Origin of the sequence: Ferrigenium kumadai, from assembly GCF_018324385.1 — a bacterium.
In the GTDB taxonomy this organism is placed as follows: Bacteria; Pseudomonadota; Gammaproteobacteria; order Burkholderiales; family Gallionellaceae; genus Gallionella; species Gallionella kumadai.
The window spans coordinates 684,775-739,736 of sequence record NZ_AP019536.1 but is presented as its reverse complement, the minus strand read 5'-3'; the positions used below and the strand labels follow the sequence as shown (position 1 = coordinate 739,736).

Annotated in this window: 59 protein-coding genes (2 of these 59 only partly in view); 28 read left to right on the top strand and 31 right to left on the bottom strand. The window is 58.1% G+C overall.

What is annotated here, in order from left to right:
* The 14 genes from FGKAn22_RS03510 to FGKAn22_RS03445 all read right to left on the bottom strand — a co-directional run.
* On the bottom strand, window positions 1-3 hold the 5' portion of the coding sequence (locus FGKAn22_RS03510) for an Hsp20/alpha crystallin family protein (protein WP_212786600.1). The gene continues 444 nt to the left of window position 1, outside the view; only the first 3 of its 447 coding nucleotides appear in the window; it begins with the start codon at window positions 1-3; its stop codon lies beyond the left edge, outside the window.
* Window positions 4-189: 186 nt separating this feature from the next.
* Window positions 190-663 carry a LexA family protein gene (locus tag FGKAn22_RS03505; RefSeq protein ID WP_212786599.1) on the bottom strand — a complete coding sequence of 158 codons (474 nt, stop codon included), beginning with the start codon at window positions 661-663 and terminating at the stop codon, window positions 190-192.
* Between the two features lie 7 nt (window positions 664-670).
* Complete coding sequence (locus FGKAn22_RS03500) at window positions 671-1,261, bottom strand: LexA family protein (RefSeq protein WP_212786598.1); 591 nt, start codon at window positions 1,259-1,261, stop codon at window positions 671-673.
* 75 nt (window positions 1,262-1,336) lie between these two features.
* Entirely contained in the window at window positions 1,337-1,855 is a 519-nt protein-coding gene (locus FGKAn22_RS03495) for a disulfide bond formation protein B (RefSeq protein WP_246487449.1), read from the bottom strand.
* Entirely contained in the window at window positions 1,852-2,046 is a 195-nt protein-coding gene (gene iscX / locus FGKAn22_RS03490; protein ID WP_212786597.1) for a Fe-S cluster assembly protein IscX, read from the bottom strand. The genes FGKAn22_RS03495 and iscX overlap by 4 nt, the downstream gene beginning before the upstream one ends.
* 4 nt (window positions 2,047-2,050) lie before the next feature.
* Window positions 2,051-2,383, bottom strand: coding sequence for an ISC system 2Fe-2S type ferredoxin (gene fdx, locus FGKAn22_RS03485; RefSeq protein ID WP_212786596.1), 333 nt, complete (start codon window positions 2,381-2,383; stop codon window positions 2,051-2,053).
* A gap of 1 nt (window position 2,384) precedes the next feature.
* A complete protein-coding gene (gene hscA / locus FGKAn22_RS03480; protein ID WP_212786595.1) occupies window positions 2,385-4,250 on the bottom strand; it encodes a Fe-S protein assembly chaperone HscA in 1,866 nt (621 codons plus the stop codon).
* Window positions 4,250-4,792: a Fe-S protein assembly co-chaperone HscB gene (gene hscB / locus FGKAn22_RS03475; protein ID WP_212786594.1), complete on the bottom strand. Its 543-nt coding sequence runs from the start codon at window positions 4,790-4,792 to the stop codon at window positions 4,250-4,252. The genes hscA and hscB overlap by 1 nt, the downstream gene beginning before the upstream one ends.
* Window positions 4,792-5,115 carry an iron-sulfur cluster assembly protein IscA gene (iscA, locus tag FGKAn22_RS03470; RefSeq protein ID WP_212786593.1) on the bottom strand — a complete coding sequence of 108 codons (324 nt, stop codon included), beginning with the start codon at window positions 5,113-5,115 and terminating at the stop codon, window positions 4,792-4,794. Before iscA ends, hscB begins: the two co-directional genes overlap by 1 nt.
* A 17-nt stretch (window positions 5,116-5,132) precedes the next feature.
* Window positions 5,133-5,549: a Fe-S cluster assembly scaffold IscU gene (gene iscU, locus FGKAn22_RS03465; protein ID WP_212786592.1), complete on the bottom strand. Its 417-nt coding sequence runs from the start codon at window positions 5,547-5,549 to the stop codon at window positions 5,133-5,135.
* 80 nt (window positions 5,550-5,629) lie between these two features.
* A complete protein-coding gene (locus FGKAn22_RS03460; protein ID WP_212786591.1) occupies window positions 5,630-6,838 on the bottom strand; it encodes an IscS subfamily cysteine desulfurase in 1,209 nt (402 codons plus the stop codon).
* A 12-nt stretch (window positions 6,839-6,850) separates the two neighbouring features.
* Entirely contained in the window at window positions 6,851-7,318 is a 468-nt protein-coding gene (locus tag FGKAn22_RS03455; RefSeq protein ID WP_212786590.1) for an Rrf2 family transcriptional regulator, read from the bottom strand.
* A 98-nt stretch (window positions 7,319-7,416) separates the two neighbouring features.
* Complete coding sequence (gene cysE, locus FGKAn22_RS03450; protein WP_246487448.1) at window positions 7,417-8,145, bottom strand: serine O-acetyltransferase; 729 nt, start codon at window positions 8,143-8,145, stop codon at window positions 7,417-7,419.
* Window positions 8,129-8,902 (bottom strand): RNA methyltransferase, encoded by a 774-nt coding sequence (locus FGKAn22_RS03445; protein ID WP_212786588.1) that lies wholly within the window; start codon window positions 8,900-8,902, stop codon window positions 8,129-8,131. Before FGKAn22_RS03445 ends, cysE begins: the two co-directional genes overlap by 17 nt.
* Window positions 8,903-8,985: 83 nt before the next feature.
* Here FGKAn22_RS03445 and FGKAn22_RS03440 point away from each other — a divergent pair, with 83 nt between their 5' ends.
* The 11 genes from FGKAn22_RS03440 to FGKAn22_RS03390 all read left to right on the top strand — a co-directional run bounded on the left by FGKAn22_RS03440 (window position 8,986) and on the right by FGKAn22_RS03390 (window position 18,673).
* The gene (locus FGKAn22_RS03440; protein WP_212786587.1) at window positions 8,986-9,786 is read left to right on the top strand and encodes an inositol monophosphatase family protein; all 801 of its coding nucleotides are present in this window, start codon (window positions 8,986-8,988) and stop codon (window positions 9,784-9,786) included.
* Window positions 9,787-9,804: 18 nt separating this feature from the next.
* Window positions 9,805-10,836, top strand: coding sequence for an inorganic phosphate transporter (locus FGKAn22_RS03435; RefSeq protein WP_212786586.1), 1,032 nt, complete (start codon window positions 9,805-9,807; stop codon window positions 10,834-10,836).
* 28 nt (window positions 10,837-10,864) lie between these two features.
* Window positions 10,865-11,506, top strand: coding sequence for a DUF47 domain-containing protein (locus FGKAn22_RS03430; protein WP_212786585.1), 642 nt, complete (start codon window positions 10,865-10,867; stop codon window positions 11,504-11,506).
* Window positions 11,507-11,652: 146 nt separating this feature from the next.
* On the top strand, window positions 11,653-11,799 hold the full coding sequence (locus FGKAn22_RS03425; protein ID WP_212786584.1) for a hypothetical protein: 147 nt from the start codon (window positions 11,653-11,655) through the stop codon (window positions 11,797-11,799).
* Between the two features lie 110 nt (window positions 11,800-11,909).
* Window positions 11,910-14,456 carry a DNA mismatch repair protein MutS gene (gene mutS / locus FGKAn22_RS03420; protein ID WP_212787141.1) on the top strand — a complete coding sequence of 849 codons (2,547 nt, stop codon included), beginning with the start codon at window positions 11,910-11,912 and terminating at the stop codon, window positions 14,454-14,456.
* 79 nt (window positions 14,457-14,535) lie between these two features.
* Window positions 14,536-15,096, top strand: coding sequence for a hypothetical protein (locus tag FGKAn22_RS03415; protein WP_212786583.1), 561 nt, complete (start codon window positions 14,536-14,538; stop codon window positions 15,094-15,096).
* Window positions 15,097-15,100: 4 nt separating this feature from the next.
* Window positions 15,101-15,676 (top strand): hypothetical protein, encoded by a 576-nt coding sequence (locus tag FGKAn22_RS03410; RefSeq protein WP_212786582.1) that lies wholly within the window; start codon window positions 15,101-15,103, stop codon window positions 15,674-15,676.
* Window positions 15,677-15,706: 30 nt separating this feature from the next.
* Window positions 15,707-16,393, top strand: a complete 687-nt coding sequence (locus tag FGKAn22_RS03405; RefSeq protein WP_212786581.1) for a DUF2461 domain-containing protein — start codon at window positions 15,707-15,709, stop codon at window positions 16,391-16,393.
* A gap of 110 nt (window positions 16,394-16,503) precedes the next feature.
* Complete coding sequence (locus FGKAn22_RS03400; protein WP_212786580.1) at window positions 16,504-17,445, top strand: bestrophin family protein; 942 nt, start codon at window positions 16,504-16,506, stop codon at window positions 17,443-17,445.
* A 206-nt stretch (window positions 17,446-17,651) separates the two neighbouring features.
* Window positions 17,652-17,936, top strand: a complete 285-nt coding sequence (locus FGKAn22_RS03395; protein WP_212786579.1) for a hypothetical protein — start codon at window positions 17,652-17,654, stop codon at window positions 17,934-17,936.
* Window positions 17,937-18,079: 143 nt separating this feature from the next.
* Window positions 18,080-18,673, top strand: a complete 594-nt coding sequence (locus FGKAn22_RS03390; protein WP_212786578.1) for a SagB/ThcOx family dehydrogenase — start codon at window positions 18,080-18,082, stop codon at window positions 18,671-18,673.
* 14 nt (window positions 18,674-18,687) lie between these two features.
* Here FGKAn22_RS03390 and FGKAn22_RS03385 read toward each other — a convergent pair whose 3' ends face one another.
* Window positions 18,688-19,347 carry a hypothetical protein gene (locus FGKAn22_RS03385; protein WP_212786577.1) on the bottom strand — a complete coding sequence of 220 codons (660 nt, stop codon included), beginning with the start codon at window positions 19,345-19,347 and terminating at the stop codon, window positions 18,688-18,690.
* 133 nt (window positions 19,348-19,480) lie between these two features.
* Here FGKAn22_RS03385 and FGKAn22_RS03380 point away from each other — a divergent pair, with 133 nt between their 5' ends.
* Complete coding sequence (locus FGKAn22_RS03380; protein ID WP_212786576.1) at window positions 19,481-20,599, top strand: glycosyltransferase family protein; 1,119 nt, start codon at window positions 19,481-19,483, stop codon at window positions 20,597-20,599.
* Between the two features lie 57 nt (window positions 20,600-20,656).
* On the opposite strand, the gene FGKAn22_RS03375 is transcribed toward FGKAn22_RS03380, so the two are convergent.
* On the bottom strand, window positions 20,657-21,142 hold the full coding sequence (locus FGKAn22_RS03375; RefSeq protein WP_212786575.1) for an FKBP-type peptidyl-prolyl cis-trans isomerase: 486 nt from the start codon (window positions 21,140-21,142) through the stop codon (window positions 20,657-20,659).
* Entirely contained in the window at window positions 21,139-21,618 is a 480-nt protein-coding gene (locus FGKAn22_RS03370) for a peroxiredoxin (protein WP_212786574.1), read from the bottom strand. Before FGKAn22_RS03370 ends, FGKAn22_RS03375 begins: the two co-directional genes overlap by 4 nt.
* Window positions 21,619-21,720: 102 nt before the next feature.
* Here FGKAn22_RS03370 and FGKAn22_RS03365 point away from each other — a divergent pair, with 102 nt between their 5' ends.
* From FGKAn22_RS03365 to FGKAn22_RS03355, 3 genes are all read left to right on the top strand, one after another.
* Complete coding sequence (locus FGKAn22_RS03365) at window positions 21,721-22,845, top strand: cupin domain-containing protein (protein WP_212786573.1); 1,125 nt, start codon at window positions 21,721-21,723, stop codon at window positions 22,843-22,845.
* A gap of 17 nt (window positions 22,846-22,862) precedes the next feature.
* The gene (locus tag FGKAn22_RS03360) at window positions 22,863-23,354 is read left to right on the top strand and encodes a DUF7931 domain-containing protein (protein WP_212786572.1); all 492 of its coding nucleotides are present in this window, start codon (window positions 22,863-22,865) and stop codon (window positions 23,352-23,354) included.
* 129 nt (window positions 23,355-23,483) lie between these two features.
* Window positions 23,484-23,675: a hypothetical protein gene (locus FGKAn22_RS03355; protein ID WP_212786571.1), complete on the top strand. Its 192-nt coding sequence runs from the start codon at window positions 23,484-23,486 to the stop codon at window positions 23,673-23,675.
* 69 nt (window positions 23,676-23,744) lie between these two features.
* Here the strand turns inward: FGKAn22_RS03355 and FGKAn22_RS03350 are convergent, their stop codons facing one another.
* Genes FGKAn22_RS03350 through dapA form a run of 3 tightly spaced genes read right to left on the bottom strand, consistent with a single transcriptional unit; the run spans window position 23,745 to window position 26,562 of the window.
* The gene (locus FGKAn22_RS03350) at window positions 23,745-24,512 is read right to left on the bottom strand and encodes an MBL fold metallo-hydrolase (RefSeq protein WP_212786570.1); all 768 of its coding nucleotides are present in this window, start codon (window positions 24,510-24,512) and stop codon (window positions 23,745-23,747) included.
* 9 nt (window positions 24,513-24,521) lie between these two features.
* Window positions 24,522-25,658, bottom strand: a complete 1,137-nt coding sequence (gene bamC, locus FGKAn22_RS03345; RefSeq protein WP_212786569.1) for an outer membrane protein assembly factor BamC — start codon at window positions 25,656-25,658, stop codon at window positions 24,522-24,524.
* A gap of 25 nt (window positions 25,659-25,683) precedes the next feature.
* Window positions 25,684-26,562 carry a 4-hydroxy-tetrahydrodipicolinate synthase gene (gene dapA, locus FGKAn22_RS03340; RefSeq protein ID WP_212786568.1) on the bottom strand — a complete coding sequence of 293 codons (879 nt, stop codon included), beginning with the start codon at window positions 26,560-26,562 and terminating at the stop codon, window positions 25,684-25,686.
* Between the two features lie 78 nt (window positions 26,563-26,640).
* Here dapA and FGKAn22_RS03335 point away from each other — a divergent pair, with 78 nt between their 5' ends.
* Window positions 26,641-26,901, top strand: a complete 261-nt coding sequence (locus tag FGKAn22_RS03335) for a FeoA family protein (protein WP_425513849.1) — start codon at window positions 26,641-26,643, stop codon at window positions 26,899-26,901.
* A 196-nt stretch (window positions 26,902-27,097) separates the two neighbouring features.
* Complete coding sequence (gene feoB, locus FGKAn22_RS03330; protein WP_212786567.1) at window positions 27,098-28,885, top strand: ferrous iron transport protein B; 1,788 nt, start codon at window positions 27,098-27,100, stop codon at window positions 28,883-28,885.
* Between the two features lie 18 nt (window positions 28,886-28,903).
* On the opposite strand, the gene FGKAn22_RS03325 is transcribed toward feoB, so the two are convergent.
* Complete coding sequence (locus tag FGKAn22_RS03325) at window positions 28,904-29,389, bottom strand: Crp/Fnr family transcriptional regulator (RefSeq protein ID WP_212786566.1); 486 nt, start codon at window positions 29,387-29,389, stop codon at window positions 28,904-28,906.
* 226 nt (window positions 29,390-29,615) lie between these two features.
* Between FGKAn22_RS03325 and FGKAn22_RS03320 the strand changes: the two genes are divergently transcribed.
* From FGKAn22_RS03320 to FGKAn22_RS03310, 3 genes are all read left to right on the top strand, one after another.
* Window positions 29,616-29,807, top strand: coding sequence for a hypothetical protein (locus FGKAn22_RS03320; RefSeq protein WP_212786565.1), 192 nt, complete (start codon window positions 29,616-29,618; stop codon window positions 29,805-29,807).
* 162 nt (window positions 29,808-29,969) lie between these two features.
* Window positions 29,970-30,920 carry a patatin-like phospholipase family protein gene (locus FGKAn22_RS03315; RefSeq protein ID WP_212786564.1) on the top strand — a complete coding sequence of 317 codons (951 nt, stop codon included), beginning with the start codon at window positions 29,970-29,972 and terminating at the stop codon, window positions 30,918-30,920.
* An 80-nt stretch (window positions 30,921-31,000) separates the two neighbouring features.
* Window positions 31,001-31,552: a hypothetical protein gene (locus tag FGKAn22_RS03310; RefSeq protein ID WP_212786563.1), complete on the top strand. Its 552-nt coding sequence runs from the start codon at window positions 31,001-31,003 to the stop codon at window positions 31,550-31,552.
* 98 nt (window positions 31,553-31,650) lie between these two features.
* Here the strand turns inward: FGKAn22_RS03310 and FGKAn22_RS03305 are convergent, their stop codons facing one another.
* Window positions 31,651-31,971, bottom strand: coding sequence for a hypothetical protein (locus FGKAn22_RS03305; RefSeq protein WP_212786562.1), 321 nt, complete (start codon window positions 31,969-31,971; stop codon window positions 31,651-31,653).
* A 147-nt stretch (window positions 31,972-32,118) separates the two neighbouring features.
* Between FGKAn22_RS03305 and FGKAn22_RS03300 the strand changes: the two genes are divergently transcribed.
* From FGKAn22_RS03300 to FGKAn22_RS03290, 3 genes are all read left to right on the top strand, one after another.
* The gene (locus tag FGKAn22_RS03300; RefSeq protein ID WP_212786561.1) at window positions 32,119-32,556 is read left to right on the top strand and encodes a nucleoside deaminase; all 438 of its coding nucleotides are present in this window, start codon (window positions 32,119-32,121) and stop codon (window positions 32,554-32,556) included.
* Window positions 32,557-32,619: 63 nt separating this feature from the next.
* A complete protein-coding gene (locus FGKAn22_RS03295; RefSeq protein ID WP_212786560.1) occupies window positions 32,620-32,946 on the top strand; it encodes a hypothetical protein in 327 nt (108 codons plus the stop codon).
* Window positions 32,947-33,157: 211 nt separating this feature from the next.
* A complete protein-coding gene (locus tag FGKAn22_RS03290) occupies window positions 33,158-34,768 on the top strand; it encodes a methyl-accepting chemotaxis protein (protein ID WP_212786559.1) in 1,611 nt (536 codons plus the stop codon).
* Window positions 34,769-34,836: 68 nt separating this feature from the next.
* Here FGKAn22_RS03290 and FGKAn22_RS03285 read toward each other — a convergent pair whose 3' ends face one another.
* The 3 genes from FGKAn22_RS03285 to FGKAn22_RS03275 form a co-directional block, all read right to left on the bottom strand.
* Window positions 34,837-35,256, bottom strand: coding sequence for a secondary thiamine-phosphate synthase enzyme YjbQ (locus FGKAn22_RS03285; protein WP_212786558.1), 420 nt, complete (start codon window positions 35,254-35,256; stop codon window positions 34,837-34,839).
* Between the two features lie 105 nt (window positions 35,257-35,361).
* Window positions 35,362-35,751: a hypothetical protein gene (locus tag FGKAn22_RS03280; protein WP_212786557.1), complete on the bottom strand. Its 390-nt coding sequence runs from the start codon at window positions 35,749-35,751 to the stop codon at window positions 35,362-35,364.
* 68 nt (window positions 35,752-35,819) lie between these two features.
* Window positions 35,820-36,686, bottom strand: coding sequence for an arginase (locus tag FGKAn22_RS03275; protein ID WP_246487447.1), 867 nt, complete (start codon window positions 36,684-36,686; stop codon window positions 35,820-35,822).
* Window positions 36,687-36,886: 200 nt separating this feature from the next.
* Here FGKAn22_RS03275 and FGKAn22_RS03270 point away from each other — a divergent pair, with 200 nt between their 5' ends.
* From FGKAn22_RS03270 to FGKAn22_RS03250, 5 genes are all read left to right on the top strand, one after another.
* Window positions 36,887-37,267, top strand: a complete 381-nt coding sequence (locus tag FGKAn22_RS03270; RefSeq protein WP_212786555.1) for a hypothetical protein — start codon at window positions 36,887-36,889, stop codon at window positions 37,265-37,267.
* Between the two features lie 284 nt (window positions 37,268-37,551).
* Window positions 37,552-38,094: an ORF6N domain-containing protein gene (locus FGKAn22_RS03265; RefSeq protein WP_212786554.1), complete on the top strand. Its 543-nt coding sequence runs from the start codon at window positions 37,552-37,554 to the stop codon at window positions 38,092-38,094.
* Window positions 38,091-38,912 (top strand): class I SAM-dependent methyltransferase, encoded by an 822-nt coding sequence (locus tag FGKAn22_RS03260; RefSeq protein ID WP_212786553.1) that lies wholly within the window; start codon window positions 38,091-38,093, stop codon window positions 38,910-38,912. The genes FGKAn22_RS03265 and FGKAn22_RS03260 overlap by 4 nt, the downstream gene beginning before the upstream one ends.
* A 14-nt stretch (window positions 38,913-38,926) precedes the next feature.
* On the top strand, window positions 38,927-40,141 hold the full coding sequence (locus tag FGKAn22_RS03255; protein WP_212786552.1) for a cysteine desulfurase: 1,215 nt from the start codon (window positions 38,927-38,929) through the stop codon (window positions 40,139-40,141).
* A 132-nt stretch (window positions 40,142-40,273) separates the two neighbouring features.
* On the top strand, window positions 40,274-44,128 hold the full coding sequence (locus tag FGKAn22_RS03250) for a tetratricopeptide repeat protein (RefSeq protein ID WP_212786551.1): 3,855 nt from the start codon (window positions 40,274-40,276) through the stop codon (window positions 44,126-44,128).
* 198 nt (window positions 44,129-44,326) lie between these two features.
* Here the strand turns inward: FGKAn22_RS03250 and FGKAn22_RS03245 are convergent, their stop codons facing one another.
* The 6 genes from FGKAn22_RS03245 to FGKAn22_RS03220 form a co-directional block, all read right to left on the bottom strand.
* Window positions 44,327-45,457, bottom strand: coding sequence for a Wadjet anti-phage system protein JetD domain-containing protein (locus tag FGKAn22_RS03245; protein ID WP_212786550.1), 1,131 nt, complete (start codon window positions 45,455-45,457; stop codon window positions 44,327-44,329).
* Window positions 45,457-49,998: a coiled-coil domain-containing protein gene (locus FGKAn22_RS03240; RefSeq protein ID WP_212786549.1), complete on the bottom strand. Its 4,542-nt coding sequence runs from the start codon at window positions 49,996-49,998 to the stop codon at window positions 45,457-45,459. The genes FGKAn22_RS03245 and FGKAn22_RS03240 overlap by 1 nt, the downstream gene beginning before the upstream one ends.
* The gene (locus FGKAn22_RS03235; protein WP_212786548.1) at window positions 49,973-50,791 is read right to left on the bottom strand and encodes a hypothetical protein; all 819 of its coding nucleotides are present in this window, start codon (window positions 50,789-50,791) and stop codon (window positions 49,973-49,975) included. Before FGKAn22_RS03235 ends, FGKAn22_RS03240 begins: the two co-directional genes overlap by 26 nt.
* Window positions 50,778-52,169, bottom strand: a complete 1,392-nt coding sequence (locus FGKAn22_RS03230; protein WP_212786547.1) for a hypothetical protein — start codon at window positions 52,167-52,169, stop codon at window positions 50,778-50,780. Before FGKAn22_RS03230 ends, FGKAn22_RS03235 begins: the two co-directional genes overlap by 14 nt.
* 201 nt (window positions 52,170-52,370) lie before the next feature.
* On the bottom strand, window positions 52,371-54,587 hold the full coding sequence (locus tag FGKAn22_RS03225; RefSeq protein WP_212786546.1) for a S8 family peptidase: 2,217 nt from the start codon (window positions 54,585-54,587) through the stop codon (window positions 52,371-52,373).
* A gap of 3 nt (window positions 54,588-54,590) precedes the next feature.
* Window positions 54,591-54,962, bottom strand: the 3' portion of a protein-coding gene (locus FGKAn22_RS03220; RefSeq protein WP_212786545.1) for an AAA family ATPase. The gene runs 813 nt beyond the window's last position; only the last 372 of its 1,185 coding nucleotides appear in the window; its start codon lies beyond the right edge, outside the window — the gene reads right to left on this strand; its stop codon occupies window positions 54,591-54,593.

Genomic DNA, 54,962 nt, shown 5'->3' with positions numbered 1-54,962 from the left:
CATGCCTGTTCTCCTTTAGATCAAATTCGATAGCAAAAAAGATCCCGCGAATGCAGTCGGGGTATCTTTCCGGGTAAATGAACTTTATCGAGGCACAGGTGGCAGTTGAATACAGGGAAGCCAGTATTTCGGCTGTCTGGGGAAGGTAATTACGACTGAAGAGATTCGACGCGCGGCCGCGCGTACGGCTCAGGGAGTATGTTTATGGACGTTCCAGCTCACCACGCCCCAGATGGTGAATTCCTGTCCGGACTTGATGCGGATATCCTCATAATCCGGATGCGCGGCTCGCAGCACCTGCCCATCCGAGGTATGGAACAGCTGCTTCACGGTGAATTCGCCATCCACCACGGCGATCACCACGCAGCCGTCCGTGGCAGGCTGCGCGCGGTCCACCACCAGCAGGTCGCCGTCGAAGATGCCGAGGCCGCGCATCGAGTCGCCCGCCACGCGCATGAAGAAGGTGGATTCCCGATGCTGGATCAGGTGTTCGTCCAGACTGGTGCGCCGCTCGACATGGTCGTCGGCGGGGGTTGGGAAACCTGCCGGGACGGCGCGGCGCAACAGGGCGCGCTGGCGATGGAGCAACTCCCTGTTCGGATGGGTCAGCGACAACAACGCGGCAGGCACGGCACGGCGGCCCTGGTGAATGATGGATTGCATGGGATAGTTACCGGTATTTGCGGATCAGACCGACCAGCACGCCGAAGATCTCCAGCGAGCCTTGCGGATGGATGACGGGATAGGCCTGGTTGGCCGGACGCAGCACGAATTTCCCGCGCTCCTTGTCCAGCGTCTTCAGGGTGAATTCGTTGTCGACGATGGCCACGACGATGTCGCCGACATTGGCGGTCAGGCGCTTCTCCACCACGGCGATATCCCCGTCATGAATGCCGGCCTCGATCATCGAATCGCCTTTGACCGGGATAAGCGTGGTTTTGGATGGCGTCTCGATAAGCATTTCGTCGATGACATAGTGCTCGCCCTGCGTGGCGGTGACCGAGACCGGCATGCCGGCTGGCACCGCGGATTCGGCCAGCGGACGGGCGAAGAACTGCGGCGTCGGCACCCATACACCATCCGGGGTGCGCTCGATGAAACCGGCCTCGCCCAAGCGGGTAAGGATGGCCTTCACCCACGACTTGGACGCAATGCCGAACACTTCGCACAACGAAGCGTAGGAAGGGATGCTCTTCCAGTCGGCGTAATAGTCCTGCAGCCTGGAAAGGTACTCGGAGTCTTTGGGGTTGAACTCGGTCATGGCGACACCATACAGAACGAACGTTCTTCGCACTGTAAAGAACGTTCGTTCTGATGTCAACCCGTAGCGAGTTGTTTATGAGTTGGCGGTGCGCCTTAAAGAAATCAGCACTGCCCATGCCCCCAGCACGAGGTAGCACAGCAGCGACCACTCGGGGATGCCGAGACCGAGGAGGGTCCAGCCTTTTGCCGCGCATTCGCCGGAACCGTGCATCAGCTCCTTCAGCACGTCGGCCATCGGCATGGTTTCGAGCATGTAGTCGAGGCCGGGGCCGCATGCCGGCACCTCATCCTTCGGCAGGTGCTGGATCCAGATGTGGCGCGCCGCAACGCCGATGCCGGACAGCGACAGCAGTCCGATCAACGCGGCATAGATGCGCTCGCCGAGACGCTTCGGCCCGTGCAATGCGGCGACGACGAACACGACCAGGATCGCGATGAACACCGCACGCTGCACCATGCACAACGGACACGGGTCCTGGTGCTTGACGTATTGCAGGTACAGGCCGAACCCCATCAGGCCGCTGGCAAACAGCGCGCCCGCCAGGTACAGCCAGCGGTTGGAGAGATTGCGACAGAGTGCGTACATCGTCATTCCACCTCGTCGATCCACGCCGCCTGGATGGCCTCGAGCACCTTCTCGCCGCCGCGCGAGTGGTCGTCGTCGAAGTCCTCCAGATCGACCACCCAGTTGTGGAGGTCGGTGAAGCGTATGGTGCGCGGATCGACATCGGGATGGGCTTCCGCCAGTTCGATGGCGATGGGTCTAACGTCAGTCCATTTCATCTCGCTACTCCTTGACCATATTGATGGTGTACTTGGGAATCTCCACGATCAGATCCTCGTCGTCCACCACTGCCTGGCAGGACAGGCGCGAAGTCGGCTCCAGCCCCCAGGCCTTGTCGAGCATATCCTCTTCCAGCTCCTCCGCCGGATTCAGGCTATCGAAGCCCTTGCGCAGGATGACGTGGCAGGTGGTGCATGCGCAGGACTTCTCGCAGGCGTGTTCGATCTCGATGCCGTTATCGAGCAGGGTGTCGCAGATCGTGTCGCCGCTCTTGGCTTCGATGACCGCGCCGTTCGGGCAAAGTTCGACGTGAGGCAGGACGATTATTTGCGGCATCTCAACCCTCCAGTTCCGAAATCTTCTGCCCCGCCAGCGCGCGCCTTACGCTCAGGTCCATGCGGCGTTGCGCGAACTCGGTGGTGGCCTGGTTCAGTTTCTCGATGCCGCGCTTGATGACGAGATGGTCATCCTGTTGCAGGAAGGCGGCCAGCTCGTCCATCTTGCTCCGGATGGCGGAAAGTTCCGCTTCGCTCAGCAGCGTGCCGTCCTGATCCAGCGCGTGTTGCACGGCTTCGAGCAGCTGCTTCGCTTCGGTCTGCTGCTCGCGCAGGGCGCGCGCCACCATGTCGTTCTGTGCGTGCTGCGCGGATTCCTGCAGCATGCGAGTGATTTCGGCGTCCGACAACCCATAGGAAGGCTTGACCGTGATCGCCGCCTCGATGCCGCTGCTCATCTCACGCGCCGACACGTTCAACAGGCCGTCGGCATCCACCTGCAAGGTCACGCGGATGCGAGCCGCGCCCGCCACCATGGGCGGGATGCCGCGCAACTCGAACTTCGCCAGCGAGCGGCAATCGCTCACCAGTTCGCGTTCGCCCTGCACCACATGGATGCTCATCGCGGTCTGACCGTCCCTGAAAGTGGTGAACTCCTGAGCTCGCGCGGTAGGGATGGTGCTGTTGCGCGGGATGATCTTTTCGGACAAGCCGCCCATGGTCTCGATGCCGAGCGACAAGGGGATCACGTCCAGCAGCAGCCACTCATCGCCGCCGCGGTTGCCCGCCAGCAGGTTGGCCTGGATCGCCGCGCCCAGCGCCACCACCTTGTCAGGGTCGAGGTTGGTCAGCGGAACTTGCCCGAAGAAATCGCCCACCGCCTGCTGCACTTGCGGCATGCGCGTCGCGCCGCCGACCATCACCACGCCCTTGATGTCCGCCACGCTCAGCTTCGCATCGCGCAACGCCCGGCGCAACGGCTGCAAGGTGCGCTGCACCAGGTTCTGCGACATCGCCTGGAACTCTTCGCGGGTCAGCTGGTTGTCGATCACCTCGCCGTTCGACAACACGGCGGTGATGCGCGTCTCGGCATGGTCGGTCAGTTGTTCCTTCGCAGCACGCGCGTGGGTCAGCAACAGGCGAGTGTCCTGCGGGCTGAGCGCGGAAAGATCGTTCTTCTCCAGCAACCAGCAATGGATGCGCTGGTCGAAATCGTCGCCGCCCAGCGCCGAGTCGCCGTTGGCGGCAAGCACCTCGAACACACCGCGCGACAGGCGCAGGATGGAGATGTCGAACGTGCCGCCGCCAAGGTCATATACCGCATACACGCCTTCTGCGGCGTTATCCAAGCCGTAGGCGATGGCAGCGGCAGTGGGTTCGTTTAGCAGGCGCAACACGTTGAGCCCGGCGAGTTTCGCCGCATCCTTGGTCGCCTGCCGCTGCGCATCGTCGAAATAGGCCGGCACGGTGATCACCGCACCGACCAGTTCGCCGCCCAGCGCGGCCTCGGCGCGGACGCGCAGCACCTTGAGGATTTCCGCCGACACCTCTACCGGGCTCTTCACGCCCGCCACGGTGCGCAATTGCAGCATGCCGTCGGCGTCGACGAAGCGATACGGCAAGCGGCTGATCTCGCCGACATCCTTTAGGCCGCGCCCCATGAAACGTTTCACCGAAACGATGGTGTTGACCGGATCGTCGCTCTGCGTGGCCTGGGCCGTCTCGCCCACGGTCACGCTGCCGTCTGCCGCATAGCGCACCACCGAAGGCAGCATGGCGCGGCCGTTTTCGTCATTGAGCACCACGCTGATGCCGTTGCGCACCGTCGCCACCAGTGAATTGGTCGTACCGAGGTCGATGCCGACCGCCAGGCGGTGTTGATGCGGAGCTGTGCTGAGGCCGGGTTCGGAGATTTGCAGTAAAGCCATTAGGAGTCGATTGCGTCGTAGGCGGAATGAATCTCTTCCGCGAGTTTTTCCATGAAGCGCAGCTTGCGCACCAGTCCGGCGGCATCCGCGTAATTTTTCTCGGCGTCGATTTTAACCTCAAGCTCTGTTTCAAGCTCGCGAGTTTCGCGATTCAGACGCGCCTCTAGTCCATCCAGCACCGCGACATCTCCTGCCTGCTGCGCCTCGGCGATGGCCTCGCGCCATTCCATCTGCGCCATGAGGAAATCCAACGGCATGCTGGTGTTGGTGTCCTCCTGGGTGTCCACGCCGTGCAGCGTCAACAGGTAGCGCGCGCGACGCAACGGGTTGCGCAACGTCTGGTATGCCTCGTTCACCTGGGTGGAACGCTGCATGGCGAGGCGCTGCTCGGCATCGGAAAGGTGGGCGGATTTGTCGGGGTGAACCTGCGCCTGCAAGGCACGGTAGTGCTGATCCAATTGCGCAGCATCGATGTCGAATGACTGCGCCAGACCGAACAGCTGGAAGTGGTTTTGCTGGAGATCGAAGCCTGAGGGCTGCATCAAACTTTAAAACTCTCGCCGCAGCCGCAAGTATCTTTGACGTTCGGGTTATTGAACTTGAATCCCTCGTTCAATCCCTCGCGCACGTAGTCCAGTTCCATACCGTCGATGTAGGGCAGGCTCTTGGGATCGACCAGCACCTTCACCCCGTTGCTGTCGAACTGGATATCGTCGCTGCCGATCTCGTCGGCGAACTCGAGCTTGTAAGCCATGCCGGAGCAACCGCTGGTGCGCACCCCGATGCGCAGGCCAGCGCCCTTGCCGCGCTTGGCGATGAAGTTCAACACATGCTTGGCGGCATTTTCAGTCAGCGTGATCGCCATGATTTATTCTCCGTCCGTTAAACGCCGCCCTTGCAGGCGGCGGTCTCCACATTCTCGCCATGCTTGGCCTTGTAGTCGGCCACCGCTGCCTTGATCGCGTCTTCCGCGAGGATGGAGCAGTGGATCTTCACCGGCGGCAGCGCCAGTTCTTCGGCGATCTGCGTGTTCTTGATCTGCAGGGCCTGATCCACGGTCTTGCCCTTCACCCACTCGGTCACCAGCGAACTCGAAGCGATCGCCGAGCCGCAGCCGTAGGTCTTGAACTTCGCATCCTCGATCACGCCGTCCTTGCCGACCTTGATCTGCAATTTCATCACGTCGCCGCAGGCCGGAGCGCCGACCATGCCGGTACCCACGTCCGTCGAATCCTTGTCCAGCGAGCCCACGTTGCGCGGGTGCTCGTAGTGATCCAGTACTTTTTCGCTGTAAGCCATTTTGTGCTCCTGTAGAGGCGCGATTCATCGCGCCCAATATATTGACGATCACTAAGGGCGCGATGAATCGCGCCCCTACGTCAGTGTGCAGCCCACTGCACGGTGTTCAGATCGATGCCCTCTTTGTACATATCCCACAGCGGCGACAGTTCGCGCAGCTTGCCGATCTTGTCGTTCAGCAGCGCGATTACATAATCCACTTCCTCGACGGTGGTGAAGCGACCGACGCTGAAGCGGATCGAGCTGTGCGCCAGTTCATCGCTGCGGCCCAAGGCGCGCAGCACATAGGACGGCTCCAGGCTCGCCGAAGTGCAGGCGGAACCGCTGGACACTGCGACATCCTTGATCGCCATGATCAGCGACTCGCCTTCGACGAAGTTGAAGCTGAGGTTGAGGTTGTGCGGCACGCGGTGTTCCATGTCGCCGTTGATATGCACCTCTTCCATGCTCTTCAGCCCGTTCAGCAGGCGATCTCGCAGCATGCGAACTCGCTCGTTCTCCTGCGTCATCTCTTCCCTGGCGATGCGGAACGCCTCGCCCATGCCGACGATCTGGTGCGTCGGCAGCGTGCCGGAACGCATGCCGCGCTCGTGCCCGCCGCCGTGCATCTGCGCTTCCAGCCGGACGCGCGGCTTGCGGCGCACGTACAGCGCGCCGATGCCCTTCGGCCCGTAAGTCTTGTGCGCGGAGAACGACATCAGGTCAACCTTCAATTTCTGCAGGTCGATCTCCACCTTGCCGGTCGCCTGTGCCGCATCGACGTGGAACAGGATGCCCTTCTCGCGGCAGATCTCGCCGATGGCGGCGATGTCCTGGATCACGCCGATCTCGTTGTTCACCAGCATCACCGAAACCAGGATGGTGTCAGGACGCAACGACGCCTTGAATTTTTCCAGGTCAAGCAGGCCGGAAGGCTCTGGATCGAGATAAGTCGCTTCGAAACCCTCGCGTTCCAGTTCGCGCACGGTATCCAGCACCGCCTTGTGCTCGATGCGCATCGTGACGACATGCTTGCCCTTGCCCTGATAGAAATGCGCCGCGCCCTTGATGGCGAGGTTGTTCGATTCGGTGGCGCCGGAGGTCCAGACGATCTCCTTGGGATCGGCATTCACCAGCGCGGCGACCTGCGCGCGCGCCTGCTCCACCGCCTCGTCGGCTTCCCAGCCGAAAGCGTGGGAACGGGAAGCCGGATTGCCGAACTTCTCGGTGAGATAGGGAATCATTTTTTCCGCCACGCGCGGGTCAACCGGCGTGGTCGCGGAATAATCCATGTAGATCGGCAGTTTCAAGGTTCGATTCCTTTAGGCCGTAGTACCCGCGCTGGACATGTTGTCCAGCGACACGGGCACCGCATCGCCATTGTGCTTGTTGTGAACATCCACCAGCTGCTGCAGGTTGACCGACTCCAGATAGTCGAAGATCTTCTCGTTCAAACCCATCCACAGATCATGAGCGATGCATGGCTTGCCACACAGGCAATCACCCTTGCCGCCGCAACTGGTCGCATCCAGCGGCTCGTCCACCGCCTGAATGATCTCGGCAGCACTGATCTTGTCCGCCGTACGCGCAAGGTAATAACCGCCGCCGGGACCGCGCACGCTCTCGACGATGTTGTTGCGGCGCAGCTTGCCGAACAGTTGTTCCAGATAGGACAACGAAATGTTCTGCCGTTCGCTGATCCCTGCCAGCGTCACGGGGCCTTTCCCGCCTCGCGTCGCTAGGTCAACCATCGCCGTAACGGCAAAACGTCCTTTTGTGGTCAGTCGCATGTCAACATCTCCTATTTGCAGAGTACTGAGTTTGAATCATTCAAAATCGCCAAGGTTCAACGCTTTATTGTGAATGAATCATAGAATACCCAATTTTTTTAGTCAACTATCTTGTTTAGGTGATTAGGGTCAAATTTTTCGGCGGTAGCGCGCTCCTCTTCCACCCTCACCCCCATCTTCTCCAACTGCTGAAGAATGAAGTCGATACGCTGGTCCACCGTCATGCTGTGGCCGATCAGGCCATGCAGCGCCTTGGAAACCGGGTCGTTCTGGTCGTTGCTGAGGCCGTAGGCGCTGAAACCCGCCGCCTTCTTCTCCTCGTCGAGGATGCGCGCCGGAATACCCGCCGCCGTCGCGCCCGCCGGAACGTCCTTCACCACCACCGCGTTCGAGCCGATCTTCGCGCCGTCGCCGATATGGATCGGGCCAAGGATCTTCGCCCCCGCGCCGACAACCACGCCGTTGCCCAGTGTGGGATGGCGCTTGCCTTCCTTCCACGAAGTGCCGCCCAGGGTCACGCCGTGGTACATGGTCACGTCGTCGCCGATCTCGGCGGTTTCGCCGATCACCACGCCCATGCCATGGTCGATGAAGAAACGCCGCCCGATGGTCGCGCCCGGATGGATCTCGATACCGGTAAAGAAACGGGCGATGTGCGAGATAAAGCGCGCCAACCACTTGAAGTTGGCGTGCCACAGCTTGTTCGCCATGCGATGAAAGATGCGCGCATGCAGCCCCGGATAGCAGGTCAGCACCTCGAAGGTGGTCCGCGCCGCGGGGTCGCGGTCGAATACGCTGGCAATGTCTTCTCTAATGTTCTTGAACATCCGAGTGTTCTTCCGAATAGCGTTTTTTGAGGCGCGCATTGTACTCGGTTGTGACGCTGAGGATACCGCGCAGGATGTTGATCTCCTCCGCCTCCGGCCGCGCGCGCGCGTACAGCCGGCGCAACCGCTGCATCAGGCGCGAGGGATTCTGCGTGGTGAAGAAGCCGATCTCGAACAGCACCTTCTCCAGGTGAGCGAAATAGCCCTCCACCTGCTCGTGGGATGCCGGTTGCACTTCCTGCACCCGGGGCACGAAATCCTGCGCTGCCGCGCTCAGCTCATAGCTCATCACCTGCACCGCAGCGGCGACGTTGAGCGAGGAGAAGTCCGGATTCGTCGGGATGTTCACCAGCACCTGCGCCTTGCCCATTTCCTCGTTGGTCAGCCCGGACATCTCGGTGCCGAACAGCATGGCCACCGGCTGTTGCGCCGCCTGTTGCAGCAGTTCCGGCATCGCCTCGCGCGGCGTCTTCACCTCGATGGAGATGTCGCGCAGCCGCGCCGTCATCGCCACGGTGAACACCACGCCCTGCAACGCCTCGTCGATGGACGAGCACACCACCGCGTTCCGCAAGATGTCATCCGCCCCCGCCGCCATCGCATCGGCCTGCGGATCGGGGAAGTGGCGAGGATTGATCAGGTACAGGTGGCGCAGCCCCATGGTCTTCATCGCACGAGCCGCCGCGCCGATGTTGCCGGGATGCGAAGTGTGGCTGAGCACCACCCGCACATTCCCCAAATGATTTTGTTTATCCAAAACGTAATTCCAACTAAAATGCGTGCCGTGGGAACCGTTCCGGCGTTCCCGATTCCATCAGCTCATTAAAAAGGTCGTTATCCATGCACCCAATGCTAAACATCGCGGTGAAGGCCGCGCGTCGCGCCGGCAACCTGATCTACCGCGCCACGGACAAGATCGATCACCTTACCGTCACCAGGAAATCCCATGCGGATTTCGTCAGCGAGGTGGACCGCGCCGCCGAACAGACCATCATCCAGACCTTGCTGGAAGCCTATCCTGACCACGCGATTCTAGCAGAAGAGAGCGGCACCCAAGGCGACTCGGAGTTCGTCTGGATCATCGATCCGCTGGATGGAACGACCAATTTCCTGCACGGCTTTCCGCAATTCGCCGTGTCCATCGCGCTGCAGCACAAGGGGGTCATCACCCAGGCCGTGGTGTACGACCCGACCAAGAACGAGCTGTTCACCGCCACGCGCGGCCGCGGCGCGTTCCTCAACGACAAGCGCATCCGTGTCACCAAGCGCGTGAACCTGGCCGACAGCCTGATCGGCACCGGCTTCCCCTACACCAAGTTCGATCACATGGATGCCTACGTCGGCATCTTCAAGGACCTGATACAGAAGACCGCGGGCCTGCGCCGCCCCGGCTCCGCCGCGCTGGACCTGGCGTGGATGGCCGCGGGCCGCTATGACGGCTTCTTCGAGACCGGCCTGCACGTCTGGGACATCGCCGCGGGCACGCTGCTGATCACCGAAGCGGGCGGCATGGTCAGCGACCTGCACGGCAAGGAGACCTACCTCAAGACCGGCCACATCTGCGCGGGCAACCCGAACATCCACCCGCAGCTGCTGCAAGTGATCGCGCCGCACCTGACGCCCGCACTGAAGGGCCAGTAACGGACGGCGCCGGCCAACATGGACACCATCCTCGTCCTGGCCATCGCGACCATCATCGTGGTGCTGGTGTTCGAGTACACCAACGGTTTCCATGACGCCGCGAACATCATCGCCACGGTCATCGCCTCGCGGGCGATGACGCCGGTGCAGGCAGTGATGCTGGTCGCCTTCTTCGAATTCCTCGGGCCCCTGCTCGGGGGCACGGCGGTGGCCAACACCATCGGCACGTTCGTCACGCTGGACGACCTCGACCGCGTGCTCTCCCTGACCATCGTGCTGTGCGGACTGGCCGGCGCGATCGGGTGGAACCTGCTGACCTGGTGGCGCGGCATCCCCTCTTCCTCATCCCATGCGCTGGTCGGCGGACTGGCCGGTGTGGTCGTGATCGCGGCGGGCTCCGACCATGTCTCGTGGGGATTCGACGAACTGTTTCAGGGCCACTTGAGCGGCGTGGCCAAGGTGATCGTCGCCCTGATCCTCTCCCCCCTCGTCGGCTTCTGGGTCGGCTTCATCCTGCACAAGATCATGCTGATGCTGCTGCGCGGCGCGCACCCCTCGATCAACCGCGACCTGCGACGCCTGCAATACGTCACCTCGGCGGGACTGGCCTTCTCGCACGGCGCCAACGACGCGCAGAAGAGCATGGGTATCCTGACGCTGGTGCTGCTGCTCGGCGGCTTCATCCCGACCTTCGAAGTGCCGTTCTGGGTGATGATGGCCTGCTCGCTCACCATCACGCTGGGCATCCTCACCGGCGGCTGGCAGATCGTGCGCACGCTGGGTTTCTCCATCTACAAGATCCGCCCGCTGCATGCGCTGGATTCGCAGGTGACCGCCGGCGCCGTGATCTTCGGCTCGTCGATGTTCGGCGCGCCGGTCTCCACCACGCACGTGGTCGCCTCCTCCATCATGGGCATCGGCGCCTCGGAACGCCCCAAGGCCGTGCGCTGGGGAAAGGCGCGCGAGATCGTCACCACCTGGCTGATCACCATTCCCGGCGCGGCATTGATGGCGATTACCTGCTATCTTGTCGTCCGCGCCTTCACCTGAGCAATTCATCCATGACGGAGAACCTCCCATGATTGAAGCCTCCAAGACCATACTCGCGATGATTCTGGACCGGGTATTCCCCAAGGTGCCGGACTTCTTCCACATGCTGACCGAGCAGAACATCAAGGTCGCGCACACCGTCAACCTGCTGGTCGAGTACATGGAGTACGGCGATCCGGTAGTCGCGGATGCGCTCAAGCAGAACGTGCAGGAGGCCGACGAGATCAAGGTGCGCAACCTGCATGAGCTGAACGAGGCGTTCTCCACCCCGATCGACCGCGAGGACATCTACCGCGCCATCATGGCGCTGGACGACATCGTGATGTATTGCAAGACCACGGTGCATGAGATGGACGTGCTCGCCGTCACGCCGGACGACTTCATGCGCAACATCTCGCACTGCATCAAGGAAGGCGTCGATGCGCTGGCCAACGGCTTCGCCAAACTCGCCACGACGCCCGCTACCGCCGCGCTGGACGCCGACGCGGCGCGCAAGGCCGAGCGCCATGCGGAGAAGTTGTACCGCGCCGCCCTGCCCATCCTGTTCGAGGGCACCGACTACATCAACATGTTCAAGCGCCGCGAGATCTACCGTCACCTGACCAATGCCGCCCAGCACATGGCGCTCTGCGCCAACCGCCTGCACGACATCGTGGTCAAGATTTCCTGATCACACGCCGGTTCTTCTGCTGGCGTGGGGGACGTTCATTCTGTAATAATGCCCACCGTAATTCGGTGCTAAACATGTAGCAACAAAGCTTCCGTCAACGCGCACCCATTCTGAAAACGCCAGTTTTACTGGAAGGAAAATGCGTCATGAATACACCAGATTCTCCCCTTCCCCCAGCCTCGAGCTGGTGGGATACCGTTGTTGTGGACATGTGGAATGATGCTGTCGAGCATTGGTGGATTTTTCTGATTGCGGCCGCAATAGTCATCATCATCGCTCCCAGAAAAAAATAGGGCGCCAGCTTTCAGCGCGCGCCCCATCCTGATGGCCACCGGCACGCAGTTTGACAGTTAGATGATTAGACAAAGTGACTAAAGAAAACAAGGCAGTAAGCCACACCCCGATGATGCAGCAATACCTGCGCATCAAGGCAGAGCATCCCGACATGCTGCTGTTCTACCGCATGGGCGATTTCTACGAACTCTTCATGGCCGATGCCGAGCGTGCGGCGAAGCTGCTGGACATCACGCTCACGCAGCGCGGCGCCTCCAACGGCAACCCGATCAAGATGGCGGGCGTGCCCTACCATGCCGCCGAGCAATACCTCGCGCGCCTGGTGAAGATGGGCGAGTCGGTCGCCATCTGCGAACAGATCGGCGACCCGGCCGCCAGCAAAGGCCCGGTCGAGCGCAAGGTGGTGCGCATCATCACCCCCGGCACCGTCACCGACTCCGCGTTGCTGGAAGAAAAGCGCGACAGCCTGCTGCTCGCGCTGCACGAACGCCAGGGCAAGCTGGGCCTCGCCTGGCTCAACCTCGCCTCGGGCCAGTTCCACGTGTGCGAGACCGCACCGGCCAACCTGCCCGCCGAACTCGAACGCCTGCAGCCTTCCGAGATCCTGCATGCCGAAGGCGCGAGCCTGCAGACCAACAACCATGCGGCGCTGAAATCCCTGCCGGACTGGCATTTCGAACTCGACACCGCGCGGCGCGCGCTGTGCCAGCAGTTCTCCACCCTCGACCTCGCCGGCTTCGGCTGCGACGACTACACCGCAGGCCTCGAAGCGGCAGGCGCGCTGCTCGGCTACGCGAAACTTACGCAGGGCCAGAGCATCGCCCACATCCGCGGCATGCAGGTCTACAGCGCGGAGCGCTACGTGCGCATGGACGCCAGCACGCGCCGCAACCTCGAGATCACCCAGACCCTGCGCGGCGAGCCCGCCCCCACCCTGCTCTCGCTGCTCGACACCTGCGCCACCAACATGGGCAGCCGCCAGCTGGCGCACTGGCTGCACCATCCGCTACGCGACCGTGCCGTGTTGCGCGCAAGGCTGGATGCTGTGGACGCATTACTCCCCTCGCCCGCTGGCGGGAGAGGGGTTGGGGGAGAGGGCTATCGCAAGATCCACGACCAGCTCAAGCCCAGCGTGGACGTCGAACGCATCACTGCACGCATCGCATTGAAATCGGCACGTCCGCGCGACCTGTCCGGCCTGCGCGACACCCTGCTGACCTTGCCGCAACTGCACGCCACGCTTGCCTCGTGCGATGCGCCGCTGATCCAGAGTCTGACCGATGCGCTGCAAGCCGACGCCGCGCTGGCCGATCTGCTGCAAAAAACATTGAAGGCCGAGCCTTCCTCCGTCCTGCGCGAAGGCGGCGTCATCGCCGACGGCTACGATGCCGAACTGGACGAACTGCGCGGCATCCAGACCAACTGCGGCGATTTCCTGATTGCGCTGGAGGCGCGCGAACGCGCGCGCACCGGCATCGCCAACCTCAAGGTCGAATACAACCGCGTGCACGGTTTCTACATCGAGGTGAGCCAGGCTCAGTCGGCCAACGTGCCGGACGACTACCGCCGCCGCCAGACGCTGAAGAACGTCGAGCGCTACATCACGCCGGAGCTCAAGGCCTTCGAGGACAAGGCGCTGTCCGCGAACGACCGCGCGCTGGCGCGCGAGAAGTTCCTCTACGACCAGCTGCTGGATAGCCTCGCGCCCTTCATCCCGCAACTGCAGCGCATCGCCGCCGCCATCGCCGAACTCGACGTGCTCGCCACCTTCGCCGAACGCGCAGCGACCTTGAACTTCAGCGCGCCGCAGTTCAGCGACGACGCGCAGCTCAGCATCAAGCAGGGCCGCCATCCGGTGGTCGAAGCGCAGGTCGAGCAGTTCACCCCGAACGACACGCAGCTGGCAGACGCGCGCCGCATGCTGCTCATCACCGGCCCGAACATGGGCGGTAAATCCACCTACATGCGCCAGGTCGCCATCATCGCCCTGCTCGCGCACGTCGGCAGCTTCGTGCCGGCACAGGAAGCCGTGCTGGGCGAGATCGACCAGATTTTCACGCGCATCGGTGCATCGGACGACCTCGCCTCCGGCCGCTCCACCTTCATGGTCGAGATGACCGAGGCCGCGAACATCCTGCACAACGCCACCGGCAAGAGCCTGGTACTGGTGGACGAGATCGGCCGCGGCACCTCCACCTTCGACGGCCTCGCCCTCGCCTACGCCATCGCGCGCCACCTGCTGGAGAACAACCGCAGCTATACCCTGTTCGCCACCCACTACTTTGAGCTCACGCGGCTCACGGAGGAATTCTCCCAGCTCGCCAACGTGCACCTCGCCGCCGTCGAACATCAACACAGCATCGTGTTCCTGCACAGCGTGAACGAAGGAGCGGCCAGCCAGAGCTACGGCCTGCAAGTCGCGGCGCTGGCAGGGGTGCCGCAGAGCGTCATCCGAAGCGCGAAGAAACAACTGGTGAGGCTGGAACAGAACAGCGCGGCGCAGAACCCGCAAGGCGACCTGTTCGCCGCCGTGCCGGACATCCAGGAGCCGGAAGAGCATCCGCTGGTCGCGGCACTGCGCGATCTGCAGCCGGATGATCTGAGTCCCAGGGATGCACTGGAGAGGCTGTATCAGTTGAAGAAGCTGATTAGTTAAGTAAAAAACATACGGCTTCCGTACCACTTATCTTGTGAAATACGAAGTCTAATAAATCTTTACTTAGGAATAACTAAGGATGGCAAGCGAAATCAACAATTTCTCAGCCGAAACAATTATCGCGGCCGTATCCGCGATGGCTGCTGTTGCCTCCGCCATGTACGCGTGGCGTGCTTCAGTAATAGCCAAAAAAGCTTTGCAAATCGCGCAGCTAGATTTCAACGAGAAGCATGGTGATATTCGACCATATTTAATTGATTCGATGACATGGCTTTCTCAGGCAGGAGACAGACATTACTCCGCCGCATGTCTATTTTCTAATTCTTCAACTTCTCCCATAACAATATCCAACGTTGAGCTTGTATTACACATTTACGATCCATCTGGAAAACCCGTCAAAATCAAAGTAGATCCTATCCAAGCCATTACGCAACTTCCAAAGGGATTGCCGCAACTTAATGGTCAAATTAACTTGGCACCACGCACTTCAATTTCAGGATGGCTAACCTTCAAAATTCCCAAGCACATAGTAAACACCAAGCGTGTTGATCGTTATGAAATAGTGGGTATTGATTCGATGGAAAAGGAAGTCTCTATTGATGCATATGTTGTAAAACAGGTTGAGCTAAATGAGATATAAACGCATGAAAATGACCAAGCCCATCCAGATCATCGGTGATGGCGCACTTGCCATGCCCGACATCGGGGACGGTCGGCTTATACCTGTACTTATCATTGACTGTGACTCAAGACGAGATTTATACGATGTAGTAATGGCACACGAAGATATGCCCCCAGGTGATGTAACTGTCACATGGGGCAGAAAGCTTCTCAGCAAAAAAAGTGTCTACTTAATTATTGATTTTAAAAAACCCGTAGAAACTCAAGCTGTCATTGAATTTGACATCGCCAAGTTTGGTGGAATTGCTGATTTAATTATCAACGCTAGAGCTTTCTACTTCCAACCAAATGATAGTGGCAATCGAGTTGTAACTGGGTTAGATAAACCCAAAATACTTGTTGAGGTTCCCTACGAGGCGAAACTAGATGATTGGGATTCAATCCTTCATAATTTTTTAGTTAAACGATTCAGAAAGCAAGGCGCCAATAAGCAAGAAGCTAATACTGCAGCTAAAGCTCATTTAGACAGATTGAGGAATATGGGCATGAGGGGTAGCAGCTACTCGGAGGAAGAACTAACGGGGGCAGCATCGCAATAGATTAAACCACTCCAACAAGGAGCCGCTGAAATGTCCGACCGCTACTTCACCAAGCAGACCTTCGCCTTCCTCTCCGCTCTCGCCGAGAACAATACCCGCGAGTGGTTCGAGGAACACAAGCAGGAGTATGAGGATTTCGTGCGCACGCCCGCGCTGGATTTCATCGGCGACATGTCGGACGAGATGCCTGCGATTTCGCGCCACTTTCTGGCGCAGCCGAAGAAGGTGGGCGGTTCGCTGATGCGCGTGCAGCGCGATACGCGTTTCAGCCGCGACAAGACGCCGTACAAGACCAACATCGGCATTCAGTTCCGTCACGAGGTGGGCAAGGATGTGCATGCGCCGGGCTATTACCTGCACATAGCACCGGACGAGTGCTTTCTCGCGATCGGCCTGTGGCGTCCCGAGGCGGATGAGCTGTTCAGGATACGCCGGGCCATCGTCGAACATCCCGATGCATGGGTGGCGGCGCGCGACGACAAGGGTTTCCGCGAACATTTCACGCCGGAAGGCGACTCGCTCGCCAACGCGCCGCGCGGCTTCGCCAGGGATCATCCGCTGGTGGAGGATCTGAAGCGCAAGGATTTCATCGGCATGGCCGCATTGAGCGAAGCCGCGGTGACTTCGAAGAAGCTGCGCCCGCTGGTGGTCGAACGGTTCCGCCAGGCCGCGCCTTACATGGGGTTCCTTTGCAAGGCGCTGGGGCTGCGTTTCTAGCAGGCTGCTAAAGGCTGCATCAGAGATGATGCAGCCCGATTTTCATCAAGAGCTGGAAACTTTTTCCGGTTTACAGGGCCAATCACCTCTCGCTCAAAAAGGGTTGACCCATGATCGTTCGCGGCAGGCCGTCCGGCTTAAGGTTGTTTCTGGTTTTTCGCGGTTCCGTCTTAAAGGACATCTGGAAGGTGCTGCTGGTCAACATCGTCCTGGCCACGGTGGTGACGATGACCCACGGCGACCTGTTCAGCCACAAGATCACGCTGACCGCGATCCCGTTCACGCTGATCGGCCTGCCGCTGGCCATCTTCCTCGGCTTCCGCAACAACGCGGCCTATGACCGCTACTGCGAAGGACGCAAGCTGTGGGGAGAGATCGTGTTGCAGACGCGCAACTTCGCGCGCCAGTGCCTGACGCTCATCGAGCACGCCGAGCCGCTCAAGGCCGGCCCGGGCTTGAACGATGTGCGCGTGCGGATGATCTACCGCACCATCGCCTTCTCGCATGCATTGCGCCACCTGTTGCGCGATACCGATGGCCGCGCCGAACTGAAGCCGCTGCTCTCGCAGCAGGAATGGGAAAAGAGCTGCAAGAGCGCCAACATCCCCGATTATCTAATGCACCGGATGGGCGATGACTTACGCCTGTGCCTCGATGAGAAACGGCTCGATGGCTGCCTGGCGTCCAACATCGACGCGACCATGTCGGCCATCACGGCGGCGTCCGCGGCTTGCGAACGGATCAAGAGCACGCCCATTCCCTTCTCTTACACGCTGCTGCTGCACCGGACGGCTTACCTGTACTGTTTCTTGCTGCCGTTCGGCCTGGTCGACACGATAGGCTTCATGACGCCTTTCGTGGTGGGCCTCGTCGCCTACACATTCTTCGGCCTGGATGCGCTGGGCGACGAGATCGAGGAGCCCTTCGGCAACTTGCCCAACGACCTGGCGCTGGATGCGATCTGCCGCGGGGTCGAGATCAATCTGCGCGACACGCTGGGCGAGGAGCACGGGCTGACACCAATGAAGCCGCAGAATTACTGCTTGATGTGACCTGAACGGGGGCCGCTTCGCATTTGTTTTCGCCAGTCGGCAAGCCGAAAAAGTCGCCGGTTAACAACGCGATCCCCTCGCCCCGGGCCAGTCGACAATTTGCATAGTTTGCCCCATTGCCGCGGGAAAACTTCGCCGCGAGAATGAAGTAGTGGTTGCTGAGCCAAACCACGGTCGTCGTGCAGAGAACATTCTGGGAGATAGTCATGCGATTGATACTCATTCTCACAGCCATCATGGCTCAGCTTTTTCTGACCGATATCAGCTGGGCCGATACCTACGAGGATTGCAAGGAAAGTTGCGAAACCGACAAGGAGGCTCGCGATATCGATTGCCCTTCGCCTTATGACTCTTCGACCGGGGGCCAGGAACGGGGCCAGTGCATGAAGGATAGCCAGGAAGCCTACAACCGCTGCCTCAGCAGTTGTCCGCGCCCTACTCCGCCTTCGCCACCTTCTTCTGAATCCCCCATTTCGCCCATGAACTACTGAGCCCGGCTTCTGCTTCCACCGGAAGTGGAAGAACGGGGCAATAGTTTCTTGCAATGGCGAAAATTCAACGACTCATTCTGGCGGCACTTATGACGAGCTTGGCTGCAACGACGGAGGGTGGGACAGGGGCGGAGGCGCCGGGCGTGAACTTACCCGCACCGCCCGGGGCGGGAGCCATGAGCCAGGAAGAGGCGCTGGCCCACCGCCGCTCGGTGCGCGAATTCGGCCCGGGCTCGCTGACACTGCCCGAGCTCTCGCGACTGATGTGGGCAGTTCAGGGCATCACCGTACCGGGGCATCGCACGGCGCCTTCTGCGGGCGCCACTTACCCGCTGGAGGTCTATCTGGCAGTGGGCAACGTCGAGAATCTGTCGGACGGGGTCTATCGCTACCTTCCCGATCGACACCGTCTTGAAACCGTGTCCGCCAGCGACATCCGTGTGCGCTTGGCTTATGCTGCCATCAATCAGGAATGGGTGAGCAGTGCGCCCGTGGTGGTGGTCATCGCCGCGATGAGCAGCCGCACCACTGTCGGCTATGGTAAGCGGGGTGAACGCTATGTGCACATGGAAGCCGGCCATGCCGCCCAGAACCTGCTGCTGCAGGCCACCTCCCTGGGGCTGGGCGCAACGCCGGTAGGTGCGTTCAAAGACGCCGAAGTCTCCCGTCTGCTGCATCTGCCGGCCGGAGAGACACCTTTGTACCTTATCCCTGTGGGCAGGCTTCCTCGGCCATAAGCGAGCCTTGGGTACTAGGCCGCGTTCCCCGCAGCTGCGATGGCGGCGATCTTGCTCAGTGCTTCGGTCAATTCTTTGACTTTGGTTTCCAGCGCGGCCGCTTCTTTGGTCCTGGCATCCAGCTCGGCCAGTTTGTCGGCCATCCCTGCCGTCTTGGCCTGCTCCTGAGTGAGACGTTCACTGAGCAGGTCGATCGTCTTCATCTGCTCGGTCGACACCCGTTTTTCTTCCTCGAGTTCGGCAGTCCTTTTGGCCAGCTCGCTCGCTTCCAGCGAGGCCGCTTCCTTTACCTTGGCTTCGAGCTCGGAAATGATCTTCACCATCTCGGCCGTCTTGGCCTGCTCCAACTTGAGGCTTTCGCGCAGTTGCACAATGGTCTTCAGATTTTCCAGCCCCCGGCTCTTCTCTTCTTCGAGCTGGGCGTCTTTCACGGCGAGCACAGTGGTGTCCACTCCAGCCGTCTTCTTCGCCAGATCGGCTACTTTGGTCTGCTCTTGCTTGAGGCTTTCCCGGAGCTGCTCGATTATCCTTAGTTGATCGAGCGATTTTTCTTCAAGCAGAGCATTCTTCCTTGCCAGCTCGAAAGATTTGCCCTGATCTTCCGTCTGGTTGCCCTGCGGGGCATTGTTCTTGGCGTCGTCGGGATAAGCGCGAAGTTTTACTGTTTTTTCCATGGCGTTCGTTCTCGTGAATTCGGGTTGCGACGTTCAGGGCATAAGCATAGCGCATTACAGGGAAATCAAGCAGCCCAGAGAGGCCGATTTATAATGAAAGCCGTGTTTCACCATTCGAATGCGCTTCCGCCCCATGCCCCACCTCGTCGTCTCCATCTCCGGCCACGGTTTCGGCCATGTCGCGCAGACCGCGCCCATCCTGAACTTGCTGCACGAGCGCATGCCGGAGCTGCGCCTCACTGTACGCACCGCTGTGCCGCTTGCACACCTGCGCTCGCGCATCCTGGCACCGTTCGAGCACCTGCACAGCCAGGGCGACTTCGGCATGGCCATGTCTTCGGCGCTGGATGTGCGCATCGAGGAAAGCCGGGCTACCTATCGCGCTTTCCATGCGAACTGGGACGAGCGCGTTGCCGAAGAGGCGCGCCTGCTGCGCGAACTGGGGGCGGACGTGGTGTTCTCGAACGTGGGTTACCTGCCGCTGGCGGCTGCGCAGCGGGCTGGCATCCCCAATGCCGCACTGTGTTCGTTGAACTGGTCTGATATCTACCGCCACTATTGCAGCGATAAGTCGGGTTCCGTTCGTTCAAACCCTTCGACAAGCTCAGGGCGAACGGATGACGAAAGAATCGCAGCACAAATCCTTGCCTGTTACGCGAACGCGGACGCCTTCCTGCGTGCCACGCCGGGCATGGCGATGAACGACTTGCCCAATCTCGTTCCGGTCGCGCCCATTGCCGCGGTGGGCGACAACCGGCGCGACGAGCTTGAACGCCACTTGAGATTGTCGAAAGAAGAGAAGCTGGTGCTGGTCAGCCTGGGCGGCATCACCAGCCGCTTGCCCATCGAGCGCTGGCCGCGCATCGACGGTGTGCGCTGGCTGGTGCAGTCCAGCTGGCAGGTGGACCATCCCGATGCCATCGCGCTCGAATCGCTGCCGCTGAGCTTCGGCGACCTGCTCGCCAGCTGCGATGCGCTGCTGTGCAAGCCGGGTTACGGCAGTTTCGTCGAGGCCGCGAGCAGCGGCGTGCCTGTGCTGTACGTCAACCGTGCCGACTGGCCGGAGTCGCCCGCGCTGGTGGAGTGGCTGCAACTGCAGGGCACCTGCCGCGAAGTCTCGCGCGATGCGCTGGAGAACGGCGACCTCGCCGGGGGGCTGGAAAGCCTATGGCGCATGCCGCAGACAGAGCCTGTGAAGCCGGGTGGTGCAGCGCAAGTTGCGGACTGGCTGATGCAGAGGCTGGCCCGCTGATTCACGCCGATAAAAAAGCCCGCTTGCGCGGGCTTTGTCTTGCGGGCGATTCAAGGCCTAGTGGTGGTGACCGTCTTCGCCATGTACGTGGCCGTGCTCCAGCTCTTCAGCAGTTGCCGGACGCACGCCGGTGACGGTGCAGTCGAAGGTGAGCGTCTTGCCTGCCAGCGGATGGTTGCCATCGACGGTGACTTCGTCGTCGGTGACTTCCACCACGGTGTAGAGCAGGTAGTCTTCATCGTCGGCACTTTCCGGGCCGCCTTCGAATTGCATGCCGATCTCGATCTCTTTCGGGAAGGAGCTGCGCGGCTCGACTTCGACCAGACTGTGGTCGTATTCGCCGAAGGCATCGTCGGGCTGCATGGTCACCTTGCAATGGTCACCGACGCTCTTGCCGTGCAGCGCTTCCTCGACCACGGGGAAGATGCCGTCATAACCGCCATGCAGATAGCTGACCGGCTCCTCGATCTTTTCCAGCAATTCGCCTTCGGAGTCGAACAGTTCATAGCGCAGGGAGACGACGGAGTCTTTGGTGATCTTCATTTCAATTCCTTTATCAGATTAAATATTTCCTGCGGATGCCCGTGGGCGTGAACGCCGTACATGACATGACGCAGCTTGCCCTGCTTGTCGATGACGAAGGTGGAGCGCTGGACGATGTTCTTCTTGTGCCCGTCCACTTCCTTCTCGACCATCACCCCGTAGCGTTTGCAGACGCGCGCCTCGGGATCGGACAGCAGCAGGACCGACAGGCCATGCTTGTCGCGGAACTCGGCATGGCTGAGGCAGTCGTCCCGGCTGATGCCGACCACGACGGTGTCCAGCTTGGCGAGATCCTCTTCGAGCTCGCTGAACTCGTTGGCTTCCATGGTGCAGCCGGGAGTGCTGTCCTTGGGATAAAAATACAGCACCACGTTCTTCTTGCCCTGCAGCGAAGTGAGCGCAAAAGTCTCCATATCGGCATCCGGCAATTCGAAGTGAGGCGCTTCCATTCCGACAGTGAGCTGAACAGATGGCATTGATGTCCCTCCTGCGTTGCATTCTAAACACTTTCTTTGCGTCAGTTTAATAAAATTTCGTTGCATATCCGCAGCGGACCTGACACGGCTATAATCTCTCGGATGAAAACCAGACTCCCCATGCTCGGCGGGCTGACCGTCAACGAATTCCTGCGCGATTACTGGCAGAAGAAACCGCTGCTGATCCGCAAGGCTTTTCCCGATTTCAATGGGCTGCTCGACCCGCAGCAGCTGATCGAGCTCGCCTGCGAGGAGGACGTGCAGGCGCGCATCGTCACGCAGAGCCGCGGCCAGTTCGGCCTGCGGCATTCGCCGTTCATGCCGGAAGATTTCGACGGTTTCGGCAAGGCAAAGTGGACGGTGCTGGTGCAAGGGGTGAATCACTTCCTGCCTGAAGCATCGGAACTGCTCAGGCACTTTTCCTTCATCCCCCACGCGCGGCTGGACGACCTGATGGTGAGTTACGCACCCAAGGGTGGCGGGGTCGGACCGCACTTCGATTCCTACGACGTTTTCCTGCTGCAAGGGCTGGGACATCGCCGCTGGCAGATCTCCACGCAGGAAGACCAGACGCTGATCGAGGGCGCGCCGCTGCGCATCCTGAAGGATTTCCGTGTCGAACAGGAGTGGGTGCTGGAAGCGGGCGACATGCTGTACCTGCCACCGCATTGCGCGCACAACGGCATCGCCGAAGACGACTGCATGACCTATTCCATCGGCTTCCGTACTCCGGCCTACCAGGAACTGGCCGAGCAGTTCCTGGTGTACCTGCAGGACCGCATCGAGGTGGACGGCATGTATGCCGATCCCGATCTCAAGGCTCAAAAGCATCCCTCGGAGATCAGCGCGGCGATGCTGCGCCAGGTGGAACAGGCCATCAAACAGGTGCGCTGGGACAAGGAGGACATCGCGAATTTCCTCGGCTGCTATCTCTCCGAACCCAAGCCGCATATCTTCTTCGACATACCGGGATGCCCGCTGACCCTGGCGAAATTCCGTCAGGCACTGCACAAGCGCGGGGTGGCGCTCGACCTGAAGAGCCAGATGCTGAGCCATGGCGAATGGATATTCATGAACGGCGAAGCTTTCCAGCCGCAGGAAGGCGATTACCCGCTGTTGCGCGACCTGGCCGATTGGCGCGAACTGCCCGCCCAGGCGGACTGCTCGCCCGAGTTGAGCGAGTTGCTCTACCAGTGGTACCTGGACGGTTACCTGACACCACGCTGAACGGCAAGGAGCGCACCATGAGCGAGGGCACCCTGCAACACAACAAGCTGGACGGGATCGCGGACTATACGGGCGCGCTGGACGGACTGTGCAAGCTGGCCGAGCACAACCTGTACCTGTTCGAGAAAAATTACGACGGCCTCGGATTCAACAGCGAGGCACGCTATGAGACATTGCGCCGATTCCTGCTCGCCAGCCCGAATAACCGGCTGTACGTGCTGGCCCACGACACGCGCTACCTGTCCACGCTCTGCCCGCGCATGACGATGCTGTTGCGCCAGTTCGGCGGCAGCATGTTCATCCACCAGACCCCGCCGCACCTGCAACAGATCAGCGAACCCTTCGCCGTCGCGGACGACTCTCACTACGTGCGCCGTTTCCACTTCGACGATCCGCGCGGCATCCTGGCGCTGAACGACCCGGAAAATGCGCGCGCCCTGAAATCGCGTTTTCTGGAAATATGGGAGGCGTCGCACTCGGCAGTGTCCGCCACCAAATTGGGGTTATAGCAAAAAAAGGTTGCCCGCCTACTAGATTTCCTGTAGCCAAGTGATAAAATGCGCCGCCTTCGACTTCTAGCTCATTGGAAGTCGGGTAAAAAATTTGGCTTATTAACGTACCTCCTAAGGAAATAGAAAATGAAACGCTCTGCTCTGATCGCTGCCCTGTTGGCTCTGGCTCTGACCGCTTGTGGTCAAAAGGCTGCTGAAGCTCCTGCTGCTGCTCCTGCTGCTGAAGCCGCATCCGCTCCGGTTGCTGCTGCTCCTGCTGCTGAAGCTGCATCCGCTCCGGCTGCTGCTGAAGCCGCTGCTCCTGCTGCTGCAAAGTAAGCAACTAGCCTTACAGGCGACAAAAAAGCCGACGCAAGTCGGCTTTTTTTATTTCCATCACTTCGCCCCTCAGGCGATTTCGCGCCAGGCGAATCCTTCTTCCTGCGTCGCCACCCCGACCCAGTCTGCCTCGCACCCAAGCACATCGCATAACGCCTGCACCGCAAGTTGCGGCATGTTGTTCCTGCTGCTCAGATGCGCCGCAACCAGATGCTGCAAGCGACCCACATCGAGGCGACTCAGGATGTTCGCCGCCTCACGATTGCTGAGATGCCCGAAACGTCCTCCCACCCGCTGCTTGAGGCTGTAAGGGTAATCTCCGTTCCGCAACATCTCGCTGTCGTGATTGCACTCCAGCACCAAGGCATGACAACCGTTCAGGGTCTGTTCGATATGTGCGGTATTGCATCCGGCATCGGTCAGGACGCCCAAGCGCCGCACGCCATCGCTGAAAACGAATTGCACCGGCTCGGCGGCATCGTGCGGGACGGGATAGGGAAATATCTCGAGATCGCCGATGGCAAACGGACGGTGGGGATCGATCTCGTTGACGCGAACTGCATCGGCAAAGACTCTCGCTTGGCTGCGCAAGGTGCCGTGGGTGAGCCAGACTGGCAGATTGAACTTGCGCGCCAGTCGCACCACGCCGCCGATGTGGTCGCCATGTTCGTGGGTGACCACGATGCCGCTCAACTGGTCGGGCACCACGCCCAGACGGGCGAGGCGCGAGATGCTGTCGTTCAGGCCGAAACCGCAATCCATCAACACCTGCGTCCGGCCCGCGGCCACCAGCAGCGCGTTACCCTCGCTGCCGCTGCCCAAAGAGGCAAACTTCATGAAGCGGAACTACTCGTTGATGTTCTTATAGATCGCCTGGATCATTTGCTTGGTAGCCTCGTCGCTCGCGCCGTCCTGGTCGGTGACCGTCACTTCGCACGCCGCGCCACCATCCTTGACGTTCACGCGGTAGCGCCGGGCGCCTTCTTCGCCATCCTCCCAGAACATCAGCTTGTCCATCCAGCCCTTCTCCGCCTTGATCGGGCGCAGATAGTAGATGCCCTTGGCGCGGTCCTTGTCTTCCACCGCCAGGCCTGCGCGCTCGACCGCCAGGCCGACCCTGCGCCAGCTTCTGTCGAACGCATCGTTGATCACGATGATGCTGCTGCCGTCGAATATCTCCTGCAGGTTGGCCTTGCCGTCGCCGTGCACCATGGCTGCGGTCGCCGCGCCCGCCGGTGCGACAGCCCCCGGTGTGCCGGACACTGCGGCCCCCGCCTGCGCATCGCTGGCACCGAAACGCACCATCAGCTTCTGCAGCATGACCGCTTCCAGTTCCGGATCGTTGGGACGCGGCTGCCACTTCGAGGTGTTCTGGTCCGCGGACAGGACCTCTTCCATGCCGCGATGGGTGATGTACACCTCGGTGCTCGCGCCATCCTTGCCGCGCTCCAGACGCACACGGTACTGGTCCTTCTCGCCTGACGAATAGAGACCATCGAACACCTTGCCGACCGCTTCGCGGATCGTGCCCATCGGAATCTTGGCACGGTTCTCCGCCCACTCGGTTTCCATCACCCCGGCAGCCTGGTCTTCGCTCGCGATGCTCAGCCCGTTCTCCTGGAAGAACGACTTGACCACCGGCCAGACGTTCTCCGGCTTGTCATTCACCACCAGCCAGCGTTGCGCACCGCTGCGTTCCAGATGCACGCCCTTCACTTCGGGCAACACCGAACTACCCGCGGGCCGCTCGGCTGCACCGCTCTTGCTGTAATCGGAATAGGTCGCGACCGACTCGCCTTCGCTCCCCGGTACCTTGTAGCGCTCGTCCCTGGCCGGCGTGGTCAGGTCGGGCGGCACCTCCAGCGAGGGCGCCTGCACTGCGCCGGAACGGTAATCGATGCGCTTGCTGCCCAAGCCGACCGAGCTGCACCCCACCAACGAGGCAAGCACGACACTGGAAATTCCGATATGCAAAACCTTCATTGTTTCTCTCCGCAATACTGCTTGATTAACTGATGACACCCGCTTGGCGCATCGCGGCTTCGACCACCGGCTGCGCGCCGGTGGAAAGCGGCGTCAGCGGCAGGCGCAGGTTGTTCTTCATCTTGCCCATGCGCGCCACCGCCCACTTCACCGGGATCGGGTTGGCCTCGACGAACAGGTTGCGGTGCAGGCCGAGCAGGCGGAAATTGATCTCGCGCGCCTTGGCAACCTCGCCGTTCAGGGCGGCTACGCACATCTCATGCATCAATTTCGGAGCGACGTTGGCCGTCACCGAGATGGTGCCGTGCGCGCCGAGCAGCATCAGCGCCAGCGTGCTGGCGTCGTCGCCGCTGTAGACGGCGAAATCCTTGGGCGCGCGCAGCAGCAGGTCGCTGCCGCGCTCGATGCCGCCGGTCGCATCCTTGATGCCGATGATGTTGGGAATCTGCGCCAGGCGCAGCACGGTGTCGTTGCTCAGGTCCGCGCCGGTGCGTCCCGGTACGTTGTACAGGATGTGCGGCATGTCCACCGCCTCGGCGATGGCCTTGAAGTGCAGATACAGGCCTTCCTGCGTCGGTTTATTGTAGTAAGGCACGACGGAGAGCGAAGCATCCGCCCCCGCCTTCTTCGAGAAGGTCGCCAGCTCGATGGCTTCCTTGGTCGAATTCGCCCCCGTTCCGGCGATGATGGGAATGCGCTTGTTGGCGTGCTTCACCGCTTCGGAGATCAGCAACTCATGCTCTTCCACATCGACGGTGGGGGATTCGCCGGTCGTGCCGACCACCACGATGGCGTCGGTGCCTTCGGCGATATGAAAATCGATCAGCGCGCGGAACGACGCCAGATCGAGACTGCCGTCCTCATGCATCGGCGTGACGATTGCAACAATACTGCCCTTGATCATTTTATTAGCCAGCAAATGAAAGAGCGCATTCTAACCCAATCGGCCTGACCGCGACAAAGGCGGGAAGGCTGTGAAATAATGCCGCAATCCGAATCGACTGCCGCCATGTTCGCAATCACCCTAGCCACCCTGCATCCAGGCGACACCGCCACGATCGTCTCGATCCACGCCGAGGAAGCGCTGCATCAGCGCCTGCTCGCGCTGGGTTTTCGCGGCGGAAAGCGGGTCGAACTGATCCGCAAGGCCATCTTCTCCGGGCCGATCCAGGTGCGCATCGGCACCACCGACATCCTGCTGCGCCGCAGCGAAGCCGCAAAAATCACGGTGAAAAAGGCATGAGGGCGCACCTAGAAATCGTAGCGAGCAAGCCCGAGTGCAAGGAGCCGCACATAACCAGCGACTTGCCCGCTAGCGGGCTTAGTCGATGGCTAGGAGTTTCATCAGTGAATGACGAGACATACCAATTAGGTAGGCGAGGAATGAACGAGCACGCGACGCCGCAATCGGGCTGCGCAGTAGATTTATTGGTGCGCCCGTGAAGCGCATCGCGTTGTTGGGGATGCCCAACACCGGCAAATCCACCCTGTTCAACCGCATGACCGGCGGCGCGGCGCGCGTCGGCAACTGGCCCGGCATCACGGTGGAACTGCTCAGCGGCAAGATCCTGCTGGGCGATAACATGGTGGAGATCATCGACCTGCCCGGCTTCTACGATCTGCACGGCTTCTCCGACGACGAGCAGGTGGTGCGTCACTTCCTGCACGACAACGTGCCCGACCTGGCGCTGGTCATCCTCAATGCCACCCAGATCGAGCGCCAGATGAGCCTGCTGCTGCAGCTCAAGCAGCTCGACATGAACGTGGTGGTGCTGCTCAACATGGCGGACGAGGCGAAGAAATACGGCATCACCATCGACAGCAGGAAGATGGCGGAGATGCTGGGCATGCCGATCTTCATACTCAGCGGCAAGTACGGCACCGGCTACCAGGAAGCCATGCAGGCCGTCACCAGGGCGCTGCGCTACCCCACGCCCGGCATGGCGGAAGAATTGCGCTCCCAACTCGAACAGGACGAGCACATCGAGGCCGAGATGGCGCGCGTGATGCAGCATGCCGTGCAGGTTCCGGCCCAACTGCCGGACAACCTCACTGCAAAGCTGGATCGCGTGATGCTGCACCCCTGGCTGGGACTGCCGATCTTCTTCGGCATCATGTATCTGCTGTTCCAGGGCATCTTCATCCTGGGCCAGCCGCTGCAGACCGGCGTCGGCGGCGCGCTGGGCTGGTTGCGTGCGACCGCGCTCGAACCCGCATTCTCCGTGCTGCCGCCCATGCTGAACGGCTTGCTGCTGGATGGCATCTACAACGGCGTGGCGACCGTCGCCGCCTTCGTGCCCATCATCGTGCTGTTCTTCCTTTTCATGGCCATGGTGGAAGACAGCGGCTACCTGTCGCGCGCGGCGTTCCTGATGGATGCGCTGATGGCCAGGATGGGGCTGGACGGGCGCGGCTTCGTGATGCTGCTGATGGGCTTCGGCTGCAACGTACCCGCGCTGATGGGCACCCGCGTGATGCGCTCGCGCACCCTGCGCCTGCTCACCATGCTGGTGATCCCATTCTCTTTATGCTCGGCGCGATTGCAGGTGTTCGTGTTCATCACTGCCGCGCTGTTCGCGCCCAAGACCGCGCCGCTGGTGCTGTTCAGCCTGTACCTGTTCAGTTTCGCCACCGCCATCCTCACCGCGCTGCTGTTCAGGCGCCGCTTCCCCGCGGAGGAACCGTTCGTGCTGGAGCTGCCGCCCTACCGCTTCCCCACCCTGCGCCAGATGGCGCTGCGCGGCTGGCTGGAGGTGCAACACTTCCTGCGCCGCGCCACCAAGTTCATCGTCGCCGGCGTGGTGCTGGTGTGGCTGCTCACCCACATCCCGTTCTCCGCCGTCCCCGCCGGACCGGACACGCTGGCCGGCATGATCGGCGGCGCACTTCAGCCCATGTTCGCCCCCATCGGCATCAACGAGCAGCTCACCATCGCGCTGATCTTCGGCTTCGTCGCAAAGGAGATCGTCATCGGCTCGCTCGCGGTGATCTACGGACTCTCCGGCGAAGCGCTCGGCAGCGCGCTGGGACAGCAGCTGGATTGGGTGCAGGCCTACAGCTTCATGCTGTTCACGCTGATCTACACGCCCTGTCTGTCCGCCATCGCCACCATGCAAAACGAGGCCAAGCAGCCCGGCTACACCGCGCTGGTCATCGGCTGGTCGCTGACACTGGCCTGGCTGATCAGCTTCGCGTTCTATCAGGGTGCAAGGGCGCTAGGATACTGAAGCGCAAAGAATTGCCCGCTAGTAGTGGATGTTGGCGTGGCAGATATACTCATTCATTTCCGCGCTCTGGTCGTTCACGATCCGCACGATACGGTCCACATTGCGCACCACGCCCTGCATGACGTGATACACAAGCATGGGGTGGGTCTCGACCAGGCTTTTGAACCGCGTCTGATCCAGACTCAAAACCTTGACGTCGCCCACTGCGTAAAGCGACGCACTGATCTCCGATGAATCGCCGCCGACGAAAGTGATCACGGCCGCGAGGTCGCCCTGCTTGAGCACGTTGAGGCTGGATTCCTCTTCGCCAGCCAGCACTTTCACGTCGATGCCGCCCTGCGCGAGGATGTACAGGCTGGGGGTATATGGCCCCCCCGGCTTCAGGATAACCTCGCCATCCTTGTACTCAATGATCTCGCACAATCCGGCGAGTATCCCGACTTCGACATCGTTCAATCCCTCGGTGATCGTCGAGGCACGCAAAGTATCGGTCACTAGCGACATGTCTTCCTCCTTTCGCGGCCCAAACCGGCCCAGACTGTCCACGCCCGCTAATATGCGCCTCCGCCGTTGCTTTGCAATCGGGTGAATACCTACCTCGCCAGAGGTATGAGCCGCGCCCCCCCGGCATTCGCCTTGATGGTATCCTGCCTGCTCCCCAAAGGCCGTGGCCGGAAGTCTTCCCTGTCGCGGCCATTGCTCGAACAACCAGACAATCGAGGAGTCCATCATGAGCTACCGCACCGCCGCGCTATGCGCACTCCTGTCGCTCGCCGCATGCAGCCCGAAAAACGACCAGCCCCCGGCCCCCAAACTGTTCGAGGAACCGCGCAACGCGCTCGACAAGGCCAAGGCAACGGATGCCGAGCAGCAAAAGCAAGCCGAAGAACAACGGAAGGCGATGGAACAGCAGACCCAGTAAGCAGCAACACACCGCCCGAGATCACGGCAATCACAATAACGAGCGCAAACAAATAACTGCGCCGGCGGCGTCATGGCCCAAGTGATTGGAGAATAAGGGGAACTGGGGCGGTATACTTGAGTCCGAAACAGCTATCCATGCACCAACCGAAGAATTGAATTCATGAAGAGATACGCAATCGCAATCCTGTTGCTGCTCGGCATCACCGCCTGCACCACGCCCCAGGTAACGCCACCGCCGCAGCCACAGCTGCCGCCTACCACGCCCGTGGTGGAGCGCCCCCCCGCGAAGATCGCGCTCGCACTGGGCGGCGGCGCCGCGCGCGGCTTTGCCCATGTCGGCGTGATCAAGGCGCTGGAAGCGCAAGGCATCTCTCCCGACATCGTCGTAGGCACCAGCGCAGGCTCTGTCGTGGGTGCGCTCTACGCAGCCGGACTCACCGGCTTCCAGATACAAGAACTGTCCATGAACATGGAAGAAGACCAGATTCTCGACGGCTCGGGCTTGTATCGCTGCATCGCCGAGACGATGGTCACGGACAAACGCGGCTGCATCAAAGGACAAGCGCTGCAGGACTTCATCAACAGGAACGTCAAGGGCCGCCCGATGGAAAAGCTCAACAAGACCTTTGCCGCTGTCGCGACCAACCTGAACAGCGGCGAGATGGTGGTATTCCGCAAGGGCAATACCGGCATGGCCGTTCGAGCCTCCTCGTCCATACCGGTGTTCTTCCAGCCCGTCACCATCAACGGCCAGGATTACGTGGACGGCGGGCTGGTCGCGCCCGTTCCGGCGAGCGTGGCGCGCACGCTGGGCGCAGATTTCGTCATCGCCGTCGACATTTCAGTCCGCCCCCAAGACAGAAGCACGGAAGGGATGACGGACATCCTGTTGCAGACCTTTTCGATTTTCGGGAAGACCATCAATCGCCACGAGCAATCCAGCGCGGACATCATCGTCCGGCCCGTCACCTCCGGCCTCCCCTCGGCCGACGCGAGCGGACGCCACAAGGCCGTGCTCGAAGGAGAAAAGGCAGTCGCGGCGATCCTGCCAGAGCTGAAAGCCAAGCTGGCGAAACTGAACGAAGAACGCCACGTGGCAGGCATGCCATGAACGACTGATGGCGCAGGCTGTGCTGAACTGTTCAAGGCATCCAAACAATTAGCCTGCGGTACATTTGGTATGATGTTCCTGTGAATAAATCAGCCAGTTCCAATCCTGCTCATCGACTGTCACTGCGAGTGCGCGAGATTGCGCAATTGTTCAACTCGATGGATCCGACGCCGTTCCTGAACAAGGATCTTGATCCGGAGGCAAATACTTTCATCGAAACCTGGGCGTCCGGATTTCCGCCAGGCAGCCGCTTCCATATAACCATCCACATTGAACAGTGGCCGTCAGATGGCGACCCGAGCGAGTTGTTGACTGAGGCAGTTCATAACCACTTCGCGTACAAAGCCGAAAATACGCGCAACGCCCTGAAACACCTTATGCGGCAAGGCCGCATGAGCCTGGTTATCGGGATCGTCTTTGTCTCACTTTGTCTGCTCGCGGCTGACATCATCGGAAATCTTGGCGCCAATGTCGGCTCCAACATCGCGCGCGAAAGCCTGACAATCGTTGGCTGGGTCGCCATGTGGCGTCCGCTGCAGATTTTCCTGTACGATTGGTGGCCGCTCCAGCGACAAATCCGCCTTTACCAAAAACTGTCCCGCGCTCATATCCAAGCAGTTCAAAGCAAGTGAGCGCAGAGGTGATGAACCCCGCCATTCGAGATATTACGCCGGACTATCGCGAGTTCAGCACAACTTGCCTCGGATAAATCCCCTCCCAACTCGCCCCTTCAAACCTTCCGGTTGCGCGGCTGGAAAGTGTGCTCGAAAGTGGCGATGCCGGTACGGTCTGCCGTAATGTGACGCTTGGGCTGACCGCCTGGAAGATCGTAGCCGTTGGCATGATGGAACGGCCGCAGGTGTTCCGGTGTATCCGGTGCGCCGGGCGTCACGTTGACGATCCTCCACCCGAAGTCGGAATCCGTCTTGCCGTAATCCGCGCGGCTGATCCACGCACCGCATTCGTCCTCGCGCCACAGATTGGAATCGATCTCGCCGTTGGCGCGGCCTTTTTCCCATACCTGCTGAATGAGTTGTTCGCTGTGTTTCATGTCGATCTCCTTCTATCGGTAAAAACAGATGGAACGTCCGGTCTCAGGCTAATACCTTGCCCATTGCCCCGCAATGAGCAGCAATGTGTAGGCAGGACTACGGTGGCGTAAGATGTGGCGTCTCTCATTCAGAAAGGAGCGGGCATCATGGACGAATTCATGAAAGCAGCCATCGAGGAAGCAGAAAAGGGACTGCAGGAAGGCGGCATTCCTATCGGCTCTGTCATCGTGCACGACGGCCGAATCATAGGCCGCGGACACAACCGGCGCGTGCAGACCGGCAGCGTGGTGCTCCACGGGGAAATGGATGCGCTGGAAAATGCGGGACGCCGGCCGGCAGCCGTCTACCGGGAATGCACCCTGTACACCACGCTATCGCCCTGTTCCATGTGCACCGGAGCGATCCTGCTCTACGGCATCCCCAGGGTGGTCATCGGAGAGAACCGGACCTTCATGGGTGAGGAGGACCTCCTTCGATCCAGAGGAGTGACGGTCGAAGTCCTTCAGGATCCGACATGCATCGACCTGATGTCGCACTTCATCAAGGCTTCCCCCAAGTTATGGAACGAGGACATCGGGGTGTGAGGCAATGACGCGTCGCCGGCAAGTCCGGTATATTCCCTCGCCTCAAGTCTCACCGAAACAACCATGTCGCGCCGCAACCACTACAACATCTATGTGATCGAACTGTCGAAAGATGTCCTGTATGAGGGGAAGTTCAAGAAGTGCAACCCCGGCTACATCCCGGGCAAGCCCTGCGTCTACGTCGGCATGACCGGCATCGACCCCGACGTGCGCTTCGACAAACACAAGGCCGGCATCCAGTCCAATCGTTACGTCAAGGAATACGGCTTGCGGCTATGGCCCGACCTTTACGAGGGCTTCAATCCGATGTCCTACGACGAGGCGTGCGAGAGGGAAGTCGAGATCGGCATCGACCTGCGTTCGGCTGGCTTCGGGGTCTGGCAGGCATAAGCCTGTCAGACCCGCGCCGCACATGGGGCCCTAGGCATCCCTATAGGAATTTCCCTACCCCGGGTTCCCTCAGGACTACGGGTAAATCAAGAAACGCTGACTGTGTTTCTTTCCTTCGCCGGGTATATTTCCAACGTTCGGCTAACGCCTTTTGCGCAAAGGAAGTTTCTTAGCGCATTCGAACGTCAGCCATCCCATCTGGAGAATAGCCATGCGCGTGAATCTGCCCGTAACCAATGTCGGACGCCACCTTAACGAGGGCGAATATATCGTTTCCAAGACCGACCTGAAGGGACGGATCACCTACATCAATCGCCCTTTCCTCGAAATGAGCGGCTTTACCGAACAGGAATTGCTGGGCGCCTCGCACAACATCGTGCGCCACCCGGACATGCCTCCCGAAGCCTACAAGGATCTGTGGCGCACCTTGCAGAGCGGCAAGCCCTGGCGCGGCCTGGTCAAGAACCGCTGCAAGAACGGCGACTACTACTGGGTCGAAGCGAATGCCAATCCGATCTGGGAGAACGGACAGATCACCGGCTACATGTCCCTGCGCACCAAACCGGGCGCCGAACAGGTGAAGGCAGCCGAGCAGTTATACCGCCGGTTCCGCGAAGGAACCGCCAAGGGGATCACCATCAAGGAAGGAAAGGTAGTCCCGACCGGATGGCGCGGCCGCCTGGCCGCCATGAGCGACCTGAGCATCCATGCCCGGGTATCGCTTGCCTGTGCGTTCGTCGGCCTAATCATCCTGGCGCTTGGCGGAGAGGCATTGCACGCCATCGGCCGGGACACGGTTTCCGATGCCCATACCGGAGAGATCGGCCTGCTCGTAACTGCCGCATTGGCGACGGTGCTATGGATATGGTGGCTCCTCTCCTTCAGGGTATTGCGCCCGCTCGAGCAGGCGGTGCGCAGCTGCCAGGTCATCGCCGCAGGAGACGTGAGCCTGCTCAAGTCGGTGGAGTACCACGGTGAGGTCGGCCGCCTGATGCACGCCATCAATACCATGGCCGGGAATATCGCGAGCATCGTCACGGACGTTCGCGGTGCAGCCGGCGAACTGGCCTCGGCCTCGGAAGAGATCAGTTCCACCGCACAAAGCCTGAGCCAGTCATCGAGCGAACAGGCCTCCAACGTGGAAGAGATCAGTGCCTCCGTCGAACAGATGAGCTCAGCGATCCAGAAGAACACCGAAAACACCAAGCTGACCGACAGCATGGCCACGCAAGCGGCGACGCAGGCATCGGAAGGAAGCGAGGCGGTGCTGCAGACCGTAGCGGCGATGAAGCAGATCGCCGCCAAGATCGGCATCATCGACGACATCGCGTACCAGACCAACCTGCTGGCCCTGAATGCCGCGATCGAAGCCGCGCGCGCAGGCGATGCGGGGCGCGGCTTCGCCGTGGTGGCCGCCGAAGTGCGGGCGCTCGCGGAACGCAGCCAGGTGGCGGCCCAAGAAATCGGCGGCGTCGCGGGCAGCAGTGTCGAACTGGCAGAGCGTGCCGGCCGGCTGCTCGAGCAGATGGTCCCGGCAATCAACAAGACCTCCGGCCTCGTGCAGGAAATCGCCGAATCCAGTATGGAGCAAAGCGGCGGCGTGGCGCAGATCAACACGGCGATGATGCAGATGAGCCAGGCCACCCAGCACAACGCCTCCGGCAGCGAAGAACTGGCCGCGACGTCGCAGGCGCTGAGCAGCCAGGCTGAAACGCTTCAGCAACTTGTCGGGTTCTTCAAGATGAATTCCGGCACGCCCATATCGGCAGGCAAGCGCCCCGCGGCGAAACGTTCCGCTCGGCAATCACCGGCATACGCCTGACCCGGCCGCACAAAAAACAACCGGCTCCTCCCTTGGCCCGGCATCGCCGGGCTTCTTTTTTGGGAAGACTATTCGCCCTGCACCGTCACCACGATGCGGCGGCTGCCGCCGTGGTTGCGGTGTTCGCACAGGTAGATGCCCTGCCAGGTTCCCAGCGCGGGACTGCCATTACGGACCGGGATATTCAGGCTGCAGCCGAGCAGGCTGGCCTTGATGTGCGCGGGCAGATCGTCCGGGCCCTCGTCCTGATGCAGGTAATAAGGTTCGTCTTCGCGCACGGCGTGGTTGAACCAGCTCTCGAAATCCTCGCGTACCGTGGGAGCGGCGTTCTCGTTGATCGTCAGCGAGGCCGACGTGTGCATGATGAAGACGTTCATCATGCCTATCCTGAAATCGCGCAGCTCGGGCAGTTCGCGCAGCAACTCGTCGGTGATGAGGTGAAAGCCTCTTGCCCTGGGTCTCAGGCGTATTTCTTTTTGCAGCCACATAGCTGAATCGCCTTCAGCGTTTAACGAAACACTGAATAAGTCCGTTCGCCCTGAGCTTGTCGAAGGGCAAGCGTTGCAAGCTATTGCATCTATGTTGTCTTCCGTTCATGGTTCGACAGGCTCACCACGAACGGAAGACTTGCTCAGCATTCCCTTAACTCGAACGTCGACCTCGCGCACCCGAACCACTTCGCCCTCGATGATCTCGCCTTCAAAGACTTCGCCGCGGAACACTCCGCCTTGCGGCTCGCCGGCGCTCGCGGCGGCTTCGTGCATCTGTCGCATCCGGGCCTGCATCTCCCTGAACTGTTTGCGCAGCTCGCGCGTCTTCCACCACAGATAAGCGCCGCCGATCACGGCGACGATCAGGAGAACCGTCAGCAGCACCGCCGAGAACATCAGCGCCACAGCGCCCAGTGCGACCATGCCGACCAGCGTCACGGCTTTGCGCAACAGGCCGGGACGATTGGAAGAGGAAATATATTTCGTTTGCATGGTGAAATTTTATCCGATTCTTGCTGCGGGCACGTGCGCGGCCCGGATCAAATTCCGTTTGGCGCTATTCACAGCACCGCGCGAAACAGTGCGCCCGCCGCCCTGGCGGTCAGATGGTCGCGGTCGCGGTGCGGGTTGTATTCCACGATCTCCATCGCCAGCAACGCGGGATCGCCGTGCAGCTGGTGCAACGCCTGCTCCAGCTCATGGCAATGCAGTCCGCCGGGCGCGGGGCTGCCGACTCCCGGTTCTTCCGCGGGGTCGAGCACGTCCAGGTCCAGGCTCACGCCGAAGCCTGCCGTGCCGTTGCGCGCGATGGACATCGCCTCGGCCAGCACCTCCGCCAGACCGCGTGCGCGTATCTCCTGCATGCCGATCACCCGCACGCCCAGGCGGTGCAGCAGCGCCGCCTCGCCCTCCTCGAAACTCCGCACGCCCAGCAGGCAGACATGTTCGGGCTTCAGCTTGGGCACATGCTCGACGAGTTCCGTCAGCTCGTGTTCGCCGTAGCCCATCAGGGCGGCCAACGGCATGCCGTGCAGAGCGCCGCTGGGCGTGGTGGCGAAGGTGTGGCTGTCCATGTGCGCATCTATCCAGATCAGCCCGAGCGGCCCGCGCCCGTCCAGCCAGCGATGCACCCCGCTCCATGTGCCGATGGCGCACGAGTGATCGCCGCCGACCACGAGCGGGAACCGGCCCTCATCCAGCGTGTGTCTTACCTGCTTCGCCAGGCGCGTGCACAGCTCCGCATCCACCGAGACCGCCGATCCCGCCCCAGCCTTGGGACGCAGCACGCCGCCCCAGACTGCCGTGACATCCGCGCCGCGAAAGACCTCGAGCTCGCGCAGGATAGACGGCCCATCCTCGCAGCCGCGATCCTGCGCCCCGACGCCGCTGGCCACCCCGATCACCTTGACTGGCTGCGTAGCTTTCATATCAGCCTCTCCCGAAATCGATTGCCGTTTATAAACTTCGCAGCCGATCATATCCCTGTTCCGGAATCGCTGAAACCGACGGTTAAAAACAAGGGGAGAGGCGTAAGATTGCGCGTCCCAGAAAGGAACGACAACGTGTATGCGCGACTGGCCGTTCACTCATGCAACGTTGAGAAGAATTCGCAAAAAGGAAACTGGCAATGAGCAACGCACGTGATGTGTTTTCCCCGCCCGCAACGGATCGCGGAGCCTGCATCGCCCTGATCTACGCCCTCGTAGCCGAGCGCCTATCCGCCCATTACGAGCATGGCCAATGGATGACCCAAGCCCAAGGCGCCACGCTCGCCGCAGAGTGGCTGGCCCGCTCCAAACGTAGCCTGCCGCTGGCCGAGCGCAAGCACCTCTCCGACCTCAGCGACCAGCTCGCCAGGCAGATCGCCGCGACCACCTCCCGCGATGCGGGGCTCTACATCGCCCACGAAATGCAGGAATCGCTGGATCCCCGCCATGAATCCGAGATTGGACAATCGATCATGGCCGAATGCGAACGAATCTTCGATAGCGAATCGCCTGCGGCGTAACGGGTTGTGCCAGACTGAACAAGTCCTCCGTTCGTGGTGAGCTTGATGAAACTACTAGCCATTCGACTAAGCTCGCAAGCGAGCAAGTCGCTGGTTATGTCGAACCATGACGGATGCATCAAGCAAATTGACAGGTTGAAATGCTTGCCCTTCGACAGGCTCTGGGCGAATGGACTTATTCAATTGCCTATATATTTCGGCATATTGTTTTTGGCCGGAAGCTCCAATAGAGTTGCGCACCACCAACAATAAGCTGCATACGGATCAGAACCCGCAAAGCAATCATGACCGCAGACAAGACTCCGCCGATCTTGCTCGAATCCATCGAGTCGAAGATATTCGTCACCCGTGGGCAAAGGGTCATGCTGGACGAAGACCTGGCGATACTCTACGGCGTGGAAACCAAAGTGTTGCTGCAAGCGGTCAAGCGCAACCTCGAACGATTCCCCGATGATTTCATGTTCCAACTGGATGCGGCGGAATGGAAAACTTTGAGGTCACAATTTGTGACCTCAAACGAAAATCCCGTCGGACGTGGCGGCCGCCGTTACGCACCCTACGCCTTCACCGAACAAGGCGTCGCCATGCTCTCCAGCGTCCTGCGCAGCGAGCGCGCGATCCACGTCAACATCGAAATCATGCGCGCCTTCGTGCGCCTGCGGCAGATGCTGACCAGCAATGCCGAACTCGCGCGCAAGCTCAATGCACTGGAAAAGAAATACGACGTACGCTTCAAGGCCGTCTTTGAAGCCATCCACGACTTGATGGCTCCGCCTGAATCCAAAAAGAAACGCCCTATCGGCTTTGCACCTTGGGAAAAGAAATGACCCAGCCAACCGCCAACCCGCTCTCCGCCAGTGAACCGTGGAACCTCGTCGCCGACGGCTACGCCGAGACCAATATGCGCGTGTTCGAGCTGTTCGCCGAGGAAGCCATTGCCGCCAGCAAGCTCAAGCCGGGGGCTGTGGTACTGGATGTCGCCTGCGGGCCGGGCACGCTGGCGCTCAAGGTGGCGAGCACAGCGAGCAAGGTGCACGGCATCGACTTCTCCGAATCCATGCTCGCCATCTTCAAAAAGAAGATCGAACAAGCGGGCCACGGCAACATCGCCCTGCACTGCGGCGACGCGCAAACCCTGCCCTACGCTGACCAAACGTTCGACGCCGCGTTCTCGATGTTCGGCCTCATGTTCTTCCCCGACCGCAAGCGCGGCTTCGCCGAGATCCACCGCACGCTCAAACCGGGCGGCAGCATCGCCGTCACCAGCTGGGCGCCCGTGGACCAGTCGCCCGCGATGCAGACCATGTTCGGCGCACTGCGCGCCATCAAGCCCGACCTGCCGCAACCGCAACGCTCCATCGGCACGCTGGAGAACCCCGAGGTCTTCAAACAGGAGATGGAGGACGCCGGATTCCGCGACGTCGAGATAAGCCGCGTCACCAAAGCCTTCCCCGTCGGCACCGTCCCCGAGTTCTGGAAGAACATGGTCAGGGGCAGCGCCCCGATCCAGATGCTAAAGAAAGGCATGGGAGAGGAAATGTGGCGCGAGAAGGAAAAGCTCGCGCTGGCTTGGCTGGAAGAGACGCTGCCCACGCTGCCCATGCCGCTGACTTCGGACGCGCGGCTGGGCGTGGGCATCAAGTGAGAAGGATGACGAACATGTTCGATGTCGAAAGCATCCGCCGCGACTTCCCCATCCTGCGGCGCGAGGTGCACGGCAAGCCGCTGGTCTGGCTCGACAACGCCGCAACGACACAAAAGCCGCAAGTCGTAATCGACCGGGTGTCGCGGTTCTACGAGCACGAGAACTCCAACATCCACCGCGGCACCCATACTCTGGCGGAGGAAGCCTGTGACGCCTGCGAGCGCGCGCGCACCAAGGTCGCAGACTTCCTCGGTGCTTCCTCGATGCTGGAGATCGTCTTCGTGCGCGGCACCACGGAAGGCCTCAACCTGCTCGCCGCCGTCTTCAGCGAAAGCCTGTTGCGGCCCGGCGACGAGATACTGCTGACCGAAGCCGAGCACCACGCCAACATCGTGCCCTGGCAATTCGCCGCGAAGAAGACTGGCGCCGTCATCCGCGTCGCCCCTGTGGACGACAACGGCGACATCATCCTCGAAGAGTACGAACGCCTGCTCGGGTCGCGCACCCGCGTCGTCTCCATCACCCATATCTCCAACGCGCTAGGCACCGTCATGCCCATCCGCGAGATGACCGCGATGGCCAAGCGTGTCGGCGCCACCGTCGTGATTGACGGCGCGCAGGGCGTTCCGCATCGCCGGGTGAATGTGCAGGAGATCGGCTGCGACTTCTACGTCTTCTCCGGCCACAAGCTCTTCGCCCCCATGGGCATCGGCGCCGTCTACGGCCGCAAGGAAATGTGGGAACAGTTGCCGCCCTGGCAGGGCGGCGGCAACATGGTCCAGCATGTCACGTTCGAAAAGACCACCTTCGCACAGCCGCCCAAGAGATTCGAGGCGGGCACCCCTGCGCTCTCGGCAGCCGTCGGACTAGGCGCCGCCATCGACTACCTGAACGGCATCGGCCTCGATGCGATAGAACGATACGAAACCCGGCTGCTCGATTACGCGCTGGAAGGCATCCGCAGCATCACCGGCCTGCGCCTGATCGGCCAGCCCCGCGACAGGGGCGGCGTCATCTCCTTCGTGATGGATGGCATCCCGGATCTGGAGGTCGCCCGGATGCTGGACGCGGAAGGCATCGCGGTGCGCGCCGGCACCCATTGCGCGCAACCGATCCTGCGGCGCTTCGGGCTGGAATCCACCGTCAGGCCCTCGTTCGCGTTCTACAACACCCAGACAGAGGCGGATGCGATGCTCGAAACGCTGCGCAGGATCAGCTTGCGGCGGTAGCAAGGCCGCTGACTTCGGATGCGTGGTTGGGGGTGGGGATGAAGTGAATTTAATCCTCTTGCACGAATCCACCCCTCATGCAAGGATGCCGCATTACGCAGCAGCAAGATAACTATTAAATAAAGTCAGAGAATGTACTCGCTCATCGCATTTGCCACACAATGGGGAAGCAAGCTCGGCGGCATTAACAGCTTCAACACCGATTTTCTAAAGGCATTCGGCATCGCCTTTCATAACAATGCCCAAGTGATATGCATCGTTACTGAAGCAACTACTGATGAAGTTGAGGAAGCGCGCAATGCCTATGTAATGCTAATAAAGCTGCCCTATAAGCCACAGGAAAAAACTTTTTCTCAGGATCAAGCTAAGGCAGCTATTGAAACACTAAATCAGCATCAAATCGGCTTTGATCGAGAACGCACTGTTTGGCTGGGGCACGATCGCATTACCGGCAGTGCGGCTATTGAGGCCGCAAAAATTGCAGGAGGGCGCTCGGCTCTAATACACCACATGAGCTACGACCACTACGAGTCATTTGCCGAGGATTCCAGAACTGCGTATTCCAAGAGTCAGGAGCAGCGAGACTTGTTCGAGCAGGCGGATCTGGCCTTGGCCATCGGCCCCTTACTTCGAAAGGCAGCAGAGGACTTGGTCGGAAAATCCAAGCTCGTCCATATGCTCGTGCCGGGCTTGGCAGAAATTAGCGCAAAGCCCTCGCCAAATACGTTCGTCGCATTTCTTGGTGGCCGCTTAACCAATGATGCGGCTAGAATCAAGCAAGGTTATCTGGGAATTGCTGCATTGGCACAAGCTCAAAAAGAAGCATGTGAGCGCGATGGAGCGGAAGGGTTACGCAACCAGCCCAAGATAGTATTGCGCGGCGTGGACTTTGCGACTGAAGAAGAAATGGCAGGACAGCCCAACACAAATCCGGAAGCTGAATTGAAATCGTTTGCCGAAGATCATGCTGGTCGGGCTATCAACCTACAGGCTTTGCCCTACACCCATGATCGAATGGAACTGTATGACAACATCAGTCGTGCCAGCGTAGTGTTGATGCCTTCATGGCACGAAGGCTTTGGCTTGGCCGCATGGGAGGCAATTGCGGCGGGAGTGCCACTGATAATCAGCAAACAAAGTGGCGTATATCAATTACTGGAAGAGAACCATCCGGGCTGTGAAGAAGGATTCATCTATCCAATTGACGTACGTGGTACAAACACCAAACCATTTTTCCGCCCAGAAGATGCGACTGCCGTAGCCAAGGAAATCACCAAAATTGCAGACAAACCGGAGAAAGCCCGCCAGAAATCCGCCACATTACGGGGCTTACTCCTTGATAAATACACATGGCCTGCGTGTGCCGCTCAAGCAATGGGGGCTTTTGGCTGGGCCCTTCAAAAAGGCAACCTACCTGATACGACACAGAAACCCATCACACCAGCCCTAGACAGTACTGAATTTCAACCCGCCCACAACGAATTGCCAGTACACATGCCAGAGAGGCGATGGCGGGTCGGCGGCAGTGTTGCCGATAGCCAGTTGCTGCGCGCCGAAGAAATGCTGGTTCCCTTCGATCCAGCACGCCAACCTGAGCTCGACAATCTGAATACATGGCTCGATGATGCCCAATATCCGCAAGCTGTGAGGCTAATTACCGGAGCAGGCGGCTTGGGAAAGACGCGGCTGGCGCTGCATCTTTGCCAGCAACGCCTTACTTCCGGTTGGTATGCAGGATTCATGGATAGCGACCTCACAGCCAAAGAGCTGTCCTCTGGTTGGAAAGCACTCAAGACTCTCAACCAGCCGCTACTCGTAATCATTGACTATGCCGAAACTCGCCAGGACAACCTTCTCTCCTTGATAAGAGCCATGCTGCAGTCCCCCACCGATCAGCCGGTTCGATTTCTTCTGCTGGCACGCAATGGCGGTGAGTGGTGGGACAACCTGCCCGGCAAAAATAAAGACTGCGAATCTCTGCTCAGTGGCTACGCCACCTCCGGCCCCTATCCTCTACCTCCCCTGCATAATGAAATCGGAGATCGTCAACATGCCTACAGGCAAGCGCTGCACGCCTTTTCCGCAGCTCTGAATGTTCCCGCCCCAGATGTCACCCCGGAATTAGCGGGAGAACATTTTGGCCGCCCGCTCTATTTGCAGATGGCAGCTTTGCTTGCGTTACGCGGCGAACGACCAACTTCGGCACAAGGAATGACTCGCGCTCTGCTGCATCATGAGCGTCGCTACTGGCATGGCCTGTTTATCGGTCACGACATTTTGACGCCAGCACTCCACGCCGAACAACTAATGGCTCTAACCACACTATCAGGTGGCTTCACCACTCCTAAGATCGCGTGGCCATCTTGGGAAAAGGTGAGCGGAAAGGTAATTAGCACCGCACAGTTCAATCACTTGTTCTATACATTGATACCGCTCTACCCAGGCAAACATGGCTTGCAAGCTGTTCGCCCAGACCTGCTCGGCGAAGCATTGGTAGCCCAAGCTCTATTGCGTTCCAACTCTGCTGAGTTACTGGATGCGGTTCTCGGAAAAAATACAAGTCAATCGGTAAGATTGCAGGCCCTGACGACAATAGCTCGTTTATTCGACCACTATCCTGAGCTACAAGAAACGCTAACAGAAGCATTAGTACGCCACTTTGCCCATTGCTGGCAGGAATTCATTCTTGTTGCCACCGAAACGCCAAGCAACTTATCTATGCTGGCAGAAGGCGCATTTATGCGGTTACCCACCAGCACCAAGAATCAGATTTCTGGTTTACTGAAATCTCGATTGAAAGATGAGTCCATTCAGCTTGCGCAGCTCTACTGCGTAGTAGCCAACTATCTAGTAGAAAATCGTAAAGAGAAATATCTGAAAAAATCTGACGATATCCCAACCCTGTATGAGTACTCATGGGCATTGGATATATATGCATTCAGACTAAATAGAATAGGTCTAAATGATGAAGCACTTAGACCAGCCAAACTAGCAATGGAGATTGATGAACAGCTATCAAGGAAAAATCCAAATAAATTCGAACTCAATCTTGCAGTGTCGTTGAATAATTATAATGAAATGGCACTGACTTACAGCAAACGATCATTAGAAATCTATCTACGTCAGCAGAAAAACGATTCCTACGAAGATGAACTTGCGGCAGCACAAACCAATTACGCAAATTGCCTCAACAATAAGGGGGACTACGAAATAGCGCTAGATCACGCTGATCAGGCAATGAAAATTTACCGGCAATTGGCCCTCAAGAAACCAGAACAGTTTGAATCTCGGTATGCAGGATCATTAAACAACCTCTCTAATGCCCTAAGTTATGTAGGTCGAAATAGTGAGTCGTTTGAATACGCCAGACTAGCATTAGAAATTCATGAACGATTGTCCCAAGAAAAACCTGATTACCACGAACCTGACCTTGCAATGTCACTAAACAACTATGCAAACCGTTTAAGTGATGAAGGCCGCTACGATGATGCTCTAGTACATGCCAGACTGGCATGCGAGATATACGAACGGTTATCCAAAAAGAATCCCGCACGTTTTGCTGGAGATCAATTTTGGTCAGTGGGGAGCACACATTTTTTTGAATGGCTACTAAATAACGATACAGGCAACCATGACTTGTCTGAGTTGAACTCAGTACCCTCCACTTCCTCCCAGCATCACCGCCCGCTTCTGCAACTTTATGCAGCATTCGTGCATGGCTGTTGTATAGCCGACGCAACTGTCCAGACCGATGCACTCATACAAGTAACTGCGTTATGGAAGAATCTATCCCATGCTAACAGAACTGCCGCGCGTAACTACTGGTTATGCGCCGCAGCTTGGTGTTCCTTGCATGAGCCCGCATCCATCACTGAACTAGATTGGCAAACCGAGTGGAAAGAATTCCATAAGCAGCGCCGAGGCAATACGCCCCGCTGGATGCAGGAGGTAGCACAACGCTTGGGCTACAGGTGGCCAATAGAATGAGTAAACAGCCAAGAACCTTTGATCCCATTTAAGCCTACAAATTATTAGGATCAGCTCAGCATCGAAATACCTTCCATCGCTATGTGGTAGCAGTTGCACAATTCCATTAAATCAAATAACTAGCCCCGCATCGTGCGGGGCTAGTTATATGGAAGCGGGGAATTATGTAGCAAATTCACATTGACTTAAATCAATGAGTTAAGTGTGTTGGGGAAGTTGTTTTAACTCAAGCGACGAAACGGCGAACGATTCAACATCTGATGGAGATACTTGCTCTTGATCGACTCCGCGCGATGCACAAAGATCAAGCAGATGCGAAGCTAATGGGTCATTCAGCAGATTGGATTTCGGCATATCTTGTTGTCGCTCTTTGCCTGTGGCTTTGATGTATGGATGAGATTTTGTTGGATCAGATAGCGAGGGAATCATTGGTTCATATAAAGCACTTAGCTGAAGGCTAGGAATACCTTTTTTAAGTCTCAGGTAGATTGCAATCCCAGCAGGGTCCATATCCCCCCAGAAAGAGATTTGCTTGTGCGACAGCAGTTCATTTGCTCCCCGGCACGCTGCTCCATCTCGTCTTAACGTAATCGCATGCACAAAACGGTCTTCAACCATACTCGCTAACTGATTGCCATAATCCTCCGCTGCGTTACTCAAGCCAAAGCCAAAGGTGGAAATAAAGGCGCATCGAGCCGCAGCCCGCGTCGTAATCGCCATCTCAAAAGCTGCGGGGTTCTCCACCAAAACAACCATCTCTGGTTCTGCGCACCCCGCCACAACGACATAAAGCGGATGGGAAGGAAATTCCTCGATTGGAATCCCAAAGCGACGAAGCGCGTTGGATGGAAGGGAATCCAAAAGTTTCGACGAACCAAGGAGGTATTTGGCGCTCACCAAATAACGATGACGGCCGGTTTCTGAAGGTAGTGAAGATCGAAGCCGTATAAGTCCCTCCGCAATCCCAAGAAGTGACGGCAAATCGAAATCAGCGAGCTTTATTCCTAACGGCAGTAGCGCATTCTTGTCTGCATCACTTAGGCTTAACCCATTAAGTGCGCTTCGCCAGTTCTCCTCTGCTGGATCTGGTACATTTTGAGGAGCAGGGCCAACGATCCTGACTTGCCTGAATGGAGTTCCATCTGGCGCGACACCATCGAGCCATCCCTGCTTCACCAAACGCGCCAGGGCCTGCCTGACCGTAAGAGCGGACTCGTCAGTGTCCCCAGCTAAGGTTTCAATTAGCCCGGTCGGACGAAGATAGGCCTTGCCGCCCATTCGCCTGATAAGGGCATCCTTCAGGCATTCGACTGCATCCTCGATACTCATTATTGGCTTGCCATAGGCGGCACGACACGCATACTCAACACCCCCATTGCACCATAATGAGATCCCACCTCCTCTGGGCCGAGGAGACGTCGTGTTTGGCAATCCGCATACATGAACTGGCCGTTGATTTCTCGAGCTTCGATTAGCGTCGGGAAATACTCAAAATTATTCTGATAGTTCTCATCATGGCCAGTGATAACCAGCTGGAATCTACCGCGCGTCCCCTTGATGCTGTCCAGCGCATCCTTGATCAATCCCTTGTTGGACAGACTTGAAAAGGCGCCATCCATCAGCGCGAATTGAGTTGGATGGAGATGACGCTGCTGGGCTCGACTCGTGGTTACCCGCCGGAGCTCACGCTCAGTAACGTAATCGGCCATTTTCACAATCCACAATAGAGTCATGGCAACACCCTGTCCAGTACTCACCATGTTCTTTTCCAAAGGCAGTGGATGAGTGCTAATCGATGGCATATAGACCTTGATACGTGGATTGACTATCACCTTCTGATAAAAGGTGGAGCGGATTTCCGCCCGGACTCCACGGATGGCTTGGTCACGAAGTCCAGCGGAAGCACCTTCCATCGCTCGCTTGGTGGTCTCGAATTTTTCGACTAGCCGAACCACCTCGTCAAGAACTGCACGGATGTCACTACGATCCGCCTCGTTCGCCTCGATGACAAATCCAGCAGACAACAATGCTCCACTTGCTTTGTCCAGCTTCGGGCCGAAAACCGATTTCATTGTGCGCAGATTATCTGGCAAGCGCATGGTAAATGACTCCAGCCACTTGCTAAGATTGGCCCACTCTCCATCCAGGTGTTGAGACGCAATTGCGTTGGCAGCCTGATTTTTCTCGTAGTTATTTTGAGCCACTGCATGCAAATGCTCGACCAGAGCCGGGTTTTCCTTAGCGCGCTGCAACTCAGTGCGGACATGCTCGGTCATATCGAGATCCGCGACGACCAGAACCTTTTCGACCAAGGAAACAAATGCTGCCTTCACCGCTTGGTAAGTAGACCGGGCCTCCTTCATGGCTTGTCGCAACGTAGAGGACTCCTCCATCTCGATGTCGTCGGCAATATCGATTACGAGGCGGGCGCACGATTCCAGTGCCGACTCTTCCCGAATTCCAATAGCCGCACCTCCAAGCGGATGCCACTCAATCTGTTCTCGACTGACTTCAACCAGCTCGTTCTGGTCAGCAAGGAATTCTCTATACCTACGAATTAATTCACGGGAAAAATGATCGATGTCGCTAGCCTGTCTGCTCAACTCAATGAGTTTATTTTGCAGGACTTCGATGGCCTCTTGTAACTTGGGCAGTAGGTGATCCTGGATTTCCTCCTGCTCCTGACGTAGATGCCCTAGTCGCTCCTCAATTTGGCGCGGCCGCTCATATCCAGCTTTGACGAATAAATCGGCCAGGTCAAACCGGAACCTGCTCTTAGCATCGGCGGCCTCCCATATTGTGGACAGTTCTTTTTCCACATCGCTTGCTCCAGCCATAAACGATGGATTGTCCTCCGCATGTTCCATGAATTTCTGAATGCGTAACAGCGTTTCAACCTGGCCAGCCGCAACGGTAGCCTCTGTCAGTTCCTGCTGAAGATTAGCCTGTGTGGTCTCATGCAAAGAAATGCCTTCATCGTTAAGTTGAAGTCGCTCTGCCGACTGTTCGTGTATTTGTCGAGCTTCGTCGTATTTCTCACGCAACTCAATCTCAGTTGTTTTTCCATAGCTTGTCAGCAAGCGTTCGACTTGCTGAATATCGGCAAGCATTTCAGCAGAAGCACGACGTTTAAGTTCAGGAAGGTATGCTTCAATCCCGCCTCTCTCCTCAATAATCGCCACATACCGCTCAGACAGGTTTTGCTCGACCGCTTTTATCGCTTGTCGAGCAATGGAAGCTGCTTCGCTCTCTGGGTTGAATTGGATGCGCTCCAAGCTGCGCGTCTCGATCTCATGCTCCAAGTCGGCAATTCGATTTTCGGCCAACTCCTTTTCTCGCTCAACAAGAGAGGGATCAAGGAGGCACTCCACCTGACGGGTCTTGATGCCCAAGAGCCAGGTATAGGATTTACTCCCATCCCAGATAATTTCACCGTTGCGACAGAACTTCTCCAACTCTGGGCGCACGAATATAGGTGCCTCGATTCCGGCATCATCGAGACGTTTAGCAGCTTGAGCTGCATCTGTTTCCGTCGCATAGACCGGCGCATGCAGCAAGGCCGAGAATAGGGTAAGCACCTGAGACCGGCGCTCCGGCCCCACCTTCATCTGTGAAATTGCCTCGTGGAGCGGAACAAAGTTGCCTCCAGCAACATCAGCAGCTTCGCGCGCCACCTTGCCTGCGACAATCACTGCATTGTTTAGTGCCTCCCGTTTGAGCGTGGCTTCAGCCAAATCATCGTTAAGCAGCCCGATTTCACGCCCCAGACGATCCCAGAGAGCGAGCTGATCACTGAGCCATAGTGCAGGGGCAACATCGCCATGTACTCCACGAAATGTTTTCAAGGCTTCCACTAGAGGCTGGATATTGCTCAGTTCGCCATTAAGCCTCCCGACGCGAGCATTAGCCTGATTGAAAGCATCGGAAACTTTCCTTGACAGCCCGATGGGGGAAACATCTCCAAATTCTGCCTGGAAACGCTGCAAAGCAGGCACGGACTCTACATAACGGTTCAGCCTCGCCTCTGCGTCGCGCAGTCCTTTCTCGGCAATCTTTTCTGCGGATGCCAATGTAGTGCGCTCATTGCGGGCTTGGCTGATAGCTTGACTTACCTCTCTCAAGGCGTCTTTGGCGGCGTTCACGGCCAATTGAAACTTCTTAGCACGTTCCCCTGGCTCGGATTCCCCATGTTCCGCCACATAGGCTTTCCACGCGGCATAGATGTCGCCCAACTTACTTACTCGAATTCGATGAGATTCCAAGGTTTGGGCGGCCGTACTATGCTGCTCCGCAACAAGCTTGCCGGTTGCTGCTGGCGCGTTTAACTCCTCTTGAGTAAACAGCTTGCTCTGACTCATGCGCCGGTATTCCGCCTGCTGTTCGCCGACCTGACTTTGTTCAGTGAGCAACTCTTCCTTTTCTTTTTGGTGAGCGGCGGAAAGTTCCATCAGAGTTTTCCACTCACCTTGCTTCGCTTCGAGCTGCTTTGTCGTTTGGATATGCAGCGCACGCGCAGGATTGGTGTCAGCGTTAGCCTCCACCCAATCGAAGGAGGTGGTTATTGCATCGATCGCCTTCTCGCGTGTCCAATCACGCCCGAAGTTATTGGTTAGTCCGATGAGCGCAAGCGCAACCTCGCGAGAATAGAGTTGATTAGGTTTTCCGCGAGTATCGCGAACTTTTATATGGCAATTAAATTCAATAACTTGCGCTCGACTAGCATGAGTCAACTCAAGGCCGTTTCGCTCATGAGCACGGCGATTTATTTCGCTTGGTGGCTCTCCGGTGAACTCTGCCATTACCCGATCTGGGATATACCATTGCCCATCCTGCAGCATCATTGCGCGCGCAAGTGCCGGAAGCGTCTTTGGCGGAGTCAAAGGAATACCAGGAATGGGGCGCTCCTCAACCACATCCTTTAACACCGCCATTTCAACTGAGTAGTTCACTAAATGCTTGTCATAGGCTTGCCGTGCGCTGTCCAGCTTGGATGATGCATCTAACAATCCTTGTAATTCCCGGAGGGTATTGCCAGCCCTGCGCAGCTCTTCCGCTTTTCTGGCAGTCTCGTATTTGGCGCTGATTACCCTAGAAACTTTCTCATGAATCGTATCCTCGATACCACGCTCTCCTTCCTCGCCAAGTTCGCCCATAACGTCCGCCAGCAACTCAGGAGCCAGACGTTCGTAGAACACGGCTGCAGAGTAGTTCATTCCGGCGGGCGGATTTACCTCAAAGTAGCCATGTCCGCCCTCAGCTCCGCGTAGCAGTTGATAAACGAGCTGCTGCTTGAGTGAGGCCGTATCAAAGAAGTCCTCGACATAGGCTTGCCATGCCCGCTTAGTGCGTTCCTTGGCGTTGCTCGGAAACAAGCTATGGCACTGTTTTAGTTGGCCGAGGAATGCATCATCGGTAATCAATGTGTGGTGCATTTTGTGGACTGAAGCGATAGGACAATCCTCGAACGTGCCTTGGTAGGCATACAGTTCAAGCTTCTCGTTTTCACCGCTATAGCCATACATGCCAAAGACCATAGGTTGGCCACCGATATCGCCCCCACTCATGGTTACTAGATCCTGAACTGCGCCCGGATTCGGTATCTGGATTTGGATACGAATATGAGTAAAGTGCCCGGATTGCGTTGGGGAGAAGAACCGCATCCTAATGTCCTTCATCGACTTTCCGTGATGCAGCAACATCGCCAGGATGGCCGTAAACATGGTGCTCTTTCCCTTGCCATTCGGGATGTTGAGTGCCGAACTCTCGCCATTTAGCTCAAAGATTTGGTGTGGCCAGTCTGGACGCCACGGAACATGGCGACGACTATTCAAGAAATTCGAGATTTCAATCCGCTGCAGGATCGGCATCATCTGTCTCCACAATGGTTTGCCCCTGAACCAACTCCAGAGTCCGGCGTTCGACCCCGGTGTTTTTGTCGGTAGGCATGAGATAGGCCAATTCATGTTCGGCCACTACCGCCATATCTACAGCAGCTACTAAGGTTTGCCGGTATTCGCCTGTATTGCCGGCATCCTGAATCATTCCAGCGGTTAGCATCGCCTTCAGGAAGCGACCTGCATAAATAGGCATGCTTTCCTTATGCTCCCAAAGAAGCGTCCAAGCGACCCCTTCGGCACCTGCCGGCTGACCAGCATTACCAAGTTGCTCAATGCCGTTTGAGAGAGTTTCCAAAAAAAGCTTTTCGTTTACCAAGGCTTCCCGGTAGCGGCTTACCTCAGAAGGCAAGCGATCAATTCGCTCATAGAAAAACCATTGCAGGGTAAGCCACATCCGGGCCAACCACACGACACGCTCTGCTTTGCTTGCATTGCGCCTCCGCCCATCTCGGATATGTTCCAGTACCCAGTTTTTCTCCAGGTAAGCTGCCAAGGACTCTCCTCGCAAACGTGTCATAACATAAATGCGATTTGGAATTCTTGCTTTGGCTGGAATCCCGAATTCCAGACCATCACGGATATAGAGTGTGAAGCCCTGAACCGAGAGAAATTCGTTGATATCCTGTAATTCGGATTGACTGCAATCAGCCAAAATTCGTGCAGCCTCCATCTCTCCATCTCGTAATGGGCGGTCTGGCGGGTTGCCATGAATCTCGCGGTGCTTTAGCAAAAGGCTAAAAACCATACCCATTTCAGCTGGGGTCATCGTCTACCTCCAAGAACATCATCGGATCGCTACATGCAACTTCGTTACCAGAATGCGTAAAACGCGCTTCCAAGTCGGTTAGTCCAACGACAATGCGTTGCGTTTCTGTGGACAATAAATCGGGAGATGCATACACCCCAAAAAAATCGAGCGGCGTTTCATCTGCCTGTAGGCTAAACCCGGTCATGGTCATCAATTCACTAAATGGCAATGGCCCGTGCTTTAAGCGTGAAATCACCAACTCGGAATTACGCCTCAGAAAGTCTTGAAAACGCGATGACGCTCCAAGCGCAGATGGGTCAACAGTGAAACCATGTAATGGTTGAGTATCTGTCGAGAAATCCGGTTTTAAGTCGGCCTCCCCAACCAATATGCCGGGATGGAAAAATGGCGTTTCAATTCCCCATGGCATCAGTTCGCTCAGAAGATGCTCGATACGACTGATGCTAGACTCACTTCCCTCAATCACTAGGCGTTCTGCAATCTCCAAAAACTGTATGGACTGAACGCCATCGTTCTTTACCTTCTGGGCGACCTCAAGAAACTGTAAAAACCGCCGCGAAAGCGCCTCTACATTCTGAAGCACCAACTCCATCTCCGCCTGAAGGTTTCCCAGATAGAATCGAGCCTGGTGGCGTTCAGACCAAGCATCAAAGGCATCTCGAATCGCTGGGCTGAACGCGCGTTCGATTGCTTGACTGATCGTTAGCGCAGCAGCATTTAATGCCTCTGCGATACGTTCACCTTCCGCGATTAGCATGCCACGCAACTCTGCAAGCGAAGGGCGTTCAAGCACCCCGGATAATTGCTTGCTTTTGGCGGCCAAGTCCAGGCTCATGGCTCGACAAAACTCAGGGATGTCCTGAAACTGGCCTCGTTCAAGAGCCTTAATGAGGCGGTCCGCATCCAGATCACTATAAAGCCAACTTTCCCGCATGGCCGAAATTCGCAGCAGTAGCCTAGCGTTTTCGGTCAGTTGAATCTGGGAGAAACCTTCCTGGACATCAATTAAGGGCGTGGTGTCCCAAGTCCTCGCGTAACTTACATTACCTGACTCATCCGGCACTCCATAGTGAATCTCCCGACCCTGTTTCAGGTTTGCGATTGCAAACTCAATATCCGAAATCAAAATCTCTGGGTAACGCTTGCGCAGTCTGGAAGCGAGTTCATTGATTGGACAGTAACCGATCCCGCGATCCATCTCGATCTCATGCAACACATCGATGAGTACCAATGCGAGAAACAAGTTAGAGCCAGCCTTGTCCGGAACTTCAGGAACGTAGGCTCCCCCCGAATCGCGTCGACTCTGATGAATATCAATCAGTCGCGAAACAGCCGCGATTAGACGGATATCATGGGGCAAATTGTCTGATGCCACTCCCATCCTTTCTTCCCGTTATCGCATCGAATGGTAATGGCACACCGGCTCTCCAAGTGAGTAGCCACATCATCCAACGCTATATTTCGATTTTCCAGAACGCAGTGTCTGCGGCTATTACGGAAAGAAAACCGAACAAGAAAAATTAGCCGAGCCCAAGAGCATTACCTCAGCATTTTCCTTGTCTCCATCTTTTTTAGTTTAAGTCCGAATCGGCAGCGATACTTGAGGCTGGATCGGAACCAATGTCTTTGCATATGCGCGCAGGATGTCATTGTAGAGGTCTGCATGCTTTGGCGCCTCAACCGTAATGATCAGTGCATATCGTATCTTTTCAGCACCAGTTGCCTTGCCACCAGATTCCCGAGCGTTATAGTGAATGTCGAAAACCGGGTTGTTCAATGTACTGCCACGCATGGTTTTTTCGCCATGCAGCACAGTCTCCCATTTACCCATGTCGGCGCGTCGCTCCTCCTCGGTAGCGAACTTCTTCATGTCAAAGAAACCTTTCGTATCGGCATTTGCCTTGCCGTCTTTGATCTTCGCGTCATTGGGGCGAAATACAATTTCTAGACCGGCACGAGTATAGGCTGCCGCATCTTGTGGATCTGTCGGGGAGGAATAGCAAAAAGTTGCTTTAAGTTTGATGTTGCCGGTTAGTCCGCTTGGAGGCAGCGGCAGCATTGCACGCAAATATTTGCCTGGCTTCAGCTCTCCTTGATAGACGACACGAGCCACGCCGGATGGGCAGGTAATGATGCTCATTATATCCTCGGGCAATTTACCCCAACCTACTTCGACCTTGTCATGCTTGGCTGGGTCGGCTGCATGCACCAGCAAAGCCTTGATTGCCAATGTCGTCAATTCGGTTCCAAGAATTGAACGGATACCAACAGCACTGCGCAATAAATATGGGGATGCGAAGCTAGTGCCGAGTTGTGGCACCAGCGTGGGTTTGTTGCCGGGTGCCAGAACATGGAAATATTTGTTCGCATCACCGCCAAAAGCCATCAAATCAGGTTTGACCACGCCCGGGCTGCGGCCGGGACCAAGCGCACTATAAGGGGCTCGTGCCCAATGCTCTTCGGTGTCGTTGGCCGCACCGACCGCAACAGCATTTACACAATCAGAAGGAACCTGTACACGTGCGTTGCCACTGGCACGATCCATCATGCCATTGTTGCCGACGGCAACAGTCATGAAGGTTTCGCCGTCACCAAGTAGCTCGTCAATTACCGATGTCCAGGCGTGCACATCTGTGTCTTCAATCGGTAGGTCTGGTCCCAAACTCAGATTGATAAATTGATAATGTCTAGAAAGCAACACTTCTTCGACAAGGCCAAGTGTACGGTAAAGCTCCAAAGGGTCTTCTGTGGAAGCATCCTTGTCGAGCACGCGTAAGTGGTCTACGTTGGAAAATGGACGAGCGGCAATGCCGTTTGGCTGAATTGGTCCGAAGAGAAAAGCAGAGGTTACCGCCAATCCGTGTTCAAGACCTTCCGGATCATCTTCCGCTTTTTCATCGAGTACCCGATAAGTGCCCAGCCAAGGGGTAAGCGCGTGCTCTTTAGGAAGGCCGCCGTCGAGGATGGCAACCTTGGGTTCCGATGACAGGGGCTTTTCCGCTGGAAGTGTGCAGCTAACTGAGATGCCTCCGGTGCGAGCTACAGGGCGCAAACCACGCAATTTTGGGAGAGGACGGATGACACGAACGAATACAAAGGCCGCCAATTTTTCGATCTGCTCGGACTTGCCTTCCACGGGAACAAACCACAAATTACCTGCTGTGAAGCTTAGGTCTCCATGTACCTTGATCTCCATGCCCTTGGCATATTTGGCAAAAGCTCGTTGAACAAAAGTTCGATCCTCATTAGGTAGGAGGTGGATGCCCACCTCGAAGAAGTAGTCCTTATCGCTGCCATAATCGACAATACGCTCTCTTGGGGAAAACTCAGAGAATCTTTCGATATGAGCCAAATCTAGTGCTTCATCCGTTCCGGATTCGACCTGTTGGGTCCATGCCTTCAAATTACGAAAGGCTGCGCGTTTGCCCGCGACGAACAATTCGGTTGTGGTGCATTCTCGGGGAATGCTTTTCTTAGTCCATCCCTCCGGCGTCACCTTAACTGTACGGCTGCCGACAGATTCTAACCCAACCGACCGAAGTATCGCCGCTGGAAAAAAAGAACGAGCGATATAGCTAGGATTCATAGTGAGGCGCGCCACACCAAAGTCACCTGGACAAGCATCCGCCGGTAGAACATCCAGAGCCTTAGCAGTCCCATCAAATTGCGGGGTTAAGCGCTGAATTGCTTGCTGCAAGGTGTAAACCTCCGCCTTTCCTGGCATGCGCCTAGGCCCTTTTATGTCATGCGTCAGTAGTTCACCGCGACCGATCAGGAAATTTGTTTGGCTCATGCATTAACTCCTCTTAATTGGCTTTTTAATGGGCTTCTTAATGGACTTCTTAGGTGCTGGCTGCTGCTCAGTACTGTATTTGCGAATTGTGTCCCTGCTCACGCCGGTAATATCAGATACCGTGTGCTGGGATAGGCGGGTCTGTTTTACTAGGAGTACGGCCAAATCGATGCGAGCCTGCCGATCCAGAGACAAAGTTCGAGATTTAATGAATTCCTCAATGAGGTCTGCATCGGAAGCTGATCCAAGAGCTAGAGCGCGGCGAAAACGTCTGATATCGCGCTCAATGTCACTGAACGACTCGCCATTGAACGCAAAAGCCAGGATGTCAATCCAGCGACCAAACAGTGCATAGTCCGGCCCAAGGAATCGTTT

Bases quoted from the DNA above. Each gene is read 5' to 3' on its own strand.
- FGKAn22_RS03280 (WP_212786557.1), bottom strand. From the start codon at position 35,751: ATGCAAACGAAATATATTTCCTCTTCCAATCGTCCCGGCCTGTTGCGC.
- FGKAn22_RS03430 (WP_212786585.1), top strand. From the start codon at position 10,865: ATGATTGAAGCCTCCAAGACCATACTCGCGATGATTCTGGACCGGGTA.
- FGKAn22_RS03505 (WP_212786599.1), bottom strand. From the start codon at position 663: ATGCAATCCATCATTCACCAGGGCCGCCGTGCCGTGCCTGCCGCGTTG.
- FGKAn22_RS03360 (WP_212786572.1), top strand. From the start codon at position 22,863: ATGAGCGAGGGCACCCTGCAACACAACAAGCTGGACGGGATCGCGGAC.
- iscU (WP_212786592.1), bottom strand. From the start codon at position 5,549: ATGGCTTACAGCGAAAAAGTACTGGATCACTACGAGCACCCGCGCAAC.
- bamC (WP_212786569.1), bottom strand. From the start codon at position 25,658: ATGAAGGTTTTGCATATCGGAATTTCCAGTGTCGTGCTTGCCTCGTTG.
- hscA (WP_212786595.1), bottom strand. From the start codon at position 4,250: ATGGCTTTACTGCAAATCTCCGAACCCGGCCTCAGCACAGCTCCGCAT.
- FGKAn22_RS03380 (WP_212786576.1), top strand. From the start codon at position 19,481: ATGCCCCACCTCGTCGTCTCCATCTCCGGCCACGGTTTCGGCCATGTC.
- fdx (WP_212786596.1), bottom strand. From the start codon at position 2,383: ATGCCGCAAATAATCGTCCTGCCTCACGTCGAACTTTGCCCGAACGGC.
- FGKAn22_RS03435 (WP_212786586.1), top strand. From the start codon at position 9,805: ATGGACACCATCCTCGTCCTGGCCATCGCGACCATCATCGTGGTGCTG.
- FGKAn22_RS03385 (WP_212786577.1), bottom strand. From the start codon at position 19,347: ATGGAAAAAACAGTAAAACTTCGCGCTTATCCCGACGACGCCAAGAAC.
- FGKAn22_RS03440 (WP_212786587.1), top strand. From the start codon at position 8,986: ATGCACCCAATGCTAAACATCGCGGTGAAGGCCGCGCGTCGCGCCGGC.
- FGKAn22_RS03455 (WP_212786590.1), bottom strand. From the start codon at position 7,318: ATGCGACTGACCACAAAAGGACGTTTTGCCGTTACGGCGATGGTTGAC.
- FGKAn22_RS03395 (WP_212786579.1), top strand. From the start codon at position 17,652: ATGCGATTGATACTCATTCTCACAGCCATCATGGCTCAGCTTTTTCTG.
- FGKAn22_RS03235 (WP_212786548.1), bottom strand. From the start codon at position 50,791: ATGACCCCAGCTGAAATGGGTATGGTTTTTAGCCTTTTGCTAAAGCAC.
- FGKAn22_RS03495 (WP_246487449.1), bottom strand. From the start codon at position 1,855: ATGACGATGTACGCACTCTGTCGCAATCTCTCCAACCGCTGGCTGTAC.
- FGKAn22_RS03350 (WP_212786570.1), bottom strand. From the start codon at position 24,512: ATGAAGTTTGCCTCTTTGGGCAGCGGCAGCGAGGGTAACGCGCTGCTG.
- iscA (WP_212786593.1), bottom strand. From the start codon at position 5,115: ATGGCGATCACGCTGACTGAAAATGCCGCCAAGCATGTGTTGAACTTC.
- iscX (WP_212786597.1), bottom strand. From the start codon at position 2,046: ATGAAATGGACTGACGTTAGACCCATCGCCATCGAACTGGCGGAAGCC.
- dapA (WP_212786568.1), bottom strand. From the start codon at position 26,562: ATGATCAAGGGCAGTATTGTTGCAATCGTCACGCCGATGCATGAGGAC.
- FGKAn22_RS03305 (WP_212786562.1), bottom strand. From the start codon at position 31,971: ATGAAACACAGCGAACAACTCATTCAGCAGGTATGGGAAAAAGGCCGC.
- FGKAn22_RS03405 (WP_212786581.1), top strand. From the start codon at position 15,707: ATGTCCGACCGCTACTTCACCAAGCAGACCTTCGCCTTCCTCTCCGCT.
- FGKAn22_RS03240 (WP_212786549.1), bottom strand. From the start codon at position 49,998: ATGATGCCGATCCTGCAGCGGATTGAAATCTCGAATTTCTTGAATAGT.
- FGKAn22_RS03335 (WP_425513849.1), top strand. From the start codon at position 26,641: ATGCCGCAATCCGAATCGACTGCCGCCATGTTCGCAATCACCCTAGCC.
- FGKAn22_RS03260 (WP_212786553.1), top strand. From the start codon at position 38,091: ATGACCCAGCCAACCGCCAACCCGCTCTCCGCCAGTGAACCGTGGAAC.
- FGKAn22_RS03325 (WP_212786566.1), bottom strand. From the start codon at position 29,389: ATGTCGCTAGTGACCGATACTTTGCGTGCCTCGACGATCACCGAGGGA.
- FGKAn22_RS03365 (WP_212786573.1), top strand. From the start codon at position 21,721: ATGAAAACCAGACTCCCCATGCTCGGCGGGCTGACCGTCAACGAATTC.
- FGKAn22_RS03500 (WP_212786598.1), bottom strand. From the start codon at position 1,261: ATGACCGAGTTCAACCCCAAAGACTCCGAGTACCTTTCCAGGCTGCAG.
- FGKAn22_RS03315 (WP_212786564.1), top strand. From the start codon at position 29,970: ATGAAGAGATACGCAATCGCAATCCTGTTGCTGCTCGGCATCACCGCC.
- hscB (WP_212786594.1), bottom strand. From the start codon at position 4,792: ATGCAGCCCTCAGGCTTCGATCTCCAGCAAAACCACTTCCAGCTGTTC.
- FGKAn22_RS03290 (WP_212786559.1), top strand. From the start codon at position 33,158: ATGCGCGTGAATCTGCCCGTAACCAATGTCGGACGCCACCTTAACGAG.
- FGKAn22_RS03225 (WP_212786546.1), bottom strand. From the start codon at position 54,587: ATGAGCCAAACAAATTTCCTGATCGGTCGCGGTGAACTACTGACGCAT.
- FGKAn22_RS03320 (WP_212786565.1), top strand. From the start codon at position 29,616: ATGAGCTACCGCACCGCCGCGCTATGCGCACTCCTGTCGCTCGCCGCA.
- FGKAn22_RS03425 (WP_212786584.1), top strand. From the start codon at position 11,653: ATGAATACACCAGATTCTCCCCTTCCCCCAGCCTCGAGCTGGTGGGAT.
- cysE (WP_246487448.1), bottom strand. From the start codon at position 8,145: ATGTTCAAGAACATTAGAGAAGACATTGCCAGCGTATTCGACCGCGAC.
- FGKAn22_RS03265 (WP_212786554.1), top strand. From the start codon at position 37,552: ATGACCGCAGACAAGACTCCGCCGATCTTGCTCGAATCCATCGAGTCG.
- FGKAn22_RS03295 (WP_212786560.1), top strand. From the start codon at position 32,620: ATGTCGCGCCGCAACCACTACAACATCTATGTGATCGAACTGTCGAAA.
- FGKAn22_RS03415 (WP_212786583.1), top strand. From the start codon at position 14,536: ATGGCAAGCGAAATCAACAATTTCTCAGCCGAAACAATTATCGCGGCC.
- FGKAn22_RS03400 (WP_212786580.1), top strand. From the start codon at position 16,504: ATGATCGTTCGCGGCAGGCCGTCCGGCTTAAGGTTGTTTCTGGTTTTT.
- FGKAn22_RS03245 (WP_212786550.1), bottom strand. From the start codon at position 45,457: ATGAGTATCGAGGATGCAGTCGAATGCCTGAAGGATGCCCTTATCAGG.
- FGKAn22_RS03275 (WP_246487447.1), bottom strand. From the start codon at position 36,686: ATGAAAGCTACGCAGCCAGTCAAGGTGATCGGGGTGGCCAGCGGCGTC.
- FGKAn22_RS03255 (WP_212786552.1), top strand. From the start codon at position 38,927: ATGTTCGATGTCGAAAGCATCCGCCGCGACTTCCCCATCCTGCGGCGC.
- FGKAn22_RS03370 (WP_212786574.1), bottom strand. From the start codon at position 21,618: ATGCCATCTGTTCAGCTCACTGTCGGAATGGAAGCGCCTCACTTCGAA.
- mutS (WP_212787141.1), top strand. From the start codon at position 11,910: ATGATGCAGCAATACCTGCGCATCAAGGCAGAGCATCCCGACATGCTG.
- FGKAn22_RS03410 (WP_212786582.1), top strand. From the start codon at position 15,101: ATGAAAATGACCAAGCCCATCCAGATCATCGGTGATGGCGCACTTGCC.
- FGKAn22_RS03250 (WP_212786551.1), top strand. From the start codon at position 40,274: ATGTACTCGCTCATCGCATTTGCCACACAATGGGGAAGCAAGCTCGGC.
- FGKAn22_RS03270 (WP_212786555.1), top strand. From the start codon at position 36,887: ATGAGCAACGCACGTGATGTGTTTTCCCCGCCCGCAACGGATCGCGGA.
- FGKAn22_RS03300 (WP_212786561.1), top strand. From the start codon at position 32,119: ATGGACGAATTCATGAAAGCAGCCATCGAGGAAGCAGAAAAGGGACTG.
- FGKAn22_RS03375 (WP_212786575.1), bottom strand. From the start codon at position 21,142: ATGAAGATCACCAAAGACTCCGTCGTCTCCCTGCGCTATGAACTGTTC.
- FGKAn22_RS03355 (WP_212786571.1), top strand. From the start codon at position 23,484: ATGAAACGCTCTGCTCTGATCGCTGCCCTGTTGGCTCTGGCTCTGACC.
- FGKAn22_RS03285 (WP_212786558.1), bottom strand. From the start codon at position 35,256: ATGTGGCTGCAAAAAGAAATACGCCTGAGACCCAGGGCAAGAGGCTTT.